A 55873-nucleotide genomic window follows, 5' to 3' on the forward strand; every position below is an offset into this window, starting at 1 on the left:
CTCGATCTCGACACCCCCGCCCAACGACTAGCCGCCCTGCTCGAGGAAGCCGCCTAGCGATGTTGCATTAACCGATTGACTTTGGGATGGAAATCGCGATCTGTGCGCAGAATCGACGCTAAGTTCCGAAGCGTGGGTCGGGGAGTCGTGGGGGTTCTGCTTGCGCTGATGTTGATCGGATCCATTGGCATCGCGCCACCGGTCTTCGCCGACGACGATCCGACCAACGACGCGCACGATCCGTACTTCAACGAAGACGAGTATCAGGCGTTCTACACCCCGCCGGACCCGTTGCCGCCCGGTGCGCCGGGTGACCTGATCCGCACGGAGCCGTCTCGGCTGGTGCTCGAGCCGTCCGGCCAGCTGGGCATGATCATGGCCGACGCGACCCGAATCATGTACCGCAGCACCGATGTTCACGGCCATCCGATGGCGGTCACCGGTACCTACTTCGAGCCGTACAACGATTGGCCGGGCGGCGGTCCGCGGCCGCTGATCGTGTACGGCCCCGGCACGCAGGGGCAGGGCGACCAGTGCGCGCCGTCGCGACAGTTCAACCAGGGCATCCACTGGCGGCCGTATCTGGACCTCGCGTTCAACTACGAGGAGTTGTTCGTCTCCACGATGGTGGCCCGTGGATTCGCGATCGTGATGACGGACTACCAGGGCCTGGGCACCCCAGGGCTGCATACCTACGTCGGCCGTGTACCGCAGGGCGATGCGATGCTCGACGCGGCCCGGGCGGCCAAGAAGATGCCCGGCACTTCGCTGAATCCCCAAGGGCCCATTGCGTTCTGGGGCTACTCGCAAGGAGGCGGGGCGGCGGCGTCGGCCGCCGAGCTCGCGTCGTCGTACGCGCCGGAGCTGAAGGTCGTCGGCACCTATGCCGGTGCGCCGACCGCCGATCTCAAAGAGCTGTTTCCCTACGCCGACGGCAGCATCCTCGTCGGCGCGGTCGGCTATGCGCTCAACTCGGTGATAACCGCCTACCCCGAGCACGCCGACGAGATCCGCGCGACGTTGACCCCTCGCGGCGAGGACATGCTGTTCAAAGTGGCCGATCAGTGCGTCGCCGAGACGATCGCGAAATTCATGTTCCGCCACCTGCAGCCGTACTTCAACGAAGACATCAACCAGCTCGTGAACGAGGAGCCGTTTTCCAGCCTGTTCGACGAACAGAAGCTCGGCCGTTTCAAACCCAATGCGCCGGTGATGATTCTGAGCAATCGCTACGACCCGTTGGTGCCGTGGACGGCAGCCAATCAACTCGGCCGCGACTGGTGTGCCCAGGGCGCCGACGTGCAGTTCTGGACCAATGAGGAGCCGCCGTTCCTCAACAAGGCGATCATCAACCACGCGCTGCCGATGCTCGTCGACGGCGAGCGGGCCATGGGTTGGGTCGCCGACCGGTTCAACGGCGTGCCGACGACGCCGAACTGCGGTGAGTTCTAGCCCGGGGGTGGTGGAGGAGCCGGATTACCGCAGCGGTTCTTGATGTCGGTCAGCGGTTGACGGATGCCGGTCAAGTCTTTCTGCGTCTGCGGATGCGCCTTCATGTAAGCCGCCACCTTCGGGCTCGCCTGATCTTGCGGCAGGCCCTCCAACGTGTTGAAGAAGTTGTTCACGTCGGGGTGGCTGAACAGATAGTCGGCCGTCGCCTGGTGCACGCCTGCCCGCGCGAATTCCAGATCGGCGGCGCTGCAGTTCGGCGGGTTTGCGTTCGGATCTTCGTCGGCATGCGCCAGTGGCGCCGCGAACAACGCCGCACTGGCCAACGTCGTGCACACGAGCAGCTTCATCCCCTTAGTTTTGAGCACGCTGTGTCCCATTGCGCCGATCACAAGCGGTCTCGCAGGAAACCCCAAGAAAACGGGAGGGTTAGGCTCGCCGGCGTGCTGATCGCAATCGAAGGTCTCGACGGTGCGGGCAAGCGCACGCTGACGCAGGGCTTGCGGGCGGCGTTCGAGGCGAACGGCAAGACCGTCGCCAGCCTGTCGTTTCCCCGCTACGGCCATTCGGTACCGGCCGACCTGGCTGCCGAGGCACTACACGGCGAGCACGGCGACCTGTCGAGTTCGGTGTATGCGATGGCCGTGCTGTTCGCGCTGGACCGTGCCGGTGCGCGCGACGAGATCGAACTCCTGCGTACCGAATACGGCGTGCTGATCCTCGACCGCTACGTCGCGTCCAACGCCGCCTACAGCGCGGCGCGTCTGCACCAGGACGCCCACGGCGACGCGGTGGCCTGGGTGCGTGAGCTCGAGTACCGACGGCTGCGGCTGCCTGCCCCGGACTGGCAGGTGCTGCTCGATGTGCCCACCGAGCTGGCCGCCGAGCGTGCCGACCACCGCGCCAACACCGAAGCCGACCGGGCCAAGGACGCCTATGAACGCGACGACGGTCTGCAGCGGCGCACCGGCGCGGTCTACTCGGAGCTGGCCGCAGGCGATTGGGGCGGCCGGTGGTTGGTGGCCGGGCCCGCCACTGACGGCGCCTCGCTAGCCCTCCAACTGGGTCAATAACCGACTCGCGGCGTTGCTATCAGCGATTTATCGCTTTTTGGTGTCACCATGGACACCATGAGGCAAAGGATTCTGGTTGTCGACGACGACCCTTCGCTCGCCGAGATGCTGACGATCGTGCTCCGCGGTGAAGGGTTCGACACCGCAGTCATCGGCGATGGCACCCAGGCGCTCACCGCCGTGCGTGAGTTGCGGCCGGATCTGGTCCTTCTGGATCTGATGTTGCCCGGCATGAACGGAATCGACGTGTGTCGCGTGCTGCGCGCAGACTCCGGCGTTCCGATCGTGATGCTGACCGCCAAGACCGACACGGTCGACGTGGTCCTCGGCCTGGAGTCGGGCGCCGACGACTACGTGATGAAGCCTTTCAAGCCCAAGGAGCTCGTGGCACGCGTGCGGGCCCGGCTGCGCCGCAACGAGGACGAGCCCGCGGAGATGCTGTCCATCGCGGACGTCGACATCGATGTGCCTGCTCACAAGGTGACCCGGCAGGGCGAGCAGATTTCGCTCACACCGCTGGAGTTCGACCTGCTGGTGGCGCTGGCACGCAAACCGCGGCAGGTGTTTACTCGTGATGTGCTTCTCGAACAGGTGTGGGGTTACCGGCACCCCGCCGACACCCGTTTGGTGAACGTGCATGTCCAACGTTTGCGGGCCAAGGTCGAGAAGGATCCTGAGAACCCGCAAGTCGTGCTGACTGTTCGAGGAGTGGGATACAAGGCCGGACCTCCGTGAGTTCTCGCGGCTCAGCCGCGGTCGTGACTTTGCGCGGCTCAGCCGCGGTCGTGACCTCGACCGCCCGGCGGTCTTCGTGATCTTCGGCTCGAGGCGGCGCATTCACCGGCGTTCTGCACCACTGGTACGCGGACTGGGTGCGCTTGGTCGAGCTTTGGGACTGGCGTGGCGTCGCTCCCTGCAACTGCGGGTGGTTTCGCTGACCCTTGGCTTGTCGCTCGCCGTGATCCTGGTGCTCGGCTTCGTCCTGACCAGCCAGATCACCGACCGCATCCTCGAGGTGAAGGTCCGCGCGGCCACCGAGGAGATCGAACGGGCCCGCAACACCGTCAGCGGCATCGTCGGCGGCGAGGAGACCCGGTCGCTGGACAGCAGCCTGCAGTTGGCGCGCAACACACTGATCGACCGCAAGGCGGACGCGGGCGCGGGTCTGGCGGGCGCCTTCGACGCGGTGCTCGTCGTCCCCGGTGACGGACCGCGTGCCGCGACCGCGGCGGGACCCGTCGCGCAGATCCCCACCGCCCTGCGCGACTTCGTGAAGGCCGGCCAGGTCAGCTATCAGTACGCGACGGGGCACACCGACGGCTTCTCCGGGCCCGCGCTGATCATCGGCACCCCGACGTCGTCCCCGGTCACCAACCTCGAGCTGTACCTCGTCTTCCCGCTGAACAACGAGGAATCCACGATTGCCCTGGTGCGCGGAACGATGGCCACCGGAGGTGTGGTGCTGCTGCTCATGCTCGCCGCCATCGCGCTGATCGTCGCCCGCCAGATCGTATTGCCGGTGCGGTCGGCTTCGCGGATCGCCGAACGTTTCGCCGAAGGCCATCTCACCGAGCGGATGCCGGTGCGCGGCGAGGACGACATGGCACGCCTAGCCGTGTCGTTCAACGACATGGCCGAAAGCCTGTCGCGGCAGATCACCCAGCTCGAGGAGTTCGGCAACCTACAGCGCCGCTTCACCTCCGACGTCAGCCACGAGTTGCGTACCCCGCTGACCACGGTGCGGATGGCCGCCGACCTGATCCACGACCACAGCGAGGATCTCGACCCGGCGCTGCGGCGCTCGACCGAGCTGATGGTCAACGAGCTCGACCGCTTTGAGATGCTGCTCAGCGACCTTCTCGAGATCTCCCGGCACGACGCGGGCGTCGCGGAGCTTTCCGTCGAACCGGTCGACCTGCGCGCCACCGTGCACAGCGCGCTGGACAACGTCGGACACCTCGCCGAGGACGCCCGCGTCGACCTGATCGAAGACATGCCCGCCGAGGAGGTCATCGCCGAGGTCGACCCGCGCCGGGTGGAGCGCATCCTTCGCAACCTCATCGCCAACGCCATCGACCACGCCGAGCGCAAACCCGTCCGGATCAGGATGGGCGTCGACGAAGACACGGTCGCAGTCACGGTCCGCGACTACGGCGTCGGGCTGCGGCCGGGTGAGGAGAAGCTGGTGTTCAGCAGGTTCTGGCGGTCCGACCCGTCGCGGGTCCGCCGCTCGGGCGGCACCGGGCTCGGCCTCGCCATCAGCATCGAAGACGCGCGGCTGCACCAGGGCAGGCTGGAGGCGTGGGGCGAGCCCGGTAAGGGCGCCTGTTTCCGGCTCACCCTGCCGCTGGTTCGCGGCCACAAAGTGACGACGAGCCCGCTACCGTTGAAACCCGTTGGGCGCGACGGTAAATCGCGGCGTTCGGCGAAGGAGCGGCAACCGGCGGGAGAAAGCGTGTGAAGCGCTTGTTGGCCGTCGTTTCGGCGTGCGCGATGGTGTTGGCCGGATGCGCGGGAGTGCCCAGTTCGTCGGCGCCGCAGGCGATCGGGACCGTCGACCGTCCGGCGCCGCCGAGCCTGCCCAAGCCGACACCCGGCATGGACCCCGATGTCTTACTGCGGGAGTTCCTCAAGGCCACCGCCGATCCGTCCAACCGGCACCTGGCCGCCCGGCAGTTCCTCACCGAGTCGGCATCCAACGGCTGGGACGACGCGGGCAGCGCAATGCTGATCGACCGCGTCGTCTTCGTCGAAACGCGCGGGCCCGACCGGGTTTCGGTCACCATGCGGGCCGACATCCTCGGATCGCTTTCCGACATGGGCGTATTCGAGACGGGGGAGGGCGCGCTGCCCGACCCCGGCCCGATCGAGTTGGTGAAGACGTCCGGCGGCTGGCGCATCAATCGGCTGCCGAACGGGGTTTTCCTCGACTGGCAACAGTTTCAGGAGACCTACAAGCGCAACACGCTGTACTTCGCCGACCCGACGGGCAAGACCGTCGTGCCCGATCCCCGCTACGTCGCGGTGTCCGATCCCGGTCAACTGGCCACCGAATTGATCACCAAGCTGGTTGCGGGCCCCCGTCCGGAGATGGCGAACACCGTGCGCAATCTGCTCGGCCCGCCGCTGCGCCTCCGCGGTCCGGTGACCCGCGCCGACGGCGGCAAGATGGGCGTCGGCCGTGGTTACGGCGGTGCGCGCATCGACCTGGAGAGCCTGTCCACCACCGACCCGCACAGCCGTCAACTGCTGGCCGCGCAGGTGATTTGGACGCTCTCCCGCGCCGGTATCAACGGCCCGTATGTCATCAACGCCGACGGAGCCGCGCTTGACGACCGGTTCGCCGAGGGGTGGCAGACCTCCGATGTGGCCGCCACCGATCCCGGTGCGGCCGACGGTGCCGCCGCGGGATTGCATGCCTTGGTCAACGGGTCGCTGGTGGCGCTGGACGGTCAGCGGGCACCGCTGGTGCCGGGTCCGTTCGGTGCGACACCGAACCAGACCGGGGCTGCCGTGTCGCGAAGCGGGCAGGAGGCGGCCTCCGTTGTGACGCTGAACGCCGGTGCTCCGGAGGCGGCGTCATCGCTGTGGGTCGGCCCGATAGGGGGAAATCCGTTGCAGGCGATGGACGGTCGCAGCCTATCGAGGCCCACCTGGTCGCTCGATGACGCCGTGTGGGTGGTGGTGGACGGCAACAACGTCGTACGCACCGTCCAGGACGCATCGGGACAGTCGGGGCGCATACCCGTCGATTCCACGGCCGTGTCCACCCGGTTTCCCGGCCCGATCGCCGAGCTGCAATTGTCCCGCGACGGCACCCGCGCCGCGATGGTGATCGAGGGCCAGGTGATCCTGGCGAGCGTCGACCAGACCGCGGGCGGCGGCTACGCGCTGACCTATCCCCGCCGGCTGGGCTTCGGCCTGAAGAACACGGTGGTGTCGCTGTCCTGGCGCACGGGCGACGACATCGTGGTCAGCCGCACCGATCCACAGCACCCGGTGTCCTACGTCAACCTCGACGGGGTGAACTCCGATGGCCCGAGCCGCAATCTGCTGATGCCGGTGGGAATCGTCGCGGCGAACCCGTCGACGGCGTACGTTGCCGATGCCCGCGGCATTCTGCAGCTCTCCGGTTCGGCGGTCGAGAACGATCCCCGGTGGCTGGAGGTCCGCCCGCTGATGACGCCGGGCGCGATACCCGTTCTTCCCGGCTGACCCTCGTCTGATGAACTAAAGGCCGGGTTTCCCCGTTGTCCAGACAAACCGTCTTGGTTGGCTTTTGCTATCCCCACAGCCCAGCACTACCGAAAGGTTCCAGCATGATTCTTGACGATGTTCAGTTGCCGCGGCAGCAGGTCATTCGCGGCGCAGGCGTCGTGATGGCCGCCAGCGCACTGGCGGCCTGCTCGAAAACGGAGGAGAAGCCGCCGGCGGCCGCCGAACCGGCGACCAGCAGCGCGGACTCCGCCCCGGCAATGACAGCCGCGCCAGGCGGCGACGCGATCGCCAAGACCGCCGACGTGCCAGTCGGCTCCGGCGTGATCGTCGGCGACGTCGTCGTTACCCAGCCGGCCGCCGGCCAGTTCAAGGCCTTCTCGAGCAAATGCACGCACAAAGGATGCGCGGTGAACAAGGTGGCCGACGGCACGATCGACTGCCCCTGCCACGGGAGCAAGTTCAACCTGGACGGCACGGTCGCCAATGGTCCGGCGACCGATCCGCTGGAAAGCAAGGACATATCAGTGCAGGGCGATTCGATCGTCCTGGCGTGACCCGCGATCAGTCCCGTATCGCCGCGACGATCTGATCCGGGGTGAGGGGTAGCGATCGGACGCGAACACCGATCGCGTCGCAGAGCGCGTTGGCGATGGCCGCAGTCGTCGGCCCCTGCGCGCATTCACCGACGCCAAGCGGTTGGTGACCATCGCCGGGCATGAGTTCGACGTCGACGGCGGGCACCTCGGAGAATCGCAGGATCGGATAGGTCTCCCAGCTGTCGCTCGTGACGTTGTACCGGTCGAACCGGACGCGCTCCTTGACCGTCCAGCTGGTGGCCTGGATCGCGCCACCCTCGATCTGGTTGGTTGCACCGTCGGGGCTGATGACGAGGCCGGCGTCGACGGCGATCGCCAGCCGGCGCACGCGTACCTGCTCGACGGCTTCCACCTCTGCGATGACGGCGCAATAGGCACTCGAATTCTTGTACCGCGCGTAGCCGACGCCGTGACCGATCGAGTCTGACCGCGTGTGCTTGCCCCAATTCGAGCTCCGGGCAACGGCTTCCAGCACGGCGCGGCCGCGTGGGTCGGACAGATGCGCGAGCCGGTATTCGATGGGGTCGACGCCGGCCTCGGCAGCGAGTTCGTCCATGAACGATTCCGCAGCGAAGATGTTGAGGTGCGCGCCGAGGGATCTCAGCGCCGACGTCCGCAATGGCATCGCAGGTATCAGATGGTTGATGACTTCGTAGGACGGAAAGTCGTACCCGGGAACGGCGTTGCGGCGAGTGCCACCGCCGCGCTCGAGCGGAGGTTCGGCATTGGAGTGGATTGCCGTGCGGTCGCGCAGGCTGGTGGCAAGGAATGCCGGCGGCGGCGTCATGCCGGGGCGGCTGATGAAGGTGCCGCTCCAGATCTCGTGCCGCCAGGACGACACGGTCCCGTCGCTTGCGGTGCCTGCCGCGATCCGGACGACGCCCGCCGTCCCCAGCGGCGCCCACGACAGTTCGTCGGCGCGCGACCACACCACCTGGACGTGCCTGCCCGGCACGGCAAGTGCCAGCAGTGCCGCGTCCATCGCGGCGTCGTCGGCCCCGTTGTGCCCGTAACACCCGGCACCCTCGACGTGGCGGACCACCAGTTGCTCTGGGCGCATTCCCAACTCGCGCGCGATCTCCCGCGCAAGAATGTGCACACCCTGGCTGTGCGACCAGATCTCCATTTCGCTGTCGCGTGCCAACGCGACCGCACTGGACGGTGCGATCGACCCGTGTGCGATGAACGGACGATGGTAGGTGGCCGACAACGACCACTGCGCCGCGTCGGCTGATCGCGGACCGTCGGCGACCACCGTGGTATCCGTGGGCACCTCGGTCAGGAACCGCGGGAGGTCGTCTTCGTCCGGCAGAGAGGGCTTCTGCTCCCAGACGGCGTCGGAGCTCAGCCTGTCCGCCGCCCGCAGCGCGGCCTCCTCGCGCTCGGCGATCACGGCGAGGAAGTCGCCGTCGCGCACCACGGTGACGACCCCCGGCAGCGCAAGAGCGGGTCTTTCGTCGAGTGCGGTGAGCATCGCGCCTCGCGACTGTGGCCGCACCACCCGGCCGTACAGCATGCCGTCGAACGCCAGATCGTGCACGTAACGTGGTCGCCCGAAAAGCTTGTCCGGCAAGTCGATTCGTGCCACATCGGTGCCCACGACGTGGTAGTCCGACTCCGGTTTCGGTTTGGCGCCACCGCTGGCAGGCCGGTCCAGCACCGATTCGTCGGACAGCTCCCAGTAACTGGTCGCCGTGCCGTCGCGACCGGTGATCCGACCGTCGTCGACGGCCAGGTCCTCCTTGGGGACCGCAAGCTTGTCCGCGGCGATCGCGAGGTAGAGGTCGCGCGCCTCTGCGCAGACCTCACGCAGCGCGGCGCCTGACTGCTGGATGGACAGGCTGCCCGCCGTCATCCCCTCGTCCGGACTGAGACCTGTTGCCGTCGCGGTCATCCGGATCCGGCCTACGTCGATGTCGAGTTCCTCGGCGACCATTTGTGCCAGCGCGGTGAGAATGCCCTGACCGAGCTCGACCTTGCCGGAGTGCACCTCAACGGTGCCGTCGGATCCGATCCGCAGCCAGTCACCGAGGCGCGGGTTGGCCGCGAGCGTGGGCGGTAGCGCCATGTCTGCGGTCACGTTGCGCCACCGCGCATCTGGGCCGCGGCCGATAACACGGCGCGGACCACGCGGTTGTGGGAGCCGCAGCGGCAAAGGTTGTCATCGAGAGCGGCACGCACGTCGGCCTCGGACGGGTCCGGGTTCTCGGCGAGCAGATGCGCGGCGCGTACGACGATCCCGGACATGCAGTAGCCGCACTGCGCGGCTTGGTGCGCGACGATCGAACGGGCGACCGCATGCGGTTCGCCGTCGGCGCCGAGACCTTCGACGGTCGTCACATCCTTGCCGTCGACCGACCACATCGGGGTGTCACACGCGAAGGCGGGGTGTCCGTCGACCAGCACGAGGCAGGCGCCACAGACGCCAAGCCCGCAGCCGAACCGGGTGCCCTTCAGGCCGAGGTGGTTACGCAGCACGTAGAGCAGCGCGGTGTCGGGTTCGGTACAGATCTCCTGCTCACGGCCGTTGACCATGATCGCCGAGGCCACGGGTACCTCTTCTGCCATTACTCCAGAATCGCCGTCGCAGGGGCGCAGCGCCAGCAAGATGTGTCACACGCGATGTTCGGTATCGAATTATCGGCGTTCAGGTCGAGCTGACGCCCCGAATGCGGCCCTCGCGGAACCCCTCGACGAAGTGCCGGTGGTCCTCGCGCACGGTCTTGGCGTAGTCGAGGCCGAATTCGACGATGTCGCCGATGAACTCGTCGTCGCGGCCGTCGATCAGGTCGTCGATTGCGTCTTCGGTCTGGAAGCTCACCAGTTCCTGGTCGCTGTCGGCGTCACCGACGCAGTGCACCTTGGCGACTGCACGGCCGAGTTGCTCGATCACCTCGGCCAGCTCGTCGGGCTCGGTCAGCTCGCTCCAGTCCAGATCGGACTCGTAGGGCGACAGCTCGGCTACGACGAAACCGGCTCCGTCGATCTCGGTGTAGCCGAGCAGCGGGTCGGCGTGTGCCTGCAGTGCCCGCTGCGATACAGCGGTTCGGTGCCCGTGATGCTTGAAGTAATCGTGCACTTCCCTGTCGTCGACGACGCGGCTCGGCGCGGCGACGTTGCCCTGTTTCATCGAGAGCACGATGTCGTTGTCGAGGGCTTGGTTGAAACCCTCGATGAGCACGTTGTAGCTCGGCAGGCCCGCGCTGCCGATCCCGAAACCGGTCCTGCCGACGATGTCCTTGACGTCGTAGGCGACTTCGCGGAACCTCTTCGACTTCGGGATCGTCTCCTGATAGGCCTCGAATGCGGTGTTGACCTTCCGGTACTCGGCCTTGTCGAGCCGCCGCACGCCCGAGGTCTCCCGGAACCGGCGGTCCGACCCGTCGAGATGGGTGATCCGGTCGAGCATCGCGGAGCGGGTGGACAGCCGTGCGTCCTGCAGCGCGACGAGCACCGCACCGCGGGCGGTGTCGAGGTTCAATGAGAAGGTCGAGTCGTCGTCGGTCTGACGGAACCACCGCACCTGATCGAGGTAGGACCGGACGAACGTCGTGATCAAATCACGAATCACGTTGTCCGACAGCGCCTTCTGCCAGCACATCAGGGCGACACTCGCGGCGAATCGCTGCAGGTCCCAGGTGAAGTGCCCCACGAAGGCCTCGTCGAAGTCGTTGACGTCGAAGATCAGCCTTCCCTCGCCGTCCATGTAGGTGCCGAAGTTCTCCGTATGTAGATCACCCTGGATCCAGACGCGCCCGGTCCGTTCGTCCGCCCACCGGTCTTCGCGGTTGGCGATATCGGCGTAGAACACGCAGGCGCTGCCGCGGTAGAACGCGAACGGGTCGGCGGCCATCTTGCGGAACTTGGTGCGGAACGCATCGGGATCGGCCTTCATCAGGTCGGCGAAGGACTGCTGCAGGCAGTCGACGATCTCGGCCTCTCTATCGGTCATTCACAGGGAGTACCCAGACGAGGAGCCGGCGAAATCTGCGTGGTGGCTGCGATGCCTCGGGTTCGGGCAGCCATGACGCAGAAGTCGGCGAACACCGGCCGACCGAGCATCCTGTTGACAAGGCGTACCGAGGCCAACGGCGACGTTCACCGAGCGATCCGCTCAGGCCGCTATTCAATCGAGGAGGTCGCCGGCGAACTCGGCGAAGTGATCTCGGGCCGGACCGCTGGACGCACATCGGATGACGACATCACCATCGCCACATTCGTCGGGATAGGCGCCCAGGACCTCGTCGCCGCAGAGGTGACGCTGGCGAAACTGTAGGGATGTCACCGCGCGCCGCGACACTGGCGGCGTGCTCGACCTGGTTCTGCCGCTGGAATGCGGCGGCTGCGGTGCGCCATCGACCCGGTGGTGCGACGCCTGCGCGCGCCAACTGCGGGTCCGCCCCGACGAGCCGCACCTCATCACGCCCCGGGTGCACCCCGGCGCGCCCGTGTTCTCGCTGGGCCGGTACGCGGGCACTCGCCGCAACGCCATCGTGGCCGTCAAGGAACACGGTCGCGCCGATCTGATCCGCCCGCTGGCCTCCGTGCTGAACGACGGGCTGCGTCAACTGATGACCTGGGGTGTGCTCGACGCGCCGCTGACCGTGGTGCCCGCACCCACCCGCCGCCGCGCCGCCCGCAGGCGCGGCGGCGACCCCGTCACCCGGATCGCTCTCGCTGCCACCTGCGAGCGTCGCGATGTCACGGTCGTCCGCGCGCTTCGGATGACGGCGCTGGTTCGCGACTCGGTGGGGCTGTCCAGCGCCGCACGGCAGAAGAACGTCGCGGGCCGGGTCCGGTTGATGGGGTCGTTGGACGGGATGGCGGGCGAGGTGTTGGTCGTCGACGACATCGTCACCACGGGCGCGACCGCCTCCGAGTCGGTACGTGTCCTGCAAACATCCGGGACCCGCGTGGTCGCCGTGCTCGCGTTGGCGAACGCCTGATCACAGCCCCTGACGACGAGGCCCATTTCTGGCAGATCAAACCGGCGTGACGAACTGAAAACAGGTGGGCGAAATTACTGGCACTAGTAGGTGAACACGGACTACGTTGGGGCCAACATCCGTGAACGCCTCACGGCGGCGCAGGACCCGAAGCGCCAACCATCGCCCGGCGGTAGGAGGTGAGTATTCGACACCTTGTACCGGTGAGCGGCGACATAACGCGTGCCCCGTCGGTGCAACTCCTGCCAGGTAGGCACGCAGTGCGCGTGTGACGCGAAAGAGAAACGAGTCGCCAAGCATGTCAACCCGTTCCATGGAATCAGACCGCTCGATGATCGTTGAAGACGGGAGCCCCGCGCCCGCGCCGAGCGCCGAGGTCGTCGTCAAGGGCCGCAACGTAGAGATCCCCGAGCACTTCCGCATCTACGTCTCAGAGAAACTCGCCCGCCTCGAGCGGTTGGACCGCAGCATCTACCTCTTCGATGTCGAACTCGACCACGAACGCAATCGGCGCCAACGCAAGAACTGCCAGCACGTAGAGATCACCGCGCGGGGTCGCGGACCGGTCGTGCGGGGCGAGGCCTGCGCGGACAGTTTCTACGCCGCCCTCGAGTCGGCAGTCTGCAAACTCGAGAGCCGGCTGCGCCGGAGCAAGGACCGCCGCAAGGTTCACTACGGCGACAAGACCCCGGTGTCACTGGCCGAGGCCACCAAGGTCGCGGCGTCCGAAGCGTTCGACCCGTCCGCCGCCGACGACGCTGCGCCGCACGACGGCGTCGAGATCCACGAGCCCGGTCAGATCGTGCGCACCAAGGAACACCCGGCCAAGCCGATGACCGTCGACGATGCGCTCTACGAGATGGAACTGGTCGGCCACGACTTCTTCCTGTTCCACGACAAGCAGAGCGACAGGCCGTGTGTGGTGTATCGCAGGCACGCCTACGACTACGGTCTGATTCGGCTCGCCTGAGCCGGACGTCTGATTCGGCTCGCCTGAGCCGGAAACCTGATTCGGCTGGCCTGAGGTGCAAATAACCGGCCACTTCGGCGTGTCGCCTAGGATGGACCCCGACTAATACGCGACGGGATACATCAACCCACTAGGGGAAACTAGCGTGCTCGATAAGTTGCTGCGTTTCGGCGAAGGCCGCATGGTCAAGCGCCTCAAGCGGGTGTCTGACTATGTCAACACCTTGTCCGACGACGTCGAAAAGCTCTCCGACGCCGAACTGCGCGCCAAGACCGACGAGTTCAAGAAGCGGTACGCCGACGGCGAAGATCTCGACGACCTGATGCCGGAGGCATTCGCCGTGGCCCGCGAGGCGGCATGGCGCGTGCTCGACCAGCGGCCCTACGACGTGCAGGTGATGGGCGGAGCCGCCCTGCACTTCGGCAACGTCGCCGAGATGAAGACCGGCGAGGGCAAGACGCTGACCTGTGTGCTGCCCGCCTACCTCAACGCACTGTCCGGCAAGGGCGTGCACGTCATCACCGTCAACGACTACCTGGCCAAACGCGACAGCGAGTGGATGGGCCGGGTGCACCGCCTCCTCGGCCTCGAGGTCGGCGTCATCCTCGCCCAGATGACGCCCGACCAGCGTCGCGTCGCCTACAACGCCGACATCACCTACGGCACCAACAACGAGTTCGGATTCGACTACCTGCGCGACAACATGGCGCACTCGTCCGAGGAGATGGTGCAGCGCGGGCACGCGTTCGGCATCGTCGACGAGGTCGACTCCATCCTGATCGACGAAGCCCGCACGCCGCTGATCATCTCCGGTCCCGCCGACGGATCGTCGAACTGGTACTCCGAGTTCGCCCGGCTGGCCCCGCTGATGGAGAAGGACAAGCACTACGAGGTCGACATCCGCAAGCGCACCATCGGTGTCAGCGAGCTCGGCGTCGAGTTCGTCGAGGACCAGATCGGCATCGACAACCTCTACGAGGCCGCCAACTCGCCGCTGGTCAGCTACCTCAACAACGCCATCAAGGCCAAAGAGCTGTTCATGCGCGACAAGGACTACATCGTGCGCGATGGCGAGGTGCTGATCGTCGACGAGTTCACCGGCCGTGTGCTCCTCGGCCGCCGCTACAACGAGGGCATGCACCAGGCCATCGAGGCCAAGGAAAAGGTCGAGATCAAGGCCGAGAACCAGACGCTGGCCACCATCACGCTGCAGAACTACTTCCGGCTCTACGACAAGCTCGCAGGCATGACCGGCACCGCCCAGACCGAGGCGGCCGAGCTGCACGAGATCTACAAGCTGGGCGTGGTATCCATCCCGACCAACAAGCCGATGATCCGCGCCGACCAATCCGACCTGATCTACAAGACCGAAGAGGCCAAGTACATCGCGGTCGTCGACGACGTCGCCGAGCGCTACGAGAAGGGCCAGCCGGTGCTGATCGGCACCACCAGCGTGGAGCGTTCGGAATACCTGTCGCGGCAGTTCCAGAAGCGGCGGATTCCGCACAACGTGCTCAACGCGAAGTACCACGAGCAGGAGGCCGGCATCATCGCCGAGGCCGGCAGGCGGGGCGTGATCACCGTTGCCACCAACATGGCCGGCCGCGGCACCGACATCGTGCTCGGCGGCAACGTCGACTTCCTCACCGACAAGCGGCTGCGGGAGCAGGGACTCGACCCGGTCGAGACCGCCGACGAGTACGACGCCGCGTGGCACGAGCTGCGCCTGCAGGTGAAGGACGAAGCCGCGGCGGAGGCCGAAGAGGTCATCGACGCGGGCGGCCTCTACGTGCTGGGCACCGAGCGCCACGAGTCGCGCCGCATCGACAACCAGTTGCGCGGCCGGTCGGGCCGTCAGGGTGACCCCGGCGAGTCGCGGTTCTACCTGTCGCTGGCCGACGAGCTGATGAGGCGGTTCAACGGCGCTGCGCTCGAGTCGCTGCTGACCCGGCTGAGCCTGCCCGACGACGTGCCGATCGAGGCCAAGATGGTCAGCCGGGCCATCAAGAGCGCTCAGACGCAGGTCGAGCAGCAGAACTTCGAGATCCGCAAATACGTGCTGAAGTACGACGAGGTGATGAACCAGCAGCGCAAGGTCATCTACGCCGAGCGCCTGCGCATCCTGGAGGGCGAGAACCTCAAGGAGCAGGCGCACGGGATGATCGTCGACGTCGTCAGCGCCTATGTGAACGGCGCCACCGCCGACGGTTACTCCGAGGACTGGGACCTCGAGACGCTGTGGACGGCGCTGAAGCAGCTGTACCCCGTCAGCATCGATCACCACGACCTCGTCGACTCCGATGCGATCGGCGAACCGGGCGAGCTGACGCGTGAGGAGCTGCTCGACGCGCTGATCTCCGACGCCGAGCGGGCATACGACGAGCGGGAGAAGCAGCTGGAGGAGATCGCAGGCGAGGGCGCGATGCGACAGCTCGAGCGCAATGTGCTGCTCAACGTCATCGACCGCAAGTGGCGCGAGCACCTCTACGAGATGGACTACCTCAAGGAGGGCATCAACCTGCGTGCCGTCGCGCAGAAGGATCCGGTGGTCGAGTACCAGCGCGAGGGCTTCGACATGTTCAACGGCATGCTCGACGCGATGAAGGAGGAGGCCGTCGGCTTCCTGTTCAACGTCACCGTCGAAGCGGTGCCCGCCGCACCCGCGGCACAGGTGGCACCGGTCGCCGCGCCGACGGGACTGGCCGAATTCGCCGCCGAGGCTGCGGCGAAGGCGCAGCAGGGTGGCGTCGCGACCAAGGAGCGCCAGCCGGCTCCGGCGTTGCACGCCAAGGGAATCGACGACCAGGCGCCGCAGCTGACCTATACCGGCCCCTCCGAAGACGGCTCTGCTGAGGTGCAGCGCCAAGGCGCTAACGGCGGCAACGGCAACGCGCGGCACGCCGCGCCGAGCAGGCGCGAGCGCCGTGAGGCCGCACGCCGTCAAGCGAAGTCGGCCAAGAAGGGTTGAGGTAGCTCTCGACCAGGGCGGCGATGCGCCATCATCAGCCGATCTGCAGGGCCACTAGGCACCAGCGACCGTCCTTGATTTCGACGCGGCCGGCGATGGCCCGAACGCGTTCTCCCCGGGTGTAGGTCGCGAACACCTCGGCGGCCGTCGGTTGCCGCGGGTCCTGCCCGTCGACGGCGGCGGTGCGCAGCCGAACCCGTCGCAACACCGCCGCCTTGTCGCGCCCCGCGGTTCTGGTCAGTGTGAAAACCGTGTCCAGCAGCGGCGGCGTCAGCATCTGTCGCAGCTGCGCGATCGGCCTGCGCCGGTCGATCACCTCGAGTACCCGGCGCAGCGCCGCATCGGCGAAGGCAGCCGCGGCCGGCGGCGGTGCGACGTCGGAAGCCGCACGCTCGACGGGCCGCAACGCGCGCCGGGGTGAGCGGTGCAGCGCGGCAGACGTCGGGGCGGGGCACGGAGCCGCGCGGCCGGCGACATTGAGCTCCGAAGCGGCCCGGCCCGCAATGTCGAACGGCGGTGGTTCGTAATCGATGACCGGTGCTGTGAGGGCACCCGGTTCGAAGGGAATCGGCGATGCGGTCAACGGACTCTCCAGCGTTCGGCAAGGGTTGCGTGCGGCGTCTGCCGGAGAGGAACAGACACGTCCATGATCCCATGGTTTGCGAGGCGGACACGCACCCGTGATGCGCACATACAGACTCGACAGTTACCGTATCGGGGGGTGGACGAGCGTCGACGTCAATGCCTAGGGGAGGGGTGGCGCCGCACATGGTGACCAGGCTGTCGGCGTCTGACGCGTCCTTCTTCGGCTTGGAAAACTCGTTCACACCGATGTACGTCTCGTCGCTGTCGATCCTGCGCAGGCCCCGCAGCGGGCTGAGCTACGAAACCCTGCTGGAAACCGTCGAACATCGGCTGCCCCAGATTCCGCGCTACCGGCAGAAGGTGCGCGAAGTGAAGTTCGGCGTTGCCCGGCCGGTGTGGGTCGACGACCGCGAATTCGACATCACCTACCACATCCGCAGGTCCGCGCTGCCGTCTCCGGGCAGCGACGCCCAGCTGCACGAGCTGGTGGCGAGGCTGGGGTCCCGTGCCCTGGACAAGACGCGGCCCCTGTGGGAGATGTACCTCGTCGAGGGGCTGGCCGGGAACCGGCTGGCGATCTACACCAAATCTCATCAGGCTCTCGTCAACGGGATGACGGCGCTCGAGATCGGGCATGTGATCGCCGACCGCACCCAGAAGCCGCCGCCGTTCGCCGAAGACATCTGGATTCCCGCACGCGAGCCGAGCGACGCCGCGCTGCTGATGGGTGCCGTCGGCGAATGGGTCGCTCGACCCGGCGGCCAACTGGCCGCCGTACGAACCGCGGTCACCGTGGCGACCAACGCGGGGCAGCTGCTCGAGGCGGGCCGCCGGTTCGCCGACGTCGCCAAGACCTTCGCCAGGGGTAGCGCGCCGTCGAGCCCGCTGAACTCCAAGGTGTCGCGCAATCGCCGGTTCACCGTCACCAGCGGAAAACTGGAGGACTACCGCAACCTGCGGGCCCGCTACGACTGTGACGTCAACGACGTCGTGCTCGCGGTGATCGCCGGCGCCCTGCGCAACTGGCTGCTGTCGCGCGGCGAGCCGGTGGCGCCGACGACCACCGTGCGGGCGATGGCGCCGATGTCGGTGTATCCGGACGCCGAGATCGATTCCTCGGGCCCGGGTCAGGCCATCAGCGAGGTGTCGCCGTTCCTCGTCGACCTGCCCGTCGGAGAGGGCAACGCCGTGGTGCGGCTGTCGCAGATCGCGCACATGACCGAGTCGCACTCGACGGCCGCGAGCCTGGTGGACGCCAGGACCATCGTCACCCTGTCGGGCTTTGCGCCACCCACCTTGCACGCCATGGGAATTCGGGTCGCGACCACCTTCCCGGCCCGACAGTTCAACCTGCTGATCACCAACGTGCCCGGTGCCCAGAAGCAGATGTACATCGCAGGCACCAAGCTGCTCGAGACCTATGCGGTGCCACCGCTGCTGGACAGCCAGGTATTGGCCATCGGCGTCACGTCCTACAACGGGATGCTCTACTTCGGCATCAACGCCGACCGCGACGCAATGAGCGACGTCGACGTAATGCCGTCCTTGCTGCGGGAATCGCTCGACGAGTTGCTGGAAGCCGCTCAGTAACACATTGTTTGCGTCGGTCGGCTTGACGGCCGACGTCAACAGGTTTCGAATGAATTCACCATGACATTCAGCTCTGAATCTCCTGAGACTTCCGGAGAGTCGGCGGCCGGGATGCCGGCCTCCCCGAACGGCCAGGCGGAACCGCATCCGATCTTCGCTGTGCCGATCGACGACGAGGTGCACACCCGCAACCTCGGACTCGACAAGGTGGTCTTCGGTGTCACCGCCGTCATCGCCGTCGCGTTTCTGGTCTGGGGGTTCGTCAGTACGAGTTCGCTGGCCAGCGCGTCCAATTCGGCCCTCGGCTGGATCATGGACAACACCGGCTGGCTGTTCGCGCTGACCGCCTCCGGTTTCGTGGTCTTCGTGCTCTGGCTGGCGCTCGGCAGGTTCGGCAGCATTCCGCTCGGCCGCGACGACGAAGAACCCGAGTTCCGCACCATCTCGTGGGTGGCGATGATGTTCAGCGCGGGCATGGGCATCGGCCTGATGTTCTTCGGCGTCGCCGAGCCGCTCACCCACTTCGCCACGCCGCCGCCGGGCACAGGCGGGCCGGGTAATCCGAATGCGGTGCAGACCGCGATGGCGACCACGTTGTTCCACTGGACGCTGCACCCTTGGGCGATCTACGCGGTGGTGGGGCTGGCCATCGCCTACGGCGTGTACCGCAGGGGCCGGATGCAGCTCATCAGCTCCGCGTTCGAGCCGCTGCTGGGTAAGCGTGCCAACGGCATGGGCGGCAAGGTGATCGATATGTTGGCGATCTTCGCCACCCTCTTCGGTTCGGCGGCCTCGCTCGGGCTGGGTGCGCTGCAGATCCGCAGCGGCCTGCATATCGTCGCGGGAGTCAGCGAAACCGGCAACACGGTCCTGATCGTCATCATCACGGTCCTCACCGTGGCATTCGTGTTGTCGGCCGTGTCCGGTGTGGCACGGGGCATTCAGTGGCTGTCGAACATCAACATGGTGCTCGCCGTTTTGCTTGCCGGGTTCGTATTCATCGTCGGCCCAACTGTTTTCATCCTCAACCTGCTGCCGACCTCACTCGGCAGTTACTTCGCCGACCTCGCGATGATGTCGGCGCGCACCGGCGCTGAAGGCGCCGACGTCAACACCTGGCTGCAGTCCTGGACCATCTTCTACTGGGCCTGGTGGATCTCCTGGACACCGTTCGTCGGCATGTTCATCGCGCGGATCTCGCGCGGGCGGACGATCCGGCAATTCGTCACCGGGGTGCTGCTGGTGCCCAGTTTGGTGTCGCTGGTGTGGTTCTGCGTGTTCGGTGGCGCGGCGATCAACGTCCAGCAGGGCGGCGTCGACCTCGCGGGCGAGGGCACCATCGAGCGGCAGCTGTTCAGCCTGCTCGACCAGTACCCGATCGCCATCATCGCCAGTGTGCTGGTCATGGTGCTGGTCGCCATCTTCTTCGTCTCCGGAGCCGACGCCGCCTCGATCGTGATGGGTTCGCTGTCCGAACGCGGCACCATCAAACCGAGTCGGGGCACGGTCATCTTCTGGGGCGTCGCCATGGGTGCCGTCGCCGCGGTCATGCTTCTGGTCGGCGGGCAGGACGCGCTCACCGGCCTGCAGACCATCACGATCATCGCCGCGCTGCCGTTCGTTCTGGTGATGGTGGGTCTTGCCGTCGCGCTGGTCAAGGATCTGCGCAGCGACCCGCTCATGGTGCGGCGCAGGTACGCCGCGAAGGCTGTCGACTCCGCGGTGGTGCACGGAGTGACCGAACACGGCGACGACTTCATGATCTCGGTCGAGAAGGATCCCAACCGGGACCGCTAATCTCGCCTGGTGCGTGTCTATGTGCCTACAACCCTGGCGATGCTGCAGCAACTCGTTGCCAACGGGTCGATCAGCGCCGTGAACGGCACCGCGTTCGCGGTGACACCTGCGCTACGGGAGTCGTACGCCGAGGGCGACGACGACGAACTCACCGAGGTCGCGCTGCGCGAGGCGGCGCTGGGCTCGGTGCGGCTGCTGGCCGGCGCTGCCGACGACGCTCCCGCCGAGCAGCGGCCGCGGCGGGCTGTGCTGGTGATCGAGGCCGAGGGCGCGACCCTGCGACCCGACCTCGATGACGCCGTGGTGCGGTTGTCCGGGCCGATCGCCATCGGCGATGTGGTCGCCGCCTATGTCGACAACGAAGCCGCCGAGAGCGCCGTGCTGGCCGCGATCGACGCCGTGGATGCCGCCGATCTTGGCGACGAGGACGCCGAACTGACCGTCGGCGACGCTCAAGATCATGATCTGGCCTGGTATGCCCCGCAGGAGCTGCAATTCCTTCTCGACCTGCTCTAGGGGTGGCTACGAGAGCGTAAGTTACGGTACCGTAGGTTCGTGGCCAAGAACACGATCAAGGTCTCGGCCAACGTCGCCGATACCGTGCGACCGAGGATCGCGGGCGCCAAGGACCATCCGGGCTGGCACGCGTTGCGCACCATCGCCGGACGCATCACGACGCCATTGCTTCCCGACGACTACCTCAAACTTGCCAACCCGCTGTGGTCCGCCCGTGAGCTGCGCGGACGAGTGCTGGAAGTGCGCAGGGAGACCGTCGACTCCGCGACGCTGGTGATCAAGCCGGGCTGGGGCTTCGGCTTCAACTATCAGCCCGGCCAGTACGTCGGAATCGGGTTGTTGGTGGACGGCCGCTGGCGGTGGAGGTCGTACTCCCTGACATCGAGCCCGATCAAGGCCGGAGCCGGTCGGCAGGCGACATCCAAGACGAGTCGCACCATCACGATCACCGTCAAGGCCATGCCCGAGGGATTCCTGTCGACACATCTCGTCGGCGGGGTGGAGCCTGGCACGATCGTGCGGCTGGCGGCGCCGCAGGGCAACTTCGTGATGCCCGACCCCGCCCCGGCGTCCGTGCTGTTCCTCACCGGCGGATCCGGTATCACCCCGGTGATGTCGATGCTGCGCACGTTGGTTCGGCGCGAACAGATCACCGACGTCGTGCATTTGCACTCCGCCCCAACGGAATCCGATGTGATGTTCGCCGAGGAGCTGGCCGAATTGCAGCAGAGCCACCCGGGTTTCCAGATGCGGCTGCGCACAACTCGCTCGAATGGCCGCCTCGACCTGTCTCGGATCGGTGACGAGGTGCCCGATTGGCGCGAACGCCAGGTCTGGGCGTGTGGGCCGGAGGGAATGCTGAATGCCGCCGAGCAGCTCTGGGCATCGGCAGGCCTCAAGGAGCGGCTGCATCTGGAGCGCTTCGCCGCCTCCCGCGCGGCCGCGCACGGCGAGGGCGGGACGGTCGAGTTCGCCCGCAGCGGGAAAACGGTCACCGTGGACGCCGCGACGCCATTGATGGAAGCCGGCGAGGGCGCGGGCGTGCAGATGCCGTTCGGCTGCCGAATGGGCATCTGCCAATCCTGTGTCGTCGGACTGCTCGACGGGCATGTGCGTGACCTGCGCACCGGTGTGGAACACGAACCGGGAAGTCGGGTACAGACGTGCATTTCCGCAGCGTCCGGCGATTGCGTGCTCGACGCTTAAACTTTACTGGCTGGTAACCTACGGAATCGTAGGTTACGGTAGCGTAGGTACAAAGGAAGGAGACAGAACGATGGCTATCACCGACGTTCCGGCATTCGCACACTTGACTGAATCCGACATTGAGAATCTGGCTTTCGAGCTGGACACCATCCGTCAGGACATTGAGGACTCCCGGGGTGAGCGCGACTCGCGCTACATCCGCCGCACCATCGCCGCGCAGCGCGCGCTCGAAGTCGCAGGGCGCCTCATGCTGGCCGCCAGCTCGAAGCGCTCGGCCTGGTGGGCCGGGACCGCCACGTTGGGCGTCTCCAAGATCATCGAGAACATGGAGATCGGCCACAACGTCATGCACGGCCAGTGGGATTGGATGAACGACCCCGAGATTCACTCCTCGACATGGGAGTGGGACATGGGCGGGGCGTCCAAGCACTGGCGGTTCACCCACAATTTCATGCATCACAAGTACACCAACATCCTTGGTATGGACGACGACGTGGGCTACGGCACGCTGCGCGTCACCCGGGATCAGAGGTGGCAGCCGTTCAACCTCGGCAACCTGCTGTACAACACCATCCTCGCGCTGGCGTTCGAGTGGGGCGTCGGGCTGCAGCACCTTGAGCTCGGCAAGATCTCCAAGGGTCGCGACGATCGCGCCGCCACCACGAAGCGCGTGCGCGAGTTCGGCGTGAAGGCCGGCCACCAGGTGGCCAAGGACTATGTCGCCTACCCGGCGCTGACCGCACTGTCCCCATGGGCTAGCTACAAGTCGACCCTGACGGCCAATGCAATCGCCAACGTCATCCGCAACGTGTGGTCCAACGCGGTGATCTTCTGCGGCCATTTCCCCGACGGCGCAGAGAAATTCACCAAGACCGACATGGTCGGTGAGACCAAGGGGCAGTGGTATCTCCGTCAGATGCTGGGCAGTGCCAACTTCGAGAACGGGCGCGCGCTGCGATTCATGAGCGGCAACCTGTGTTACCAGATCGAGCACCACCTGTACCCCGACCTGCCGAGCAACCGGCTCCATGAGATCTCGTTCCGGGTCAAGGAAGTGTGCGACAAGTACGACCTGCCGTACACCACGGGCTCGTTCCTGATGCAGTACGGAAAGACATGGCGAACGATCGCCAAGCTCTCCCTGCCCGACAAGTACCTGCGCGACACGGCGGACGACGCCCCGGAGACGCGCAGCGAGCGGATGTTCGATGAGCTCGAGCCGGCTCCTCGGCGCGGCCTCAAGTCGGCCATCGCCGCGGTGCGTCAGCGCCGCCGCGAGAAGCGGGCGGAGAGGCAAACGCCGCGCGCGGCCTAGCCGATTGGACTAGCGCGTTACAGTTAGACCGTGTCGCCGCAAGAGAGCCGCGGGGCCGGCTCGTCTGGCAAGTCGAGGCTGACCTCACGCGGAGCCGCGACCCGCAACCGGATCGTGCTGGCGGCTGCGGAACTCATGCATGCCCGTGGGGTCGCGACCACGACCATCGACGAGGTGCTGGCCGCGAGCGCTACCAGCAAGTCGCAGTTCTACCAGCACTTCGACGACAAGTCCGAGCTGGTGTACGAGGTCATCACGGTGCGGGCCGACGAGATCCTGTCCTGGCAGCGGCTGCGGCTGGAAAAGGTGGATTCCCTACGCGGACTCCATCAATGGCGTGACGCGATGGTGCAGCGCTGTGTGTTGCGTCGCGGCCTGTGGGGCTGCGAGCTCGGGTCGCTGGCCGCCGAGCTGTCGGACACCGACGACAAGGCCAGGGCGTCGCTGGCCGAGCATTTCGCCGAGTGGCGGGCGATTCTGGCCGCCGCGCTTGGGCGGATGCGCGACAACGGCGTACTGCGTGACGACATCGATGCCCCCGCGTTGGCGACCGGGCTGCTGGCGGCCGTGGAGGGGGGTTACCTGCTGTCGCAGACCGCCCACGACCCCCGCCTGATGCAGACATCGCTGAACGCCGCGATCGCGCACATCATGTCGTTCGCCAGGGACAGCAACGAGCGGGCCAGCCGATAACTGGCCCGCTCGGTCCGTTTCGTTAGTTGTCGCCGGGAGGGGCGGTCGGCGCAGGCGGTGCGAGCACCGAAGGCGAGAAGGGGTTCGGCCCGTTGGGGTCCAGCCGCGGAGCCTTCTCCGTCGGTGACGCGGGTGCCGACGAAGGTGTCGTCGTTGTCGTTGTGGTGGTTGAGGTTTCGGAAGGTGCCTTGTTCTCCTCGCCACCGCACGCGGTCAACGCACCCATCGAGATGATGGCGGCGACTCCGAGCGAGGCGGCGACGCGACGGGTCGCCCGGCCTGTCTTCATGATGTAGTCCTGTTCGTTGCGTGGGACAGTAAAGATACGAACTGAACTATATCGTCCAATATCAATGCCGGTCAATGGGACTATGGACCAATAGTGAGACCAGATAGTCCAAAGTGCCGCAAGCGTCAATCGGGGATGTAGTCGAACTGGTCGGGGTTCGGCCCTGTGCGGCCCTTTTCGCCCTTGTTCAGTTCGGTGATGGCCTCGGCGTCGTCCGGACTCAGCTCGAAGTCGAAGATCTCGAAGTTCTCCTTGATCCGCTCCGGTGTCACCGACTTCGGAAACACGATGTCACCACGCTGGATGTGCCAGCGCAACACGACCTGGGCCGGCGACTTGCCCGTCGCCTTGGCGATGCCGTCCACGACCTGGTCGTCGAGCACCGCGCCCTGTGCGATGGGGGACCAGGCCTCGGTGGCGATCCCGTGCTGCCGGCCGTAGGCGCGTACCTCGTCGTTGGTGAAGTAGGGATGTACCTCTATCTGATTCACCGCGGGCACGGTGTCGGTTTCCTCGGCGAGCCGCTCGAGGTGGCCGACCTGGAAGTTCGACACCCCGATGCTGCGGGCGCGGCCGTCCTTCTTGAACTCCTCGAGCGCCTGCCACGTCGAGACGAAGTCACCGTCGTAGAGCGTCGGCAGCGGCCAGTGGATCAGAAACAGGTCGACATAGTCGAAGCCGAGCTCGGAAAGCGTGCCGTCGAAGGCGCGACGGGCGTCGTCGGGCTTGTGGAAGCCGTTGTTGAGCTTGCTGGTGACGTACACCTCGCCGCGGTCGATCCCCGCGTCGCGGATGCCCTGCCCGACGCCCGCCTCGTTTTGATACATCTCGGCGGTGTCGATGTGGCGGTAGCCGATGTCCAGCGCCGTCCTGACGGCCTCGGCGGTCTCGCCGGGATCGATCTGGAAAACGCCGAAGCCCAGCTGCGGGATCTTCGTGCCGTCGTTCAACTCGATATTCGGTACTTGGCTCACGGTTGTTCCTCCTCTTCGGTCAGCCTGCCCGGTGCTGGAAAGCGTCAAACGCCGCGCATCTGTGATTTTTGTCCTCCGATCGGGGGACGTGAAGTTCCACCGGGCGATCGCCCGATCGCCCGACATACAGCGCCGTTGTCCTCCGGCAGTCTTAAGTCATCACCGGAACACACCGGCAGACAAATCAAAATCCAACTCACACAGGAGAATTCGAAATGACGAAGAACACGATTGCCCGCTACGTCGCCCTCCCCATCGTCTCGGCAGGCATTTTCGGCGGAGCCGCCCTCGGCCTGGCCGGTATGGCCAACGCCGCGACCCCGACCGTCGCCAGCGGCCCCGGCTACTCCTACGCCCCGAGCGTCAAGGCGAAGCCGGCCCCCGAGGCCAAGCCGGGCTGGCGCAACCACAAGGGCATTCGGCACATCAACGCCCTGAACGGCAACTGATAAGCCCCCACCGCAGGACCCTCCCCGAATACGGGGAGGGTCTTCTGCTGTCGGGTTGGGCCCGTCATATCCGGGTATGTGGCGACGGCAACGGCGCGCAAGACGTCGAGGAGCACAGGTAGGAGGTAGTGGCCATGGGATTTCCCCCGCAGCACCAGGAGCCGCCAGGACTTCAGTCGGCGATGGATCCGGTCCCGGATTGCGGCGAGAACAGCTATCGGGGTTCGGGCCGGCTGCGCGGTAAGCGCGCCATCATCACCGGGGGCGACAGCGGTATCGGACGTGCGGCCGCGATCGCCTACGCGCGTGAGGGCGCCGATGTGCTGATCGCCTACCTCAACGAGGACGCCGACGCCAAGGAGGTCGCTCAACTCGTTGAGGATGCGGGTCAGCGTTGTGTGCTGGTGGCCGGTGACCTTTCCGATCCTGCGCACTGCCGGGCGGTGGTGGAGCGCGCTGCGGCGGAGTTCGGCGGCATCGATATCCTGGTCAGCAACGCCGCCTATCAGATGACCCACGAGAGTCTCGACGAGATCAGCGACGAGGAATGGGATTACACGTTCCGGCTGAACGTCGGCGCCTATTTCCACCTCGTGAAGGCCGCGCTGCCGCACATGAGCGCCGGGGCGTCGGTGATCGGCAGCTCCTCGGTCAACTCCGATATGCCCTCACCCACATTGGCGCCGTACGCCGCCACCAAGGCGGCCATTGCGAATCTGTCGGCCAGCCTGGCGCAGCTGTTGGGCGAGAAGGGCATTCGGGTCAACAGCGTCGCGCCCGGGCCCATCTGGACGCCGCTGATTCCGGCGACGATGCCGGAGGAGAAGGTCGCATCGTTCGGGGACGACACGCCGCTGGGTCGCGCAGGCCAGCCCGCCGAACTCGCGCCGGTCTATGTACTTCTGGCCTCCGACGAAGGCAGCTACGTCTCGGGTGCGCGCGTGGCTGTCACCGGCGGGCGGCCGGTCCTCTAGGCCTCTCTCAGCGCCGACAGCAGGCGCCTCGCCGCCGCGACGCGGCCCGCCGCGGGGCCGGTCAACGTGTCCAGCGCGCATTCCGGATCGGCGGGCGGGCCGAGGTGGCCACATCCACGGGGGCAGTCCTTGATCGCCTCGGCCAGATCCGAGAAGGCCAGCATCACGTCGTCGGGCTGGATGTGGGCCAGCCCGAACGAGCGGATGCCGGGCGTGTCGATGACCCAGCCGCAGCCGTCGAGCGGCAGCGCCACCGACTGCGTCGACGTGTGCCGCCCCTTGCCGACCGCGGTCACATCACCGATGGCCCGATCCGCCTCGGGCACAAGCCGATTCACCAGCGTGGACTTTCCGACGCCGGAGTGGCCGAGCAGCACGGTCACCTTGTCGGTGAGCAGTGGGGCGACGGCGTCGAGCGGATCGTCGAGGCCGGCGATCGCGATGGTCAGATCGAGGTCGGCGAACTGCGCGGCGAACGGCCCTGCGGGCGCGAGGTCGGATTTGGTCAGGCACAGGATCGGGGTCAGGCCGCCCGCGTAAGCGGCGATCAGCGCGCGTTCGACGAAGCCGGTGCGCGGCGGCGGGTCGGCCAGCGCGACCACGATCAACAGCTGATCCGCGTTGGCGACGACGACCCGCTCCGTTGGATCGGTGTCATCTGCGGTGCGCCGCAACACTGTTCGCCGTTCTCCGCGCCGCACGATGCGGGCCAACGCGTCCGTGCGCCCCGACAGGTCACCCACCAGGCCGACGTCGTCGCCGACCACGATCGGAGTGCGGCCCAGTTCCCGGGCCCGCATGGCGGTCACCCGACGGCCGGGGTCGCGGCCGAGCACGCAACCCCACCGCCCGCGATCGACCGTCACGACCATGCCCTCCTGGGCGTCGGCGTGATCGGGGCGGGTCTTCGTCCTGGGCCGGGAGCCCCGCCCGGGCCGGATCCGGACGTCGGATTCGTCGTAGTCCCGCGTGCTCACCGCCTTCGAATCCCCCTCGCGCCCCGGACCGCAGACATCGTCTATTGGCCGGCCAGCATGCCGGCCCACATCTGTGGAAACTCCGGCAGGGTCTTGGCCGTGGTGCCGATGTCTTCCACCTCGACGCCGGGTACCCGCAGCCCGACGATCGCGCCGGCCGTCGCCATCCGATGGTCGGCGTAGGACCGCCACAGGCCGCCGTGCAGCTGCCGGGCGGTGACGACCAGGCCGTCGGGAATCTCCTCGCACTGCCCACCGAGGCCGTTGATTTCGGCGCTCAGCGCCGCAAGCCGGTCGGTCTCGTGGCCGCGCAGATGGGCGATGCCGGTCAGCTGCGACACCGAACCCGGTGTAGCCAGCGCGGCCAGCGCCGCGACCGCGGGCGCCAGCTCGCCGACGTCGTGCAGGTCGACGTCGAACCCGCCGTACGCCTGGCAGCCCTGCACTTCGAGGTACGAACTGCTGCGCCGCACAATCGATCCCAGCTTCTCGAGAATGGCGAGGATGGTGTCGGCGGGCTGAGTGCTGGCCGCAGGCCAGCCGGCGATCCGCACGATCCCGCCGCTGACGACCGCGGCGGCGAGGAACGGCACCGAATTGGACAGGTCGGGCTCGATCACCCAGTGCCGTGCGGAGACCGGACCGGGGGAGACCCGCCAGCGGTTGGTCTGGGTGTCGTCGACGTCGACGCCCGCGTCGCGCAGCATCGCCACCGTCATCGCCACGTGCGGCGCCGACGGCACCGACTCGCCGGTGTGCACGATGGTCAGCCCGTCGGTGAACAACGCGCCCGACAGCAGCAACCCGGAGACGAACTGCGACGACGCCGAGGCGTCGATCTCGACGGTGCCGCCCGCCACCGTCGCGCCTCCGCGCACCGAGAACGGCAGGCCGGCGCCGTCGATGTCCACACCGAGGCCGCGCAGTGCGTCCAGCAGCGGCGCGATCGGGCGGGCTCGGGCCTGTTCGTCGCCGTCGAACACCACCGTCTGAGTAGAAAGCGCCGCGACCGGCGGAAGGAACCTCAGCACCGTGCCCGCCAGGCCGCAGTCGACGGTCGCGTCGGCGGCCGGGGCGATCCGGCCGTTGACCGTCACCTCGGTGTCGTCGCCGTCGACGGTGACCCCCAGCGTGCGCAGCGCCCCGATCATCAAGTCGGTGTCGCGGCTGCGCAGCGCACCGCTGATCGTCGACGTGCCCTGCTGAGTTGCCAGGGCCGCCAGCACGAGCGCGCGGTTGGTCTGCGATTTGGAGCCCGGCACCGTCACCGTGGCATGCACGGGAGTCGGGGTCGTCGGTGCCTGCCACATGTTCCTGTGCTCTCCCCCTACCCTTCGGGTGGAAGGTACTCCCACCCGCGTGCGGTTGCTTACGGCCCTATCCTGCCCTGTCACAGCTCTCTGCCACCATGGGATGTATGTGTGGGCGATTCGCGGTTACCACCGATCCGGCGCTGCTGGCCGAGAAGATCCAGGCCATTGACGAAAGCACCGCGGCGGTCGAGGGCAACGACGGTGGCGGGCCCAACTACAACGTCGCGCCGACCACCACGATCAGCACGGTGGTCAAGCGTCACAGCGAGCCCGACGACGAGCCGACCCGGCGCGTCCGCTCGATGCGCTGGGGCCTGGTGCCGCCGTGGGCCAAGGAGGCCCAGAGCGGTGTCCCCGACACCAAGGGGCCGCTGATGATCAACGCACGCGCCGAGAAGGTCACCACCTCACCCGCGTTTCGCAATTCGGCTAAGAACAAGCGCTGCCTGGTCCCGATGGACGGCTGGTACGAGTGGCGCGGCGAGAAGGGCTCGAAGACGCCCTTCTACATGTACGGCGGCGACGGAGAGCCGCTGTTCATGGCGGCCCTGTGGTCGACGTGGCGGCCGAAGGGCGCGCCGAAGGACAGCCCGCCGCTGCTGAGCACCACGATCATCACCACCGACTCGGCAGGTCCGCTCGCCGAGATTCACGATCGGATGCCTTTGACCATCAGCGCCGGCGACTGGGACCGGTGGCTCGACCCCGATGCAGCCATCGACGAGGGGCTGCTGCGCGGGCACGGCGACCTCGACCGCATCGAGATCCGCGAGGTGTCGCGGTTGGTGAACAGCATCCGCAACAACGGGCCCGAGCTGATCGAACCGGCCGAGCCGGAACCGGAGCTGGGGGCACTCCCCTAGCAAGCTGGGGGCCCACCCGCTTGCGGGGGAGCCGAGCTGCTGTAGGCGTCACCGCCGCCGGGCCGTCACCACCAGGTAGGGCGCGTCGAACGCGACGAGGCCGTCCGCGCCGATGTTCGCGCGCATCGCGTCCTCGAAGGCGGCCAGCAGCTCGTCGCGCTTGGCGGCTTCGAGGTTGTCGAGCAGGGAGACATGTATCGGCGACTCATCCGCCAACAGGTGCATGGCGTCCTCGATGGTTCCCAATCGCCATGTGCAGGCGCCTGTTTCGATCGCGATGTCGTCGAAGTCCGCGGCGAGCCGGTCGGTGATCGTTTCCGTCGTTCCCCACTGATCGGGGGAGTGCCCCGAGGCGGGTGGTGATCCAAGCACGGTCACGATCGGCTTGTAGAACGGGGTCTGCGGGTCGGGCACCCACGAGGAGAAGCCCACCACACCGCCCGCCTTGAGCAGCCGCGCGATCTCGGCGACCTGTGCGACGGGCTCGACGAAGATGATGCCCATGTTCGACACCACGGCGTCGAACGCTCCGGCCGGTAGGCCGGTGTCGGAGGCGTCGGCCGTCACCCAGGTCACGGTGTGCCCCAACCTCTCGGCCTTCTGTCGGCCGATCGCAATCAACGCGCCAGTGACGTCGACCGCCGTCACCCGGGCACCCGCCGCCGCTGCGACGAGTGCGGCGCTGCCGGTGCCGCACGCAAGGTCGGCCACGTCACGGAACGGTCCGCGTCGTTTCGCGGCGGCGACGACGTCCGCCGCGATTCCGGCGATGTGATCGCCGATCGCGTCGTAGCGACCGGAGGACCACGTCGTCGGGGCCGACTCCGAGGTGGACACGGGCCTCAGCGTGTCACGATGTCGAGATGGACTCACTGGCCGGGTTCCCCGTCACCGCACCGGCCCTTGCGCGCCCGGTGACGTTCGACCAGTTCTGGGCCGACCTGACATTCGTGCACTGGCCGGTGCGGCCCGAGGCCGTCGCGCACCTGTACCCGCCGGGAACCCGACCCGACATGTTCGACGGCCTCACCTACGCCGGGCTGGTGCCGTTCACCATGCGCCGCACGGCGATCGGCACGTCGCTGCCGCTGCCGTACTTCGGCAGCTTCCACGAGACCAACGTGAGGCTGTACTCGATCGATGATGCCGGCCGCCACGGCGTGGTCTTCCGGTCCTTGGAAACCGCGCGGCTTGCCGTGGTGCCCGTTGTCCGCGCCGCACTCGGTGTCCCGTACACCTGGGCGCGGATGCGGATCACCCGATCCGGCGACCGCATCGCCTACGAGAGCGAGCGCCGATGGCCGCGCCGCGGCCTGTGCAGCCGGCTCACCGCGCGGATCGGCGACGAGGCCCAGCCGACGCCGCTGGAGATCTGGCTGACCGCCCGCTGGGGTGCACACACCAGCAGGGCCGACCGGACATGGTGGATGCCCAACGAACACGGGCCGTGGCCGCTGCGATCGGCGGACATCCTCGAGCTGGACGACGATCTGATGGAGGCCGCGGGAATTCGGGTCGCGGGTGGTCGGCTGCGCGCGCTGTTCTCACCCGGCGTGCACGCCAGGTTCGGGCGTCCGGTGCGGGTGAAGTAGTCGAATACGCGCAAATCGGGCCTTCGGTTGGCGCACGCTTTGCCCATGACCGATCTGCAGACCAAGCCGCAGCTCACCACCATCGAAGTTCGCAACCCCGCCGACGGCACCGTCGTCGGCGCAGTACCGAACGACTCCGCCGAAACCGTGGCCGCCACGGCCGCCGATCTACGGCGGTGCCAACCCGAGTGGGAAGCGATGGGGCCCAAAGGTCGCCGACCATGGCTGATGAAGTTCCAGGAGTGGATGTGGTACCCATACTCGCGGCGCAAGGGCCGCCTCGCCATGGGCTTCATGCGGGCGGCCGCCGCCCACGGACGGCGGCGATTCGGCTTCACGCGCAAAGGTGGTGCCCGATGAAGTGCCGGGGCGCCGTTCTGCGCGGCATCGGCCGGGATTGGGAGGTTCAGGAGATCACGCTGGACCCGCCGCGGGAAGGCGAGGTGCTGGTGAAGATGGCGGTGGCCGGGATCTGCCACTCCGACAACCACTACTCGACTGGCGACGGCGTCTTCTCCGCCGGCCTCGCCGCGATGGTCGAGGCGACCGGCGGCACGGTTCCGGAGCTCTTCCCGATGCTCGGCGGACATGAAGGCGCGGGCATCGTCGAAGATGTCGGACCCGGCGTCCGGTCGGTGAAACCTGGTGACCATGTCACGTTTTCGTTCATCCCGGCCTGCGGAAGTTGCCGCTGGTGTGTCACGGGGATGACCTATCTTTGCGACAACGGCGCCATGATGTTCGACAAGGGCATGGTCACCGACGGCACCGCGCGCCGTCACGTCGGCGGTGAAGACCTGACCGCGATGACGCAGCTCGGCACATTCGCCGAATACGCCGTTCTTGCAGAGGAATCGGTGATCAAGATTGATGAGTCGATCCCACTCGAAGCCGCGTCGCTGGTGTCCTGCGGTGTGACGACGGGCTGGGGTTCGGCGACGGTGGGTGTCGGGACCGAGCCTGGCGACACAGTGGTCATCATCGGCACCGGCGGCGTGGGCATCAACGCCGTGCAGGGTGCCCGGGCGGCCGGTGCCAGGGCCATCGTCGCGGTCGATCCCGTTGAGTTCAAGCGGGATTCAGCGAAGTTCTTCGGGGCAACCGAGACCGTCGCGTCGGCCGAAGAGGCCATCCCGATGGTGCAGGAGATGACGGCAGGCGTGATGGCCGACCGGGTGGTGCTCACCCCGAGTGTGCTACCGGCCGAACTGCTCGCGCCGGCCATGATGCTGACCCGCAAAGGCGGTACGTGTCTGATGACGGCGATACCGAAGCTCGACGTGAACATCGTGCCGCTGTTGCTGATCGACTTCATCCAGTCGTGCAAGACCCTCAAGGGACTTCTGTACGGCGGAATGAACCCGCGGGCCAGCATGCCGATGCTGTTGTCCCTGTACCGCAACGGCAACCTCAAGCTCGACGAGTTGATCACGAAGCGCTACCGGCTCGATCAGATCAACGACGCCTTCACCGACATGCGCGAAGGGCGCAACATCCGCGGCATCATCGAATTCGATTAAGGCGCTTGGTAGCCCGGCGGATTCGGGGTGTCGACCCAGAGGTCGACGCCCAGGTCCGAGCCGGGTACGCAGTCATACACCGACAGATCGGTGACGCCCGATTCGAGTAGCACGTCCTCACACAACAGTGCGTTGCCGGTGTACTCGCGCGACGGCTTGTTCAGCACCGCGTACGCGGCGTCGGCGTACACGTCGGGCTTGCGGGCGCGACCCATCGCCTCGTCGCCGCCGAGCAGGTTCTGCACCGCCGCGGTGGCCACCAGCGTGCGCGGCCAGAGTGTATTGGATGCGATGCCCTCGCCGCGCAGTTCCTCGGCCAATGCCAAGGCGCACAACGACATTCCGTACTTGGCCATCATGTAAGCGGTGGGCTTGAGCCACTCGGGCTCGAGCCGCACCGGCGGTGACAGGGTGAGGATGTGCGGGTTGTCGCGGCCGATCATGTGCGGGACACAGGCTTGGCTGACGGCATAGGTGCCGCGCACCTGGATGCCGTTCATCAGGTCGAACCGCTTCAGCGGCACCTCGGTGATCGAACCGAGGTTGATCGCCGAGGCATTGTTCACGCACATGTCGATGCCGCCGAACTGCTCGACGGCCTTGGCCACCGCTTCGGCGACCGAGTCGCCGTCGCGGATGTCGCCGACGATGGGCAGCGCCTGCCCGCCCGCCGCCTCCAGCTCCTTGGCTGCGGTGTACACCGTGCCTTCCAGCTTGGGATGCGGTTCGGCGGTCTTTGCGATCAGCGCGATGTTGGCGCCGTCGGCGGCGGCGCGCTTGGCGATCGCCAGCCCGATACCGCGGCTGGCGCCGGAGATGAACATGGTCTTGCCGGCAAGCGTCATGGCGCTCACCCTAGTTCGCGCGGATGTCGGCGGTCACCGCGCGGGTCAGCCGGATGAGGTCCTGTGGAGCCACGGCGACGTCCCAGCCGCGCTTGCCTGCGCTGCACAGCACGCGGTCCCATCTCAGCGCCGAGCCGTCGACGACCGTCGGCAGCGCCTTGCGCTGGCCGAGCGGTGAAATCCCGCCGATCACGTAGCCGGTCGAGCGTTCGGCCGCCGCCCGGTCGGCCATCGAGGCCTTGGGCACGCCGAGAGCCGCCGCGGTGGCCTTGAGCGAGAGCTGAGAGGCCACCGGCAGCACGGCAACGGCCAGACCGCTGGGCAGCGCGACGATCAGCGTCTTGAAGACTTGGCCGGGATCGATGCCGTCGACGCCGGCGAGTTCGTTGACGGCCTCGTCGCCGAATGACCCGTTCTGCGGGTCGTGGTGGTATCGCAGCAGCTCGTGAGCGATTTCGGCGGCCTGTAGGGCCTTGATCGCCGGGGTAGCCGCACGCGCCACCGTCTCAGCCTAGAACCGGCGCGAATCCGCCGTACGGCGGTGACTAAGGGAACAACCGCCGCCATACCGGCTGTTGATGGGTTTAGTGACGGCCGAAGCCCGGCCTGCGAAGGAAAAGATGTCGACCTCAACCTTTAGGATCGAAGAAGGGGGTACCCAGGTGCCAGCGTTGGCCATAGAAGGCCCAGTGCGTGGAGTGCAGTTGCTCGACGTGATCGGCGGCGCCTCTACGGAAGGGACGGTGTTCCCGAGGATGACCGACTTAGGCGGCCCGGCGCCCGACAGCGCGCCGGCAACGTCGGCGCCCGTGAGAGCCGAAGAGTCCGATGCGGAGCTGACCGCGCGATTCGAGCGCGATGCGATCCCGTTGCTCGATCAGCTCTACGGCGGCGCGCTGCGCATGACGCGCAACCCGGCCGACGCGGAGGATCTGCTGCAGGAGACCATGGTGAAGGCCTACGCGGGCTTTCGCTCGTTCCGCGAGGGCACAAACCTCAAGGCCTGGCTGTACCGCATTCTGACCAACACCTACATCAACAGCTACCGCAAGAAGCAACGCCAGCCCGCGGAGTATCCGACCGAGGAGATCACCGACTGGCAGCTGGCAGCCAACGCCGAGCATTCCTCGACGGGACTGCGCTCAGCGGAGGTGGAGGCGCTGGAGGCATTGCCGGACAGCGAGATCAAGGCAGCCCTGCAGGCGCTGCCCGAGGAGTTCCGGATGGCGGTGTACTACGCCGACGTCGAAGGCTTCCCGTACAAGGAAATCGCCGAGATCATGCAGACCCCCATCGGCACGGTGATGTCGCGGTTGCACCGCGGCAGGCGCCAACTCCGCGAGTTACTGGCCGATGTGGCCAAGGATCGTGGTTTCATTCGGGGACAGCTCGACACCCCCGAGGAGGTGTCGTCATGACCCACCGTGACGATGAAGAGCGCTGGACCGCGCCGGCAGGCCCGGTTGACCCCGAGCACCCGGAGTGCGCGGCGGTGATCGCCGAGGTATGGACGCTGCTGGACGGCGAATGCACCGCCGAGAGCCGCGACAAGCTCAAGCATCACCTCGAGGAGTGTCCGGCCTGCCTTCGCCACTACGGCGTCGAGGAGCGGGTCAAGAAGCTGATCGCCAAGAAATGCGGCGGGGAGAGGGCACCAGAGGCGCTCCGTCAGCGGCTGCGCATCCAAATCAGCCGGACCACGATCACTCGGGGCTAACGGACCTAGCGCACCGACTTCGAACCGGCGTTCGGGCGCTTGCCGTGATTGGCCTTCGAATGCTTGCGGTCACGCTTCTTGCGGCCACGCTTGGCCATGGTGCTACCTCCGTTTAATCCAGGGGTTTGTGCTGCCCGCATCCTGCGGGCGCGGATGAACCAGTGTCTCATGGGCTCCTGACAGGGCTGCGCCCCATGCGGTTGTGGTTCGATAGGACGGCATGCAGCAGCCGAAAGGGGTGAAGATGGCCGAGGATGTTCGCGCCGAAATCGTGGCCAGTGTGCTCGAGGTCGTGGTGAACGAGGGCGATCAGATCGGTGAGGGCGACACCCTGGTGCTGCTGGAGTCGATGAAGATGGAGATCCCGGTGCTCGCCGAGGTCGCCGGAACGGTCAGCAAGGTGAGTGTGTCCGTCGGCGACGTCATCCAGGCCGGCGACCTCATCGCGGTGATCAGCTAGCGCTGGCTTCTTTCGTAGGGCCCGATGTCCACCCTCGGTGACCTGCTCGCCGAGCACACCATGCTGCCCGGCAACGCCGTCGACCACCTGCACGCCGTGGTCGGCGAGTGGCAGCTGCTGGCCGACCTCTCGTTCGCGGACTACCTGATGTGGGTGCGGCGCGACGACGGCGCGCTGGTGTGTGTGGCGCAGTGCAGACCCAACACCGCGCCGACGGTTCTGCTGGCCGACGCCGTCGGGACCCAGGCCGATGCCGGCCACCTGCCCCTTGTCACCGCGGCCTTCAAGTCGGGCGCGATCGGGCGCGAAAGCGAACAACGTCAACCGGGTTCGGCCGCCGACGGCGACATTTCGATCGAGGCGGTGCCGGTCCGTTACAACAACCACGTCGTCGCCGTCCTCACCCATCAGGCCGCGTTTCCGGCCCGCACGGCCAGCCCACTGGAACGCGCCTATCTCGACTGCGCGGTCGACCTGCTGCACATGCTCTCCGAGGGCACCTTCCCCAACGTCGGCGAGCTGTCGGTCTCGCGGTCCAGCCCCCGCGTCGGTGACGGCTTCATCCGGCTGGACGTCGCAGGTGTCGTGGTGTTCGCCAGCCCCAACGCGCTGTCTGCCTACCACCGCATGGGCCTGAACGCAGAACTGGAGGGCCAGAACCTGGTTGCGGTGACCAGGCCGCTGATCTCCGATCCGTTCGAGGCGCATGAACTGTCCGAACACGTGCGCGAGTCACTGGTCGGCGGCTCCAGCATGCGGATGGAGGTCGACGCGGGCGGCGCGGCGGTCCTGCTCCGCACCTTGCCGCTGGTCGTGCACGGCGAGGCGGCGGGCGCGGCCATGCTCATCCGCGACGTCACCGAAATCAAGCGTCGCGACCGCGCGCTGCTGTCCAAGGACGCCACCATCCGCGAGATCCACCATCGGGTGAAGAACAACCTGCAGACCGTCGCGTCGCTGCTGCGGCTGCAGGCCCGACGCACCAACAACCCCGAGGGCCGCGAAGCGCTGATCGAGTCCGTGCGCCGGGTGTCGTCGATCGCGCTCGTGCACGACGCGCTGTCGATGTCGGTGGACGAGGAGGTCAACCTCGACAACGTGGTGGACCGGATCCTGCCGATGATGAACGACGTTGCCGCCGTTGACACCCCGATCCGCATCAGCCGGGTCGGTGACCTCGGCGTGCTCGACGCCGACCGCGCCACCGCGCTGGTCATGGTGATCACCGAGTTGGTGCAGAACGCCATGGAGCACGCGTTCGCCGGCGCGACTCAGCCCGGCTGCGTGACCATTTCCGCGGAGCGGTCGGCACGCTGGCTGGACGTCGTCGTCCACGACGACGGCCGCGGCCTGCCCGAAGGGTTCAGCCTGGAGAAGGCCGACCGGCTGGGTCTGCAGATCGTGCGCACGCTGGTGTCAGCGGAGCTGGACGGCTCGCTCGGCATGCATGCCGCGCCCGCGGGTGGCACCGATGTGGTGCTGCGGGTGCCGATCGGCAGGCGGCCTCGGCTCGCGCAGTAAGCGGCCGTTTGCGTATTTTGACTCTGATTGCGTAATTCGGACAGTTTCCATTTGCAAACAGTTACGGCCCCGACATTGTGTCGGGGCCGTAACTGTTGAACGCTGTGCGGCTAGACGCCGGTGCGGGCCTTGGTGCGGGCGTTGCGCCGCTTGAGTGCGCGCCGCTCGTCCTCGCTCATTCCGCCCCACACGCCTGCATCCTGGCCCGAGTCCAATGCCCAGGTCAGGCACTCGGTCGTGACCGGGCACCGGTTGCACACGAGCTTCGCGTCAGCGATCTGCGCGAGGGCTGGGCCGCTGTTTCCCACGGGGAAGAACAGTTCCGGATCCTCGTCGCGACAAACCGCGTTGTGGCGCCAATCCATGGTGTCTAACTCTCCTCACTATGTGCGCAGGGGGGCACACGAGCTTTTTTTCGGCTGTTAACACGCGCGAACAAATTGTTTCTGCACTGTTGCTTACTTCGATGCTCCCACACGCTGAACAGGTGTCAATACCGTGCGGTAACTCGTGGGCTATCTCACTACGGACGACTGTTCGCAAGAGCCTCATCCGTTTGTACTACACTCAGACCACCTGCGCTCTCGATGAGTCGCAGTACGGGTGTTGATCCAGCTCAGAGGCCATTCACGGGTGGCGCGACCACACCGAGAGCCTCCGGGACCGCCCGGAACGTCATATTTTGACGCAATCCGAGGTAATCCCCGTCGATCTGGCACGCCATAGGTGTGTCAGCGGTCACCTTCACCCAGGACAGGTCGTCGTCGCGAATGAGGTGCCTGGCGCGGATCTTGGCCTTCTGCGACAGCATCTGCCGAACCAACCGCAGGTTGGCCCACACGTTCGTGCTGGTCGTCGCGAAGACGCCGAGTCCGGTTTCGAAGGTCGTGTTGGGGTTGGTCCACACCGGCCTGGTGTTCGCGTACGTCCACGGGCTGGAGTTGGAGACGAACGCGAAGTGCACGCGTTCCACCGGCTCTCGGTCGGGCAGGTGCAGGGTCAGCATCGGTTCCTTGCGGGCACTGGCCAGCACTTCGCGCACGGCGACCCGGATGTATCGCGACGCGGTGACGTTGCGGCCCCTGTCCCGTTGGGCCTCGACGGCCGCCACGACGTCCCCGTCGACGCCGAGGCCGGCGGTGAAGACCCCCCAACGTTCACCGCAGTCCATCAGGCCGATGCGGCGCCAGGACTTGGTGCGGCGGTGCTCGGTGAGCAGGTCGATCAGCTGGTTGGTGGCCTCGGTCGGGTCTGGGCTGATGCCGAGCGCGCGGGCGAACACGTTGGCCGACCCGCCGGGCACCACGCCGACCGCGGGCGCGTCGGGGCGCGGGGTCGGGCCGCATTCGCCGAGGATGCCGTTGACGACCTCGTTCACGGTTCCGTCGCCGCCGTGCACGATCAGCACGTCGATGCCGTCACGGGCGGCGTCACGGGCGATATCGACGGCGTGGCCGCGGCTGTCGGTGTGAGCGATGGTCAGCTTGACGCGGCTTTCCAGCGCGTGCGCGAGCAGATCGCGACCGGCGGCCGTCGTCGACGTCGCGTTGGGGTTGACGATCAGCACGGCGCGCACGACTCAAGAGCCTATCCGCGAACCTCTACGCTCAACGTCGTGACGGTTCCATCGCCGACGACGGTTCGACAGGCCGCCGTGCTGGTGGCGCTGGAGGGCGCAGCGGGCGTGCTGGCGGCGGTCATCTACGTCGTGAGCGGACTCGACAGCGACGACGAGCCCGGTATGAACAAGTTCGGCACCGCGGCGTGGTTCGCGATTCTCGGCGGGGCAGTGCTCGCGGCGGGCTGGGCGTTGTGGAGGGGCCGCCGGTGGGGGCGAGGGGTCGCGGTGTTCGCGCAGCTTCTGCTGCTGCCGGTGTCGTGGTACATCGCCGTCGGCTCCCGTCAATGGGTCTACGGCATACCGGTCGGCGTCGTTGCGCTCATCACGCTGGTGTTGCTGTTCAGCCCGTCGGCCGTGCGGTGGCTGGGCAATCAGGATTCAACCACCGCCGACGATCACTGAGGGGGCCGCTCGGACGAATCCGCGGCCAGCGCCGACAACTGCGGGCCAGACACCCGATAGGTGATCCATTCGTCCTGCTGGTGGCCGCCGACGGCGTCGTAGAGCGCGATCGCGTTGACGTTCCAGTCCAGCACCGCCCAGGACAGCCGCGTGTAGCCGTTCTCGACGCATTCGCGCGCCAGCGTGGCCAGCATCGCCTTGGCCAGCCCACGACGGCGAAACTGCGGCCGCACGAACAGGTCCTCCAGATAGATACCCCCGACGCCGTCCCACGTCGAGAAGTTGCGGAACCACAGCGCGCCCCCCGCCGCCTTGCCGTCCTCCTCGGCGATATGGCCGTGAACCGTCGGGTCGTCTCCGAAAAGGGCGGTGCGCAACTGTGTTTCGGTCACCGTGCAGTCGGGGGCCGCCCGCTCGAATTCGGCGAGCTCGTGAATCATCGCCGTCAGCTCGACCTCGTCGCCGGGCTCGGCGCGCCGGATGATCATGGTTGCGCCTCCAGAGCCGACAGAATCGTGGTGAATTTCGTTGTGGTTTCCTCGACTTCGTCGTCGGGGTCGGATTCGGCGACGATTCCGCCGCCGGCGTGCGCGACGGCGGAACGGCGGTCAGCCGACAGTTGCGCTCCGCGGATGGACACCACCCAGCGCCCGTCGCCGCGCTGATCGCACCAGCCGACCGCGCCCGCATAGAAACCGCGGTCACCTTCGAGCTCGCCGATCAGGCCTGCGGCCGCATTCGCCGGAGCCCCGCCGACCGCAGGTGTCGGATGCAGCGAAATCGCGAGATCCAATGCAGTCGTTGATCTTTCGCGTAATCGGCCGGTGATCGGCGTGGACAGGTGCCAGACCGCTGCGGTTCGGCTCAGCTGCGGAGTCGGCGGAATTTGCAGATCGACGCACAGCGGGTCGAGTGCTTTGCGCATCGCGTCGACGACCAGTTCGTGCTCGTGACGGTTCTTGGCCGACGCGGCCAGCGCCTCTCCGCTGGCCCGGTCGGCGTCTGGATCGCGTAACCGCGGCGCCGAACCCGCGAACGGCGCGCAGAACACGCGCTCGCCCTGGCGGGCCACCAGCAGCTCAGGGCTGGCACCCACCAGGACGGTCCCGGAATAGTCGGCCCCCGCCGCCGACAGGTCGACGAGGTAGGCGTTGGTGCCGGGGTCGGCGGCGACGAGACGGTCGACGACGGTGCGTGCGTCGAGCGGGCCGTCGGCCACTAACCGCAGCGCCCGCGCCAGCACCACTTTGTGCAGCCCGCTCGCGGGGTCTCGCAGCCGCTGCAGCGCCGCCGCGATCCGGGCGCGGTGCTCGCCGAGCTCCGGCAGGGTCTGCGCGACCCGGACACCGGGGAGCGGGCGCAACGGCCACTTCGGCAGCTCGTCGAGGAAAGCCACGTCCTGCGGCCGGATCAGCGCAGCCGGCCTCGAGATGTCAAAGGGCAAGGCGCCCACGATGATCGGGGTGCTGTGCGATGTCAACGAGGTGCGCGCCTCGGCGATGCTCCGGTACGCGGTGTGCACACCGTCGGCGACGACGGCGCTGCCGCCGGTGGCCAGGACGAACGTCGGTTCGCGCGTCACGGGAACACGGCTGGGTGTGGATATCCGGTCAGCCCGAGGGCGTTGATTTGACGCACGCCGTGCTCGAAGCCGCACACGGCGATCGACCCCGCGGTCATCGCGAAGCGGATTCCCTCGTACACCGGTAGTTCGACCCAGCGGGTGATGACCGCGCGCGAGAAATGTCCGTGTCCGACGAAGACCACGTCCCGGGACTCCATGTGCTCCAACGCCAGCGCGATCGCCCGGTCGGCGCGCTCGCAGACCTCGGCGGTGGTCTCGCCGCCGGGGCAGCCGTGGGTCCACACCAGCCAGTTCGGCACGGCCTTGCGGATCTCCTCGGTGGTCGTGCCCTCGTAGTCGCCGTAGTCCCATTCGCTGATCAGCGGGTTCACCTCGTCGACCGACAGACCGGCCAATTCGGCGGTGACGATCGCGCGTTTGCGCGGGCTGCTGACGATGTAGGGGTTCTCCAGGTTCAGCTGGGCGATGGTTTCCCCGGCCGCTTTCGCCTGTCGCCGGCCGGCCTCGGTGAGGTCGAGATCGGTGCGGCTGGTGTGCTTGCCGCTCCGGGACCACTCGGTCTCGCCATGTCGCAGCAGAAGCAGCCGATGCTGCTGGGGACTCACCCCGCCGATTCTGCCCCACGGGGGGTGCTGATGTCCCCGGTCGTGCTTGGATGGACTCGTGACGCGAGTACTTGCGGTCGCCAATCAAAAGGGTGGGGTAGCCAAAACGACGACGGTGGCGTCGTTGGGTGCGGCGATGGCGGAGAAGGGGCGGCGGGTGCTGCTCGTCGACCTGGACCCCCAGGGGTGTCTGACGTTCTCGCTCGGCCAGGACCCCGACAAGCTCGCGGTCTCGATCCACGAGGTGTTGCTCGGCGACGTGGAGCCGTCGGCCGCCCTGGTGTCGACGTCGGAGGGAATGACGCTGCTGCCGGCCAACATTGACCTGGCCGGGGCCGAGGCGATGCTGTTGATGCGGGCCGGCCGCGAGTATGCGCTCAAGCGCGCCCTGGCCAAGGTCGCAGGTGATTTCGACGTGGTGATCATCGATTGCCCGCCGTCGCTGGGCGTGCTGACCCTCAACGGCCTGACAGCCGCGGACGACGTGATCGTGCCGCTGCAGTGCGAGACACTCGCACACCGCGGGGTCGGCCAGTTTCTGCGCACCATCAACGACGTTCAGCAGATCACCAACGGTGACCTCACGCTTCTCGGTGCGCTTCCCACGCTGTACGACTCACGCACCACCCACAGCCGCGATGTGCTGCTCGACGTCGCCGACCGCTACGACATGCCGGTGCTGGCGCCGCCGATCCCCCGCACGGTGCGCTTCGCCGAGGCGACCGCGTCGGGCGCGTCGGTGCTGGCCAGCCGAAAGAACAAGGGCGCTCAGGCATACCGCGAACTGGCGGGCGCGCTGCTCAAGCACTGGAAGTCGGGCAATACGCTGACGACGTTCGCGCCGGAGGTCTAGCGCCCGGCGGGGTAGGAGCGAAGCTACTGGGGGGACTAGCCCAGAGCGACCAGCGACGGGCCGCGCTGCTCGAGCAGGACAGAGCCGGCGACCGCGGGCACCACCGCCGACCGTGCGGACTGGCGCCGCAGCGGAGTGAAGCGCTCGTTGACCCCTGTCGCCGGGTCGTAGACGCCGACGCCGTCGCTGACCGGGATGATCAGCCGCCCGGCCATCATCGTTCCGGGACCGACGGGAACATGGGAGTCGACCGGGCCGACGGTGTAGCGGTACTGCACGCCGCTGGCGGAGAACACCATCACCGCATCACCCGTCCACCACGTGATCAGGTCACCGGCGCCGGTTGCGGCGGCCTCGGGCGACGCGGGTTTGGGCAGCGGAAGGTTGGCCGTCGTCGACCCGGTCTCGTCGATGATCATCAGCGACGGCCTCGGTGTCGGGACGTAGACGGCGGTGGTGGTCTCGGAGACCGCGACCACCCGGGCGCCGGTGTCCGCCTTCACGCCCGGCAGCGGCACGTACTTGAGGTCGGGGGTGTCCTCCTCCTTCGCCGGCCGCAGCACCGTCAGCCGCAGGTCGGGCTGGTCCGGGCAGGACTCGAGCACCGACACCGCGGCCGTGCTGGCCGCCGCGGACTCCAGCCGGCACAGCACCGGGCCCGGGACGCCGGGCTTGATCCGGGCGTCCAGCGCGCCGTAGCTGATCATCCGGACCATGTCGGAGCGCCACAGCTCGAGCCTGCTGTCGCCCGCTGCGAGCACCGTGGTGCCGTCCGACGACAGCGCGACCTCGGGATCGGCGTATGCGGTGCGGCTCGGGCCGCGCACACCGGTCTGCCCGTCGATGGTGCTCACCTGACCGCATCCCCGGCTGTCGGGGTAGACGGCGACCGCGTAGTTGTACACCGCCGTGACGCCGCACAGGTCGAGGCCGCGTGCGTAGGTCCACAGCACCGAGCCGCTCGCAGGATCGCGGCCGTCGACCTCGTGGCCGTCCCCGGTCACCAAGCTGCCGCCTGCCAGCACCGGCTTCGTCGTCTTCGGGCTCGGCGCCGTCCACAGCTCGCGCAGCGTGGCCGGCACGGCCTTCGCCGGTGCGAGGGTCTTCACCGGCGACGCGGCGGGTCTGCTGATCGTGGCCCTGGCGTCGCTGGTCCACCAGATCAGGGCGGCGCCTACGACGACGACGAGCGCGATCGCCGCGGCTGCCACCAGGTCGGCCCGGGTGCGCCGCTCGGGTTTGACCATCGGGTGGTTCGGCCCCAGCTAGTTGGCGGTCGCCGCGGCGGCCTTGCGCGGGCGACGGCGACGACGCCTGCGGGTCGGCTGCTCGCCGTCGGCGGCTGCCGGGGTATCTGCGCTGTCGGCCGTCGGCGCCGCATTCTCAGTCTCCGGGTGGCCGCTCACCGCCTTGCCGCCGCGGGTGCGGCGACGCGACTTGGTGCGCGTGCGGGTCGGCGCCTCGGCCGCGTCGCGGGGCGCACGCTTGGCGGCCTTGGCCGGCCTGGACGGGCCGATCGAACCCGTCACGTCGGCCGGGATGTCCAGCTCTTCGTACAAATGCGCTGAGCTGGAATAGGTTTCGGCCGGGTCGGGGTGGCCGAGACCCAGTGCCTTGTCGATCATCTGCCAGCGCGCGACCTCGTCCCAGTCGATGAGGGTGATCGCGACGCCGGTCTTGCCCGCCCGGCCGGTGCGGCCGATGCGGTGCACGTAGGCCTGCTCGTCTTCGGGGCACTGGTAGTTGATGACGTGGGTGACGTCGTCGATGTCGATGCCGCGGGCCGCCACGTCGGTGGCGACCAGCACGTCGATCTCCCCGGTGCGGAACGCCTTGAGCGCCTTCTCGCGGGCGCCCTGGTTGAGGTCGCCGTGAACCGCGCCGACGTTGAAGCCGCGCTCGCCCAGCTCGTCGGAGACCTTCTGCGCGGTGCGCTTGGTGCGGGTGAAGATCATGGTGGCGCCGCGACCGCGGACCTGCAGTATCCGGCTGACCAGTTCCACCTTGTCGAGCGCATGCGCACGGTAGGCGAACTGGTCGGTGGTGGTGTGCACGGCCGACGACTGCGGTGACTCGGCGCGGATGTGCGTCGGCTGGTTCATGAAGCTGCGGGCCAGCGTGATGATCGGGTCTGGCATCGTCGCCGAGAACAGCATCGACTGCCGCGTGTCGGGGGTCAGGCGCAGGATGCGCTCGATGTCGGGCAGGAAGCCGAGGTCGAGCATCTCGTCGGCCTCGTCGAGCACCAGGACCGAGATCCCGCCGAGCCGTAGATGGCCCTGTTGAGCGAGGTCGAGGAGGCGGCCCGGAGTTCCGACGACGACGTCGGCGCCGGCGCGCAGTGCGTCGGTCTGCGGCTCGTAGGCCCGCCCGCCGTAGATCGACACCACCGACAGCTTGCGGTCACCCACGGTGAGGTATTTCGCGGCGCCGGCGAGGTCGCCGTACACCTGCAGGCACAGCTCGCGCGTGGGCACCACGATCAGCGCACGGGGCGCGCCGGTCAGCGGGCGGTCGGGATCGCTGGTGATCTCGTGTAGTAGCGGCACGCCGAACGCGAGGGTCTTGCCCATGCCGGTGCGGGCCTGCCCGATGAGGTCGTCACCCGCCATGGCCAGCGGCAGAGTCAGTTCTTGAATGGCAAATGTGTGCTCTTTGCCGTCTTCGAGCAGTGCGCGCACAATTTCGTCGCGTACGCCGAGTTTGGCAAATGAGGGGTTGAGTGCAGTCATGCTTGTTAGGCGAAGCCTTTCCGGTCCGTTTTCTCGTCGGTCATCATTCGCGTCCACGCGCGCACGAGTATGACGAGAAAACTTCGCGGGCCCTGCGCTGAGTTAGGCGGGCCGACTGCGTGCACGCACATTTCTTAGGTAGCGGCTCAGGTGTTTGCAGCCACCGCCTGCTTACATGATACCGGTAGGTTTGCCCTCCGGTCGCCCAGCCGGTCGCCGTCTACAGTTGGGCCCATGAGTTCGACGCAGCCTGCGGCATCAACGGAGCACATCGCCACCTCGGCGGCCTCAGGCGTGTCGGCCGATCATCCGGGCGTCAACGAACTTTTCGCGCTGCTGGCCTACGGGGAGGTGGCCGCCTTCTACCGGCTCACCGAGGAGGCGCGGATGGCGCCCAACCTGGCCGGCCGCATCAACATGGCAAGCATGGCGGCGGCGGAGATGGCGCACTACGAGTTGCTGCGCGACGAGCTGCAACGCCGTGGCATCGACACAGTCGCGGCGATGACGCGGTACGCGCCTGCGCTGGAGAACTATCACCGGCTGACCACGCCGAGCACCTGGCTCGAAGCGCTGGTGAAGACCTACGTCGGCGATGCGCTGGCGGCCGACTTCTACCTGGAGATCGCCGACGTGCTGCCCGACGACGTCTCAGCGGTGGTGCGCGCCGTGCTGGCCGAGACGGGTCACTCGCAGTTCGTCGTCGCGGAGGTCCGTGCGGCGGTGATCGGCAGCCAGCGGCAGCGTCACCGGTTGGCGCTTTGGTCGCGCCGGCTGCTCGGCGAAGCCATCACCCAGGCGCAGTTCGTTCTCGCCGACCGCGACGAACTCGTCGACCTGGTCGTCTCGGGCACCGACGGGCTGGGTCAGCTGACGCAGTTCTTCGACCGCCTCCAGCACACGCACAGCACCCGCATGCAGGAGCTCGGCCTGGCCTGACCCGCTCAGCGGGTGCAGTTCGCGATCATCGTGCTGTTGGCCTGTGAAGCCAGTGTCGCGCCAGACCCGTCGGTGATCGAGCAGCTGAGCTGCCCGCCCACGCTGGTCGCGGTGACGGAGCTGAGCTGGACCCCCGGATCCAGCGTCACCTGCTTGGTCCACGGCAGTGCGACGTTCACGTCGGTCTGCAGTGCGCCCTGCTGGTCGGTGTAGATGATCGTGACCAGATCGAACAGCTGACGGTTACCGGTCACGGTGTAGGTCACCGTGCGCGGGTCGCCCGCGGGCGGCGGCGCGGCTTCGGTCGGCTCGGCGACGGCACTCGGCGGCGCGGCCGTCGGCGTCGGCGTCACGCTGGTGATGGTCTCGGGCGGCAGCGCGGTGGCCGACGGCGCCCTGCGGACGCTGGGGGACGGCGCGGCGCTGGGATAGGGCACGGTAGCGCTGGTCTCGGGCGAGACCGTCGCGGTCGTGGTGCCGCTGTCGTTTCCGCTGAGAATCATCATCGTGCCCGCTACGGCGATGAGCAGCACGATGCCCGCGACGCTGGCCACCCACAGCCAGCGCCGGTCGTCCTGATCGGTGTAGTACCGGACGTCATCGTCGACGTTGTCGTAGTCGTCGTGCCCGTAATCGGCGTAGGCGTCGTAGTCCTCGGCGTCGGCGAGCTCGTCGTCCGAGTCGGGACGGTCGTGACTGCGGTCGGTGACCGATCCGGTCATCCAGGGCGAAGAAGGCCTGTTCATGCGCGTAATCCTCGTCAGTTCGAGTGGTGCAGGCCTGATGCTATCGAGGCAGAAGTGACAGATGAGGTTTAGCGTTCCGCGTGTCGGTAACGGTCCGGACTCAGTTCACCGTGACGGGTCCACTAGCCTTTCTCCTAAGAACGTTTCGCAGACGCAATCGTCTTCAGAAGGGGTGCAGCGTGGAGGTCAAGATCGGTGTCACGGACAGCCCGCGCGAGCTCAGCTTCAACAGCGCGCAGACTCCCACCGAGGTAGAGAAGCTGATCACCGATGCGCTGGCCACGGATTCGGGTGTGCTCGCGCTGACCGACGAAAAGGGTCGTCGGTTCCTGGTGCAGTCGGCGAAGATCACCTATGTCGAGATCGGCGCCGCCGACGTGCGGCGAGTCGGCTTCGGTGTGGTCGGCGCGGAGGCCGTCAAGAACGCGTGAGGGGCACGTGTGACAGTCCGCCCCAGGCAAACTGCACAGTGCCCTCGATCGCGTCGTCCTTGGAGATCGGCCGTTCGTTGTTCAGCCAGTACCGCGCGGAGTCGACGCTGACCGCCACCAGACCGACCGCGATCATCCTGGCGCGGTGCGCCTCGAGGCCGGAATCACGGCTGATCAGGTCGAAAACCGCATCCGTGCAGGACTCCGTCGCGACCTTGACCTGACCCGCGACCTGCGGCTCGGTGACATAGTCGTTTTCGAAGATCAACCGGTAGCCCTGGCCGTCCTGCTCGATGAAATCGAAGAACGCGGACACCGCGGCGCGCAGCCGCTGCCGGTTGTCGGTGGTGGTGCGCAGCGCCTGGCGCACACCGGACACCAGGTTGTCGACATGGCGGGCCAGCACCGCCAAGTACAGCTCTAGCTTCGACGAGAAGTGTTGATAGAGAACAGGTTTACTGACACCCGCGCGATCCGCGATCTCGTCCATCCCTGCGGCGTGGTAGCCGCGATCGACGAAAATCTCGCTGGCAGCGATGAGTAACTGCCCGCGGCGCTCATCGCGTGGCAGCCGGCTGCCACGCCGATTGGCGGCTGAATTGCCACCTCTCGGATCGGTGGCGTTGGCGAGTTCGCTCATCACTTCCTCTGTCTGGATTCGTTCGCATCGACACTACTACCCATTCATGGAGGTCCGCGTCAGGACGGCCGGTCGTCTTGGGGAGGCGCGCCGGAATTGCGTGCGCCACGCTCTATGCAATCCTGTTCCGGTGACCTACGAGCCGGGGCGTCGCACGCGGAGCGCCGGAGGCCAACCGCGTCGCGACCCGGAATCGAGCAGGGGTCGGGTTCCTGTGCTGCGCGACGAGTGGCGCGAGCCGCTGCGCGCTCAGCGCGACCCTCTCGCCGAGGATTCCGGGCGACCCAGGTCCAACCGCGCCGAGCGGCGCCGCTGGCGGAAGCAGACCTGGCTCGGCCGGTTCGTCTCGACCTATGGCTGGCGCGCATACGCGCTGCCCGCACTCGTCGCGCTCACGGTCTGGGTGGTGTATTCGACCGTCTCGGGTACCAGCGTGTCCAGCACCGACGAGGACCAGGGCCCCGCGCAGGGGCCGCCCACCATCGGCGCGGCCAGCACCGCGATCGTCGGCGCACCGCCAAAGGGGCTGACCCAGTTCGACGCCAACCTGCCGACCGGCATCCTGCCCGACGGCGGCCCCTACACCGAGGCGGGCGCCAAGACGTGGCACATCGTGGCGGGCAGCGATCCGAAGGTCGGGCAGGGCACCACCAAGACGTTCACCTACACCGTCGAGGTGGAGGACGGCATCGACACCACCTCATTCGGCGGCGACGACAACCTCGCGCGGATGGTCAGCCAAACCTTGGGCAACCCGAAGAGCTGGACGCACAACCCGCAGTTCGCCTTCACCCGGATCGACAGCGGCCAACCCGACTTCCGGGTATCGCTGACCACCCCGATGACGTTGCGCGAGGGCTGCGGCTACGAGATCCCCATCGAGACGTCCTGCTACAACCCGGCCTTCGCTCCCGACGGCCAGCCGCGCGTATTCATCAACGAGGCCCGCTGGGTGCGGGGTGCGGTGCCGTTCCAGGGCGATGTGGGCGCCTATCGCCAGTACCTGGTCAATCACGAGGTGGGCCACGCCATCGGTTACCAGCGCCACGAACCGTGCGCCGAGGACGGGCAGCTGGCGCCGGTGATGATGCAGCAGACCTTCTCCACGAGCGACAACGACAACTCCCGGTTCGATCCCGAATGGGTCAAGGCGGACGGCAAGACCTGCAAACCGAACCCGTGGCCGTATCCCATTCCGTGAGTTCGGGAAGCTCCCGGCGCTGATTGCCGTTGCTTTGACTAACTGCTGTGATGGAAAGCAAACCGCACTTCGAATCGAGGAGGGTGTCGGTGTCTACACCGTTGCCGCCGCTGGTAGAGCCTGCGGCCGAGCTGACGCGCGATGAGGTCGCGCGCTACAGCCGCCACCTGATCATTCCCGACCTGGGCCTCGACGGTCAGAAGCGGCTGAAGAACGCGCGCGTGCTGGTGATCGGCGCAGGCGGGCTTGGCTCGCCGGCCCTGCTGTATCTCGCGGCCGCGGGCGTCGGCACCATCGGGATCGTCGAGTTCGACGTGGTCGACGAGTCGAACCTGCAACGCCAGATCATCCACGGCCAGTCCGACATCGGCCGGTCGAAGGCCGAGAGCGCGCGGGACTCGATCCGGGAGATCAACCCGCTGGTCGACGTGCGGCTGCACGAGGTCCGGTTGGAGCCCGACAACGCGGTTGGGCTGTTCGAGCAGTACGACCTGATCCTCGACGGCACCGACAACTTCGCCACCCGCTACCTGGTCAACGACGCCGCCGTGCTGGCGGGCAAGCCGTACGTGTGGGGCTCGATCTACCGCTTCGAGGGCCAGGTGTCGGTGTTCTGGGAAGACGCCCCCGACGCGCCATCGGGCGAAAAGCAGGGCCTCAACTACCGCGACCTCTACCCCGAGCCGCCGCCGCCCGGCATGGTGCCGTCCTGCGCGGAGGGCGGCGTCCTCGGCATCCTGTGCGCGTCGATCGCGTCGGTCATGGGAACCGAGGCGATCAAGCTGATCACCGGCATCGGCGAGCCGCTGCTCGGCCGGCTGATGGTGTACGACGCGCTCGACATGACGTATCGCACGATCAAGATCCGCAAGGATCCGGCGACGCCGAAGATCACCGAGCTGATCGACTACGAGCAGTTCTGCGGTGTGGTGTCCGACGCCGCCGCCGAGGCCGCGGCCGAATCCACCGTCACGCCGCGCGAACTGCGGGACATGATGGACTCCGGCAAGCCGCTGACCCTGATCGACGTCCGCGAACAAGTGGAATGGGACATCAACCGCATCGAGGGCGCCGAGCTGATCCCGAAGTCGGCGTTCGAATCGGGCGAGGCGCTGGCCAAACTCCAGGTCGACCGGACCCCGGTGTTCTACTGCAAGACCGGTGTGCGCTCGGCCGAGGTGCTGGCCATCGCGAAGAAGGCCGGTTTCTCGGATGCGCTTCATGTGCAGGGCGGAATCGTGGCGTGGGGCCGCCAGCTCGAGCCCGACATGGTCATGTACTGAGTTAGCCTGCGCCGCGACACAGCTGGGTCAGCGAAGCCTTTCCGGCCTGCGGCGACGGTAGCCTGACGCTGTGACCGCCGCGACCGACGAATCGCCGCCAGACCATGTGCTGGCGGCGTTCGGCGTCAGTGGCCTGCGTCCCGTCGAGCTCGGCCTCGGCTGGGAGGGCGGCTGGCGGTGCGGTGAAGTCGTGCTGTCCATGGTTGCCGACCACGCCCGCGCCGCCTGGTCGGCGAAGGTCCGCGAGACCCTCTTCGTCGACGGTGTCCGGCTCGCCAGACCGGTGCGCTCGACCGACGGGCGCTATGTCGTCGCGGGCTGGCGGGCCGATACCTTCGTCGCGGGCACGCCCGAACCCCGCCACGACGAGGTCGTCTCGTCCGCCGTACGGCTGCATGAGGCGACGGCCAAACTGGAGCGTCCCCGGTTTCTGACCCAGCCGCCGGTCGCGCCGTGGGCCGACGTCGACGTCTTCATCGCCGCTGACCGGGCTGCGTGGGAGGAGCGGCCGCTGCAGTCGCTGCAGGCGGGCGCGCGGGTGTCGCCCGGATCGGCCGACGGTCAGCGCTCGATCGATCTGATCAACCAGCTCGCCGGACTGCGGAAGCCGACCAAGAGCCCCAACCAGCTGGTGCACGGCGACCTGTACGGCACAGTGCTTTTCGCGGGCACCGCGGCGCCCGGCATCACCGATATCACGCCCTACTGGCGCCCGAGTTCATGGGCGGCCGGCGTGGTCGTCGTCGACGCGCTGTCGTGGGGTGAGGCCGACGACGGTCTGGTCGAGCGGTGGACTCCGCTGCCGGAGTGGCCGCAGATGCTGTTGCGTGCGTTGATGTTCCGGCTGGCCGTGCACGCCCTGCACCCGCGCTCGACGGCTGCGGCGTTCCCGGGACTGGCCCGCACGGCAGCGCTGGTGCGGTCGGTGCTCTGAGGTCAGAACTCGTGGCGCGCTTCGGCCAGGTTGATCCGGCCGTCGCTGGCGAGCACACCCTCTGCCCGCAGTCGCTCGAGTTGGCGCGTGCTGAGATGCGGTGCGGGCCGTCCGGAGGCCCGGATCACCCGATGCCAAGGCAGATCCGACGAATCCGTCCGCATGATCCAGCCGACGATTCGCGGGCTGGAAAGCCCTGCAGCTGAGGCGATATCACCGTAGGTCGAGACCCGGCCCGATGGGATCGACGCGACGAGCGCGCGCACCGCTTCGACCTGTCCGTCGGTGATGGCGGCCACGGTCAGGCGTGTTCGAGCCGGTCGCGGATCACCGCGGCCGTCTCCGCGGGCTTGGCCTGGGCCACCATGTGATCGCAGTCGAAATCGACGAGCGAGAACCGGGGGCCGAGCTTCTCGTCCAGCGCGGTGATCAGTGCGTCGGTGACATACGGTGGCCGGGTACGGGCGGCGCGGACCAGTGTGGTGCGAATCCCCTTGTGCGGCACGACGAAATCGCGTGCCAGCTCACTCCAGTAGGACATCATAGCCGGAATGCTGATCCGCCAGCCGCAGCGGCCGTCGGGCCGCTCGATCATGTGCTCGTCGAGTTCGGCGTCCAATTCGATCGGATCCACGTCGGCCCACGAACCCGTCGCCTTCTCGTTGCGCGCCTCGTCGCGGTCGAGGTAGTACGGCGAGGCCATCATGTCGTCGGCGATGTTGGCCATCCACGCGCCGTCGAGGCCGACCGCCGGGTCGAGCAGCACCAGCGAGGCGACGAGGTCCGGGCGCGCGACGGCGAGTTGCAGCGCGACCGCACCGCCGAAGGAGTGCCCGACCACCACGACGGGGCGAGCGGTCTCGGAGGCGAGGAGGTCGGCCAGCGCGGTGACATTGGAGTCCAACGTCCACGGCGCTTCCCACGACGACCTGCCGTGGCCCAGCAGGTCGGGCGCGAGCACCGAGAAGCCTGGCAGGTGCTGCGTCGCCAGCGTCCGCCACCGCAGCCCGTGTCCAGTCAGCCCGTGGATCGCCAGGATCTGCGCCGGCTGCTCGGGACCGAAACGATGGACATTGAGGAAATGGGGGTTGCTGACCACGGCTCCGATGCTAAGGGCATCCGGTCGGCACGACTTGTCGGACCCTCGTGGTGTCATGCCCTCATGTCCGCACCGCACATCGCGCTTCACCCGACGGCGTTGACCGAAACCGGCATTCGCGGTCTGGTGCGCGTTCTCGGTGGCCCGGGCACGGGCAAGACCCGCGCGCTGATCGACGCCGCGGCGGCCCACATCGCCGACGGTGCCGAGCCGGAATCTGTTCTGCTGCTGACGGGTTCGGCGCGGTTGGGCGCGCATGCGCGCGCCGCCATCACAGCGGCGCTGCTGCAAGCGGGCAGTCGTGCCGTCGTCAGGGAGCCTCTGGTCCGCACGGTGCACTCGTACGCCTTCGCCGTGCTGAGGCTGGCCGCCCAGCGCAACGGTGATCCGCCCCCGCGGCTGATCACCACCGCCGAGCAGGACGGCATCATCCGCGAACTGCTCGCAGGCGATCTGGAGGACGGCGACAACGCGGCCGTCGCGTGGCCGCGTCAACTGCGGCCCGCGCTGAGCACCGTCGGGTTCGCCACCGAGTTGCGCGACCTGTTGGCCCGCTGCACCGAGCGCGGTGTGGATCCTTCTGCGCTGCAACGCATCGGCAGGTTGTCCGGGCGTCCGGAGTGGCTCGCCGCGGGTCAGTTCGCGCAGCAGTACGAGCAGACGATGCTGCTGCGGTCGGCCGTCGGCATGGCCGCTCCGCAGGCCACCGTGCCCGCACTCGGCGCAGCCGAACTCGTCGGCGCCGCGCTGGAGGCCTTCGCCGTCGATGCCGAACTGCTCGCCGCCGAACGCGCGCGGGTCACGCTGCTTCTGGTCGACGACGCCCAGCACCTCGACCCTCAGGCCGCCCGCCTGGTGCGGGTGCTTGCGGCAGGCGCCGAGCTGACCATCGTCGCCGGTGACCCCAACCAATCCGTGTTCTCCTACCGTGGCGCTGATCCGGCCCTGTTGCGCGGTACCGACGACGATCCGGTGATCACCTTGACGGAGTCGCACCGCTGCATGCCCGCGGTGGCCCGCGCCATCACCGGCGTCGCGCGGCGGCTGCCCGGCGCCGTCGAGGCCCGCGAACTTGTCGGCGCCGGCGACGATCCGGGCTCGGTCTCCGTGCGGGTGGCGGCGTCACCGCACGCCGAGGCCGCGATGATCGCCGACGCGCTGCGCAGGGCCCATCTCTTCGACGGGGTGCCGTGGTCGGAGATGGCCGTGATCGTGCGCTCGCTGCGGCAGAGCGGCGCGCCGCTGTCCCGCGCACTCACCGCCGCGGGGGTTCCGGTCATCAGCCCGCCGTCGGGCGTGCCGGTCGCCGAACAGGCCGCATCGCGGGCAATGCTGACGGTGTTGCAGGCCGTCGCCGACGGGCTGGACGGCGACCGCGCCATGCAATTGCTCACCGGGCCGATCGGCCGGGTCGATCCGGTGTCGTTGCGGCAACTTCGCAGGGCGCTGCGCCGAGCCGATCGAAGCCGGCCCCCGCGCGACTTCGGCGAATTGCTCGTCGAGGCGATGGAATCGCAAAAACTCTCCGTCACAGGTGATCTTGCGCGTCCGGTGCAGCGGGTGCGCGCCGTGCTGGCCGCCGCGCGGCGCAGCGAGGCCGACGGCGCAGACCCGCGCCACACCCTGTGGCAGGCGTGGCACCGCTCCGGTCTCCAGAAACGATGGCTTGCGGCCAGCGAGCGGGGCGGCGCGGCGGGCGCGAACGCCGACGCCGACCTGGACGCGGTCACTGCGCTGTTCGACGTGACCGAGCAGTACGTGTCGAGAACCGCCGGGTCGTCCCTTCGCGGCCTCGTCGAGCATGTGCGCGCGCTGGGTCCGTTGCCGACGGCGGGCGATCCGCCGCCCGACACCGACGGCGTCACGCTGGTCAGCGCGCATGCCGCGCTGGGCAGGGAGTGGGACGTCGTCGTCATCGCAGGCCTGCAGGAAGGGCTGTGGCCCAACACCACTCCCCGCGGCGGTGTTCTCGCGACCCAGTTTCTCGTCGATGTCCTCGACGGTGTCGTCGCCGACACCGCGGGCGTGTCCAGCCGGGCGCCGCTGCTGGCCGAGGAGCGCAGGCTGCTGATCGCCGCGATGGGCCGCGCCCGCAACAGGCTGCTGGTGACAGCGGTGGACAGCGAATGTGGTGACGACTCGATGCTGCCGTCGCCGTTCCACATCGAGCTCGTGCAGTTCGCGACCGACACCGATACGGCCACCACCGAGCCGGTGGCCGCCCCGCGGGTACTGGCGCCCGCGCCGCTGGTCGGCGGGCTGCGCGCGGTGGTATGCGCCCCTGAGGGCGCCGTCACCGATCCGGTACGGGTCTGTGCGGCAGCACAATTGGCGCGCCTGGCCGCCGCAGGCATATCCGGCGCCGATCCCGGACAGTGGTACGGCATGACCGCGCCGAGCACCGATGAGCCGCTGTGGGCGGGCGACGACCACGTGGTGCGGCTGTCGCCATCGACACTGCAGACGCTGGCCGACTGCCCGTTGCGCTGGCTGCTCGAACGGCATGGCGGCAGCGACGGACGCGACGTGCGCTCGGCCATCGGGTCGTTGGTGCACGCCCTGGTCGCGGATCCGGAAATGCGAGAGGGTCAGATGGTCGCCGAGCTCGAGAGGCTCTGGGAGAAGCTGCCGTTCGAGTCGGCGTGGTACGCCGACAACGAGCTGGCCCGGCACCGCTTGATGCTGTCCACCTTCGCGCAGTGGCGGGAGCAGACACGCGGGCAGCTCACCGAGGTGGGCACAGAAGTCGACGTCGACGGCGTGCTCGACTGCGACGGGGCGGCCGTACGCGTGCGCGGCAGGCTCGACCGGCTCGAGCGTGACGAAGCGGGCCGCCTGGTGGTCGTCGACGTCAAGACCGGTAAGTCGCCCGTCACCAAGGACGATGCGCAACGCCACGCGCAGCTGGCGATGTACCAGCTCGCCATCGCAGAAGGCCTTCTGCCGGAAGGCGATACACCCGGCGGCGGCAGGCTGGTCTACCTGGGCAAGACCGGCTCCGCAGGGCCGGCCGAGCGGCAGCAGGACCCGCTGACGCCGGATTCGCGCGGCCAGTGGCGTGAGCTGGTGGGCACGGCCGCGGCGGCGACGCAGGGGCCACAGTTCCTGGCAAGGATCAACGACGGCTGCGCACACTGTCCGGTGCGGCAGAACTGCCCCGCCCAAGCCTCGACCGACGAAGCGGCCACCCCGTGACACCGAAGTACAGTCCCGATGAGTTGGCCTCTGCTCTGGGGCTTTTCGCGCCGACCGAAGAGCAGGCCGCGGTCATCGCCGCACCGCCCGGTCCGCTGGTGGTGATCGCAGGAGCGGGTGCGGGCAAGACGGAGACGATGGCTGCCCGGGTGGTGTGGCTGGTGGCCAACGGCTACGCATCCCCCGGTGAG

The 55873-nt window shown here is 67.6% G+C and carries 59 protein-coding genes (1 of these 59 cut by a window edge); 35 read left to right on the forward strand and 24 right to left on the reverse strand.

The window, feature by feature from the left end; all coding sequences use genetic code 11:
* Positions 1 to 132: 132 nt before the first annotated feature.
* Positions 133 to 1452, forward strand: coding sequence for a lipase family protein (locus QOC76_RS29525; protein ID WP_526363264.1), 1320 nt, complete (start codon positions 133 to 135; stop codon positions 1450 to 1452).
* Here the strand turns inward: QOC76_RS29525 and QOC76_RS29530 are convergent.
* A complete protein-coding gene (locus tag QOC76_RS29530; protein ID WP_526363266.1) occupies positions 1449 to 1799 on the reverse strand; it encodes a hemophore-related protein in 351 nt (116 codons plus the stop codon). The genes QOC76_RS29525 and QOC76_RS29530 overlap by 4 nt on opposite strands.
* A 93-nt stretch (positions 1800 to 1892) precedes the next feature.
* Here QOC76_RS29530 and QOC76_RS29535 point away from each other — a divergent pair, with 93 nt between their 5' ends.
* From QOC76_RS29535 to QOC76_RS29555, 5 genes are all read left to right on the forward strand, one after another.
* The gene (locus QOC76_RS29535) at positions 1893 to 2522 is read left to right on the forward strand and encodes a dTMP kinase (protein ID WP_526363268.1); all 630 of its coding nucleotides are present in this window, start codon (positions 1893 to 1895) and stop codon (positions 2520 to 2522) included.
* 48 nt (positions 2523 to 2570) lie between these two features.
* On the forward strand, positions 2571 to 3257 hold the full coding sequence (gene mtrA, locus QOC76_RS29540; RefSeq protein ID WP_040540373.1) for a two-component system response regulator MtrA: 687 nt from the start codon (positions 2571 to 2573) through the stop codon (positions 3255 to 3257).
* A 76-nt stretch (positions 3258 to 3333) separates the two neighbouring features.
* Entirely contained in the window at positions 3334 to 4983 is a 1650-nt protein-coding gene (gene mtrB, locus QOC76_RS29545) for an MtrAB system histidine kinase MtrB (RefSeq protein WP_526363270.1), read from the forward strand.
* Positions 4980 to 6737 carry an MtrAB system accessory lipoprotein LpqB gene (lpqB, locus tag QOC76_RS29550; RefSeq protein WP_526363272.1) on the forward strand — a complete coding sequence of 586 codons (1758 nt, stop codon included), beginning with the start codon at positions 4980 to 4982 and terminating at the stop codon, positions 6735 to 6737. Before mtrB ends, lpqB begins: the two co-directional genes overlap by 4 nt.
* Before the next feature lie 104 nt (positions 6738 to 6841).
* Positions 6842 to 7294: a QcrA and Rieske domain-containing protein gene (locus tag QOC76_RS29555; protein WP_526363274.1), complete on the forward strand. Its 453-nt coding sequence runs from the start codon at positions 6842 to 6844 to the stop codon at positions 7292 to 7294.
* A gap of 7 nt (positions 7295 to 7301) precedes the next feature.
* On the opposite strand, the gene QOC76_RS29560 is transcribed toward QOC76_RS29555, so the two are convergent.
* The 3 genes from QOC76_RS29560 to QOC76_RS29570 form a co-directional block, all read right to left on the reverse strand.
* Positions 7302 to 9416, reverse strand: a complete 2115-nt coding sequence (locus QOC76_RS29560; protein WP_526363276.1) for a xanthine dehydrogenase family protein molybdopterin-binding subunit — start codon at positions 9414 to 9416, stop codon at positions 7302 to 7304.
* Positions 9413 to 9904: a (2Fe-2S)-binding protein gene (locus tag QOC76_RS29565; RefSeq protein WP_526363278.1), complete on the reverse strand. Its 492-nt coding sequence runs from the start codon at positions 9902 to 9904 to the stop codon at positions 9413 to 9415. Before QOC76_RS29565 ends, QOC76_RS29560 begins: the two co-directional genes overlap by 4 nt.
* A gap of 79 nt (positions 9905 to 9983) precedes the next feature.
* Positions 9984 to 11288, reverse strand: coding sequence for a DUF2252 domain-containing protein (locus tag QOC76_RS29570; RefSeq protein ID WP_526363280.1), 1305 nt, complete (start codon positions 11286 to 11288; stop codon positions 9984 to 9986).
* A 72-nt stretch (positions 11289 to 11360) separates the two neighbouring features.
* Between QOC76_RS29570 and QOC76_RS29575 the strand changes: the two genes are divergently transcribed.
* From QOC76_RS29575 to secA, 4 genes are all read left to right on the forward strand, one after another.
* Positions 11361 to 11612 carry a hypothetical protein gene (locus QOC76_RS29575; protein WP_526363282.1) on the forward strand — a complete coding sequence of 84 codons (252 nt, stop codon included), beginning with the start codon at positions 11361 to 11363 and terminating at the stop codon, positions 11610 to 11612.
* 31 nt (positions 11613 to 11643) lie between these two features.
* Positions 11644 to 12282, forward strand: coding sequence for a ComF family protein (locus tag QOC76_RS29580; protein ID WP_526363284.1), 639 nt, complete (start codon positions 11644 to 11646; stop codon positions 12280 to 12282).
* A gap of 331 nt (positions 12283 to 12613) precedes the next feature.
* Positions 12614 to 13252: a ribosome hibernation-promoting factor, HPF/YfiA family gene (gene hpf, locus QOC76_RS29585; protein WP_526363372.1), complete on the forward strand. Its 639-nt coding sequence runs from the start codon at positions 12614 to 12616 to the stop codon at positions 13250 to 13252.
* A 145-nt stretch (positions 13253 to 13397) separates the two neighbouring features.
* Positions 13398 to 16220, forward strand: a complete 2823-nt coding sequence (gene secA, locus QOC76_RS29590; protein WP_526363286.1) for a preprotein translocase subunit SecA — start codon at positions 13398 to 13400, stop codon at positions 16218 to 16220.
* A 34-nt stretch (positions 16221 to 16254) separates the two neighbouring features.
* Here secA and QOC76_RS29595 read toward each other — a convergent pair whose 3' ends face one another.
* Complete coding sequence (locus QOC76_RS29595) at positions 16255 to 16803, reverse strand: Rv3235 family protein (protein ID WP_526363288.1); 549 nt, start codon at positions 16801 to 16803, stop codon at positions 16255 to 16257.
* A gap of 185 nt (positions 16804 to 16988) precedes the next feature.
* On the opposite strand from QOC76_RS29595, the gene QOC76_RS29600 reads away from it, so the two are divergent.
* From QOC76_RS29600 to QOC76_RS29625, 6 genes are all read left to right on the forward strand, one after another.
* A complete protein-coding gene (locus QOC76_RS29600; RefSeq protein WP_526363374.1) occupies positions 16989 to 18395 on the forward strand; it encodes a WS/DGAT/MGAT family O-acyltransferase in 1407 nt (468 codons plus the stop codon).
* 60 nt (positions 18396 to 18455) lie between these two features.
* Positions 18456 to 20192, forward strand: a complete 1737-nt coding sequence (locus QOC76_RS29605) for a BCCT family transporter (protein ID WP_526363290.1) — start codon at positions 18456 to 18458, stop codon at positions 20190 to 20192.
* A gap of 6 nt (positions 20193 to 20198) precedes the next feature.
* A complete protein-coding gene (locus QOC76_RS29610) occupies positions 20199 to 20708 on the forward strand; it encodes a DUF6912 family protein (protein WP_526363376.1) in 510 nt (169 codons plus the stop codon).
* A gap of 39 nt (positions 20709 to 20747) precedes the next feature.
* Positions 20748 to 21914, forward strand: coding sequence for a ferredoxin reductase (locus QOC76_RS29615; protein ID WP_526363292.1), 1167 nt, complete (start codon positions 20748 to 20750; stop codon positions 21912 to 21914).
* Between the two features lie 70 nt (positions 21915 to 21984).
* Positions 21985 to 23229, forward strand: a complete 1245-nt coding sequence (locus tag QOC76_RS29620; RefSeq protein ID WP_526363294.1) for a fatty acid desaturase family protein — start codon at positions 21985 to 21987, stop codon at positions 23227 to 23229.
* 30 nt (positions 23230 to 23259) lie between these two features.
* On the forward strand, positions 23260 to 23922 hold the full coding sequence (locus QOC76_RS29625) for a TetR/AcrR family transcriptional regulator (RefSeq protein ID WP_526363296.1): 663 nt from the start codon (positions 23260 to 23262) through the stop codon (positions 23920 to 23922).
* A 22-nt stretch (positions 23923 to 23944) separates the two neighbouring features.
* Here QOC76_RS29625 and QOC76_RS29630 read toward each other — a convergent pair whose 3' ends face one another.
* Both QOC76_RS29630 and QOC76_RS29635 read right to left on the reverse strand, forming a co-directional pair.
* Positions 23945 to 24211: a hypothetical protein gene (locus tag QOC76_RS29630; RefSeq protein WP_526363298.1), complete on the reverse strand. Its 267-nt coding sequence runs from the start codon at positions 24209 to 24211 to the stop codon at positions 23945 to 23947.
* A 125-nt stretch (positions 24212 to 24336) separates the two neighbouring features.
* On the reverse strand, positions 24337 to 25185 hold the full coding sequence (locus QOC76_RS29635; protein ID WP_526363300.1) for an aldo/keto reductase: 849 nt from the start codon (positions 25183 to 25185) through the stop codon (positions 24337 to 24339).
* A 215-nt stretch (positions 25186 to 25400) separates the two neighbouring features.
* Between QOC76_RS29635 and QOC76_RS29640 the strand changes: the two genes are divergently transcribed.
* Both QOC76_RS29640 and QOC76_RS29645 read left to right on the forward strand, forming a co-directional pair.
* Positions 25401 to 25634: a hypothetical protein gene (locus tag QOC76_RS29640; RefSeq protein WP_526363302.1), complete on the forward strand. Its 234-nt coding sequence runs from the start codon at positions 25401 to 25403 to the stop codon at positions 25632 to 25634.
* A gap of 134 nt (positions 25635 to 25768) precedes the next feature.
* Positions 25769 to 26608, forward strand: a complete 840-nt coding sequence (locus tag QOC76_RS29645) for an SDR family oxidoreductase (protein ID WP_526363304.1) — start codon at positions 25769 to 25771, stop codon at positions 26606 to 26608.
* On the opposite strand, the gene rsgA is transcribed toward QOC76_RS29645, so the two are convergent.
* Positions 26605 to 27585 carry a ribosome small subunit-dependent GTPase A gene (rsgA, locus tag QOC76_RS29650; RefSeq protein WP_526363306.1) on the reverse strand — a complete coding sequence of 327 codons (981 nt, stop codon included), beginning with the start codon at positions 27583 to 27585 and terminating at the stop codon, positions 26605 to 26607. The genes QOC76_RS29645 and rsgA overlap by 4 nt on opposite strands.
* Positions 27586 to 27626: 41 nt before the next feature.
* Positions 27627 to 28895: a 3-phosphoshikimate 1-carboxyvinyltransferase gene (aroA, locus tag QOC76_RS29655; protein ID WP_526363308.1), complete on the reverse strand. Its 1269-nt coding sequence runs from the start codon at positions 28893 to 28895 to the stop codon at positions 27627 to 27629.
* 107 nt (positions 28896 to 29002) lie between these two features.
* Here aroA and QOC76_RS29660 point away from each other — a divergent pair, with 107 nt between their 5' ends.
* Complete coding sequence (locus QOC76_RS29660; RefSeq protein ID WP_526363310.1) at positions 29003 to 29761, forward strand: SOS response-associated peptidase; 759 nt, start codon at positions 29003 to 29005, stop codon at positions 29759 to 29761.
* A 48-nt stretch (positions 29762 to 29809) separates the two neighbouring features.
* On the opposite strand, the gene QOC76_RS29665 is transcribed toward QOC76_RS29660, so the two are convergent.
* A complete protein-coding gene (locus QOC76_RS29665; protein ID WP_526363312.1) occupies positions 29810 to 30598 on the reverse strand; it encodes a class I SAM-dependent methyltransferase in 789 nt (262 codons plus the stop codon).
* 26 nt (positions 30599 to 30624) lie between these two features.
* Between QOC76_RS29665 and QOC76_RS29670 the strand changes: the two genes are divergently transcribed.
* Genes QOC76_RS29670 through QOC76_RS29680 form a run of 3 tightly spaced genes read left to right on the forward strand, consistent with a single transcriptional unit; the run spans position 30625 to position 32873 of the window.
* Entirely contained in the window at positions 30625 to 31353 is a 729-nt protein-coding gene (locus QOC76_RS29670) for a YqjF family protein (protein ID WP_526363314.1), read from the forward strand.
* Between the two features lie 45 nt (positions 31354 to 31398).
* Entirely contained in the window at positions 31399 to 31713 is a 315-nt protein-coding gene (locus QOC76_RS29675; RefSeq protein WP_526363316.1) for an aldehyde dehydrogenase family protein, read from the forward strand.
* The gene (locus QOC76_RS29680; protein ID WP_526363318.1) at positions 31710 to 32873 is read left to right on the forward strand and encodes an NDMA-dependent alcohol dehydrogenase; all 1164 of its coding nucleotides are present in this window, start codon (positions 31710 to 31712) and stop codon (positions 32871 to 32873) included. Before QOC76_RS29675 ends, QOC76_RS29680 begins: the two co-directional genes overlap by 4 nt.
* Here the strand turns inward: QOC76_RS29680 and QOC76_RS29685 are convergent.
* Positions 32870 to 33718 carry an SDR family oxidoreductase gene (locus QOC76_RS29685; protein WP_526363320.1) on the reverse strand — a complete coding sequence of 283 codons (849 nt, stop codon included), beginning with the start codon at positions 33716 to 33718 and terminating at the stop codon, positions 32870 to 32872. The two genes, QOC76_RS29680 and QOC76_RS29685, sit on opposite strands and share 4 nt — an antisense overlap.
* A 10-nt stretch (positions 33719 to 33728) precedes the next feature.
* Positions 33729 to 34220 (reverse strand): aminoacyl-tRNA deacylase, encoded by a 492-nt coding sequence (locus QOC76_RS29690; RefSeq protein WP_526363322.1) that lies wholly within the window; start codon positions 34218 to 34220, stop codon positions 33729 to 33731.
* A 253-nt stretch (positions 34221 to 34473) separates the two neighbouring features.
* Here QOC76_RS29690 and QOC76_RS29695 point away from each other — a divergent pair, with 253 nt between their 5' ends.
* Together QOC76_RS29695 and rsrA are read left to right on the forward strand one after the other, a co-directional pair.
* Entirely contained in the window at positions 34474 to 35136 is a 663-nt protein-coding gene (locus tag QOC76_RS29695) for a sigma-70 family RNA polymerase sigma factor (RefSeq protein ID WP_526363378.1), read from the forward strand.
* The gene (gene rsrA / locus QOC76_RS29700; RefSeq protein ID WP_526363324.1) at positions 35133 to 35435 is read left to right on the forward strand and encodes a mycothiol system anti-sigma-R factor; all 303 of its coding nucleotides are present in this window, start codon (positions 35133 to 35135) and stop codon (positions 35433 to 35435) included. Before QOC76_RS29695 ends, rsrA begins: the two co-directional genes overlap by 4 nt.
* 5 nt (positions 35436 to 35440) lie before the next feature.
* On the opposite strand, the gene QOC76_RS29705 is transcribed toward rsrA, so the two are convergent.
* On the reverse strand, positions 35441 to 35533 hold the full coding sequence (locus QOC76_RS29705; RefSeq protein ID WP_003882799.1) for a 50S ribosomal protein bL37: 93 nt from the start codon (positions 35531 to 35533) through the stop codon (positions 35441 to 35443).
* 146 nt (positions 35534 to 35679) lie between these two features.
* On the opposite strand from QOC76_RS29705, the gene QOC76_RS29710 reads away from it, so the two are divergent.
* Both QOC76_RS29710 and pdtaS read left to right on the forward strand, forming a co-directional pair.
* The gene (locus tag QOC76_RS29710; RefSeq protein ID WP_014208824.1) at positions 35680 to 35895 is read left to right on the forward strand and encodes a biotin/lipoyl-binding carrier protein; all 216 of its coding nucleotides are present in this window, start codon (positions 35680 to 35682) and stop codon (positions 35893 to 35895) included.
* Between the two features lie 24 nt (positions 35896 to 35919).
* On the forward strand, positions 35920 to 37416 hold the full coding sequence (gene pdtaS, locus QOC76_RS29715; protein ID WP_526363327.1) for a two-component system sensor histidine kinase PdtaS: 1497 nt from the start codon (positions 35920 to 35922) through the stop codon (positions 37414 to 37416).
* Between the two features lie 110 nt (positions 37417 to 37526).
* Here pdtaS and whiB1 read toward each other — a convergent pair whose 3' ends face one another.
* Both whiB1 and QOC76_RS29725 read right to left on the reverse strand, forming a co-directional pair.
* Positions 37527 to 37781 carry a transcriptional regulator WhiB1 gene (gene whiB1, locus QOC76_RS29720; RefSeq protein ID WP_526363329.1) on the reverse strand — a complete coding sequence of 85 codons (255 nt, stop codon included), beginning with the start codon at positions 37779 to 37781 and terminating at the stop codon, positions 37527 to 37529.
* 251 nt (positions 37782 to 38032) lie between these two features.
* A complete protein-coding gene (locus tag QOC76_RS29725; protein ID WP_526363331.1) occupies positions 38033 to 38992 on the reverse strand; it encodes a diacylglycerol/lipid kinase family protein in 960 nt (319 codons plus the stop codon).
* 39 nt (positions 38993 to 39031) lie between these two features.
* On the opposite strand from QOC76_RS29725, the gene QOC76_RS29730 reads away from it, so the two are divergent.
* Positions 39032 to 39439, forward strand: coding sequence for a hypothetical protein (locus QOC76_RS29730; protein ID WP_526363333.1), 408 nt, complete (start codon positions 39032 to 39034; stop codon positions 39437 to 39439).
* Here QOC76_RS29730 and QOC76_RS29735 read toward each other — a convergent pair.
* Genes QOC76_RS29735 through QOC76_RS29745 form a run of 3 tightly spaced genes read right to left on the reverse strand, consistent with a single transcriptional unit; the run spans position 39433 to position 41629 of the window.
* Positions 39433 to 39927: a GNAT family N-acetyltransferase gene (locus QOC76_RS29735; protein WP_526363335.1), complete on the reverse strand. Its 495-nt coding sequence runs from the start codon at positions 39925 to 39927 to the stop codon at positions 39433 to 39435. The two genes, QOC76_RS29730 and QOC76_RS29735, sit on opposite strands and share 7 nt — an antisense overlap.
* On the reverse strand, positions 39924 to 41021 hold the full coding sequence (locus QOC76_RS29740) for an isochorismate synthase (protein ID WP_526363337.1): 1098 nt from the start codon (positions 41019 to 41021) through the stop codon (positions 39924 to 39926). Before QOC76_RS29740 ends, QOC76_RS29735 begins: the two co-directional genes overlap by 4 nt.
* Positions 41018 to 41629, reverse strand: a complete 612-nt coding sequence (locus QOC76_RS29745; protein ID WP_526363339.1) for an acid phosphatase — start codon at positions 41627 to 41629, stop codon at positions 41018 to 41020. The genes QOC76_RS29740 and QOC76_RS29745 overlap by 4 nt, the downstream gene beginning before the upstream one ends.
* Before the next feature lie 58 nt (positions 41630 to 41687).
* Between QOC76_RS29745 and QOC76_RS29750 the strand changes: the two genes are divergently transcribed.
* On the forward strand, positions 41688 to 42482 hold the full coding sequence (locus tag QOC76_RS29750; RefSeq protein WP_526363341.1) for a ParA family protein: 795 nt from the start codon (positions 41688 to 41690) through the stop codon (positions 42480 to 42482).
* A 35-nt stretch (positions 42483 to 42517) separates the two neighbouring features.
* Here QOC76_RS29750 and QOC76_RS29755 read toward each other — a convergent pair whose 3' ends face one another.
* Together QOC76_RS29755 and QOC76_RS29760 are read right to left on the reverse strand one after the other, a co-directional pair.
* Entirely contained in the window at positions 42518 to 43729 is a 1212-nt protein-coding gene (locus tag QOC76_RS29755) for an Rv3212 family protein (protein ID WP_526363343.1), read from the reverse strand.
* An 18-nt stretch (positions 43730 to 43747) separates the two neighbouring features.
* The gene (locus QOC76_RS29760) at positions 43748 to 45214 is read right to left on the reverse strand and encodes a DEAD/DEAH box helicase (RefSeq protein WP_526363345.1); all 1467 of its coding nucleotides are present in this window, start codon (positions 45212 to 45214) and stop codon (positions 43748 to 43750) included.
* Positions 45215 to 45448: 234 nt separating this feature from the next.
* Between QOC76_RS29760 and QOC76_RS29765 the strand changes: the two genes are divergently transcribed.
* Positions 45449 to 46153, forward strand: a complete 705-nt coding sequence (locus QOC76_RS29765) for a ferritin-like fold-containing protein (RefSeq protein WP_526363347.1) — start codon at positions 45449 to 45451, stop codon at positions 46151 to 46153.
* A 5-nt stretch (positions 46154 to 46158) separates the two neighbouring features.
* Here QOC76_RS29765 and QOC76_RS29770 read toward each other — a convergent pair whose 3' ends face one another.
* Positions 46159 to 46899, reverse strand: coding sequence for an MmpS family transport accessory protein (locus tag QOC76_RS29770; RefSeq protein ID WP_526363349.1), 741 nt, complete (start codon positions 46897 to 46899; stop codon positions 46159 to 46161).
* 179 nt (positions 46900 to 47078) lie between these two features.
* Between QOC76_RS29770 and QOC76_RS29775 the strand changes: the two genes are divergently transcribed.
* Entirely contained in the window at positions 47079 to 47330 is a 252-nt protein-coding gene (locus tag QOC76_RS29775) for a DUF3107 family protein (protein WP_526363351.1), read from the forward strand.
* Here QOC76_RS29775 and fasR read toward each other — a convergent pair.
* Positions 47317 to 47970: an HTH-type transcriptional activator FasR gene (fasR, locus tag QOC76_RS29780; protein ID WP_526363353.1), complete on the reverse strand. Its 654-nt coding sequence runs from the start codon at positions 47968 to 47970 to the stop codon at positions 47317 to 47319. The two genes, QOC76_RS29775 and fasR, sit on opposite strands and share 14 nt — an antisense overlap.
* A 130-nt stretch (positions 47971 to 48100) precedes the next feature.
* On the opposite strand from fasR, the gene QOC76_RS29785 reads away from it, so the two are divergent.
* From QOC76_RS29785 to QOC76_RS29795, 3 genes are all read left to right on the forward strand, one after another.
* The gene (locus QOC76_RS29785) at positions 48101 to 49171 is read left to right on the forward strand and encodes a DUF3152 domain-containing protein (RefSeq protein ID WP_526363355.1); all 1071 of its coding nucleotides are present in this window, start codon (positions 48101 to 48103) and stop codon (positions 49169 to 49171) included.
* An 89-nt stretch (positions 49172 to 49260) separates the two neighbouring features.
* Complete coding sequence (gene moeZ / locus QOC76_RS29790) at positions 49261 to 50454, forward strand: adenylyltransferase/sulfurtransferase MoeZ (protein WP_526363357.1); 1194 nt, start codon at positions 49261 to 49263, stop codon at positions 50452 to 50454.
* Between the two features lie 70 nt (positions 50455 to 50524).
* Positions 50525 to 51388: a TIGR02569 family protein gene (locus QOC76_RS29795; protein WP_526363359.1), complete on the forward strand. Its 864-nt coding sequence runs from the start codon at positions 50525 to 50527 to the stop codon at positions 51386 to 51388.
* 2 nt (positions 51389 to 51390) lie between these two features.
* Here the strand turns inward: QOC76_RS29795 and QOC76_RS29800 are convergent, their stop codons facing one another.
* Together QOC76_RS29800 and QOC76_RS29805 are read right to left on the reverse strand one after the other, a co-directional pair.
* The gene (locus QOC76_RS29800; protein ID WP_526363361.1) at positions 51391 to 51687 is read right to left on the reverse strand and encodes an MGMT family protein; all 297 of its coding nucleotides are present in this window, start codon (positions 51685 to 51687) and stop codon (positions 51391 to 51393) included.
* Between the two features lie 2 nt (positions 51688 to 51689).
* Positions 51690 to 52487 carry an alpha/beta fold hydrolase gene (locus QOC76_RS29805; RefSeq protein WP_526363363.1) on the reverse strand — a complete coding sequence of 266 codons (798 nt, stop codon included), beginning with the start codon at positions 52485 to 52487 and terminating at the stop codon, positions 51690 to 51692.
* Positions 52488 to 52550: 63 nt separating this feature from the next.
* Here QOC76_RS29805 and QOC76_RS29810 point away from each other — a divergent pair, with 63 nt between their 5' ends.
* A complete protein-coding gene (locus QOC76_RS29810; RefSeq protein ID WP_526363365.1) occupies positions 52551 to 55682 on the forward strand; it encodes an ATP-dependent helicase in 3132 nt (1043 codons plus the stop codon).
* A protein-coding gene (locus QOC76_RS29815; RefSeq protein WP_526363368.1) for an ATP-dependent helicase crosses the window boundary here: on the forward strand, positions 55679 to 55873 show its start. The gene runs 3057 nt beyond the window's last position; the window shows 195 of its 3252 coding nt (coding positions 1–195); it begins with the start codon at positions 55679 to 55681; its stop codon lies beyond the right edge, outside the window. Before QOC76_RS29810 ends, QOC76_RS29815 begins: the two co-directional genes overlap by 4 nt.

Source organism: Mycobacterium sp. (genome assembly GCF_032159565.1).
GTDB lineage: Bacteria > Actinomycetota > Actinomycetes > Mycobacteriales > Mycobacteriaceae > Mycobacterium.

What these genes read in the sequence shown, in the direction of transcription:
- whiB1 (WP_526363329.1), bottom strand. Translation starts at nt 37,781, where the DNA reads ATGGATTGGCGCCACAACGCGGTTTGTCGCGACGAGGATCCGGAACTG.
- QOC76_RS29675 (WP_526363316.1), top strand. Translation starts at nt 31,399, where the DNA reads ATGACCGATCTGCAGACCAAGCCGCAGCTCACCACCATCGAAGTTCGC.
- QOC76_RS29705 (WP_003882799.1), bottom strand. Translation starts at nt 35,533, where the DNA reads ATGGCCAAGCGTGGCCGCAAGAAGCGTGACCGCAAGCATTCGAAGGCC.
- pdtaS (WP_526363327.1), top strand. Translation starts at nt 35,920, where the DNA reads ATGTCCACCCTCGGTGACCTGCTCGCCGAGCACACCATGCTGCCCGGC.
- QOC76_RS29680 (WP_526363318.1), top strand. Translation starts at nt 31,710, where the DNA reads ATGAAGTGCCGGGGCGCCGTTCTGCGCGGCATCGGCCGGGATTGGGAG.
- QOC76_RS29640 (WP_526363302.1), top strand. Translation starts at nt 25,401, where the DNA reads ATGACGAAGAACACGATTGCCCGCTACGTCGCCCTCCCCATCGTCTCG.
- QOC76_RS29555 (WP_526363274.1), top strand. Translation starts at nt 6,842, where the DNA reads ATGATTCTTGACGATGTTCAGTTGCCGCGGCAGCAGGTCATTCGCGGC.
- hpf (WP_526363372.1), top strand. Translation starts at nt 12,614, where the DNA reads ATGATCGTTGAAGACGGGAGCCCCGCGCCCGCGCCGAGCGCCGAGGTC.
- QOC76_RS29660 (WP_526363310.1), top strand. Translation starts at nt 29,003, where the DNA reads ATGTGTGGGCGATTCGCGGTTACCACCGATCCGGCGCTGCTGGCCGAG.
- QOC76_RS29765 (WP_526363347.1), top strand. Translation starts at nt 45,449, where the DNA reads ATGAGTTCGACGCAGCCTGCGGCATCAACGGAGCACATCGCCACCTCG.
- QOC76_RS29605 (WP_526363290.1), top strand. Translation starts at nt 18,456, where the DNA reads ATGACATTCAGCTCTGAATCTCCTGAGACTTCCGGAGAGTCGGCGGCC.
- QOC76_RS29760 (WP_526363345.1), bottom strand. Translation starts at nt 45,214, where the DNA reads ATGACTGCACTCAACCCCTCATTTGCCAAACTCGGCGTACGCGACGAA.
- QOC76_RS29685 (WP_526363320.1), bottom strand. Translation starts at nt 33,718, where the DNA reads ATGACGCTTGCCGGCAAGACCATGTTCATCTCCGGCGCCAGCCGCGGT.
- QOC76_RS29755 (WP_526363343.1), bottom strand. Translation starts at nt 43,729, where the DNA reads ATGGTCAAACCCGAGCGGCGCACCCGGGCCGACCTGGTGGCAGCCGCG.
- QOC76_RS29530 (WP_526363266.1), bottom strand. Translation starts at nt 1,799, where the DNA reads ATGAAGCTGCTCGTGTGCACGACGTTGGCCAGTGCGGCGTTGTTCGCG.
- QOC76_RS29645 (WP_526363304.1), top strand. Translation starts at nt 25,769, where the DNA reads ATGGGATTTCCCCCGCAGCACCAGGAGCCGCCAGGACTTCAGTCGGCG.
- QOC76_RS29620 (WP_526363294.1), top strand. Translation starts at nt 21,985, where the DNA reads ATGGCTATCACCGACGTTCCGGCATTCGCACACTTGACTGAATCCGAC.
- QOC76_RS29565 (WP_526363278.1), bottom strand. Translation starts at nt 9,904, where the DNA reads ATGGCAGAAGAGGTACCCGTGGCCTCGGCGATCATGGTCAACGGCCGT.
- QOC76_RS29570 (WP_526363280.1), bottom strand. Translation starts at nt 11,288, where the DNA reads ATGACCGATAGAGAGGCCGAGATCGTCGACTGCCTGCAGCAGTCCTTC.
- QOC76_RS29575 (WP_526363282.1), top strand. Translation starts at nt 11,361, where the DNA reads ATGACGCAGAAGTCGGCGAACACCGGCCGACCGAGCATCCTGTTGACA.
- QOC76_RS29735 (WP_526363335.1), bottom strand. Translation starts at nt 39,927, where the DNA reads ATGATCATCCGGCGCGCCGAGCCCGGCGACGAGGTCGAGCTGACGGCG.
- QOC76_RS29630 (WP_526363298.1), bottom strand. Translation starts at nt 24,211, where the DNA reads ATGAAGACAGGCCGGGCGACCCGTCGCGTCGCCGCCTCGCTCGGAGTC.
- rsrA (WP_526363324.1), top strand. Translation starts at nt 35,133, where the DNA reads ATGACCCACCGTGACGATGAAGAGCGCTGGACCGCGCCGGCAGGCCCG.
- QOC76_RS29810 (WP_526363365.1), top strand. Translation starts at nt 52,551, where the DNA reads ATGTCCGCACCGCACATCGCGCTTCACCCGACGGCGTTGACCGAAACC.
- mtrA (WP_040540373.1), top strand. Translation starts at nt 2,571, where the DNA reads ATGGACACCATGAGGCAAAGGATTCTGGTTGTCGACGACGACCCTTCG.
- QOC76_RS29770 (WP_526363349.1), bottom strand. Translation starts at nt 46,899, where the DNA reads ATGAACAGGCCTTCTTCGCCCTGGATGACCGGATCGGTCACCGACCGC.
- QOC76_RS29695 (WP_526363378.1), top strand. Translation starts at nt 34,474, where the DNA reads ATGACCGACTTAGGCGGCCCGGCGCCCGACAGCGCGCCGGCAACGTCG.
- aroA (WP_526363308.1), bottom strand. Translation starts at nt 28,895, where the DNA reads ATGTGGCAGGCACCGACGACCCCGACTCCCGTGCATGCCACGGTGACG.
- fasR (WP_526363353.1), bottom strand. Translation starts at nt 47,970, where the DNA reads ATGAGCGAACTCGCCAACGCCACCGATCCGAGAGGTGGCAATTCAGCC.
- QOC76_RS29710 (WP_014208824.1), top strand. Translation starts at nt 35,680, where the DNA reads ATGGCCGAGGATGTTCGCGCCGAAATCGTGGCCAGTGTGCTCGAGGTC.
- QOC76_RS29600 (WP_526363374.1), top strand. Translation starts at nt 16,989, where the DNA reads ATGGTGACCAGGCTGTCGGCGTCTGACGCGTCCTTCTTCGGCTTGGAA.
- QOC76_RS29670 (WP_526363314.1), top strand. Translation starts at nt 30,625, where the DNA reads ATGGACTCACTGGCCGGGTTCCCCGTCACCGCACCGGCCCTTGCGCGC.